This window comes from Pedobacter gandavensis (assembly GCF_014172405.1).
Lineage (GTDB): Bacteria > Bacteroidota > Bacteroidia > Sphingobacteriales > Sphingobacteriaceae > Pedobacter > Pedobacter gandavensis.
The window spans coordinates 1-57,066 of sequence record NZ_WNXC01000012.1; the positions used below are offsets into that span (position 1 = coordinate 1).

General features: G+C 39.1%; 58 protein-coding genes, 1 tRNA gene and 1 pseudogene (1 of these 60 only partly in view). 31 read left to right on the plus strand and 29 right to left on the minus strand.

The annotated features are described in order from the left end of the window. Positions 1 to 157 precede the first annotated feature (157 nt). Positions 158 to 610 (plus strand): annotated as a pseudogene (locus tag GM920_RS23785) (ISL3 family transposase). A 139-nt stretch (positions 611 to 749) separates the two neighbouring features. Here GM920_RS23785 and GM920_RS23145 read toward each other — a convergent pair. Next, positions 750 to 823: transfer RNA gene (locus GM920_RS23145), tRNA-Asn, on the minus strand. 320 nt (positions 824 to 1,143) lie between these two features. On the opposite strand from GM920_RS23145, the gene GM920_RS23150 reads away from it, so the two are divergent. Beyond that, positions 1,144 to 1,554 (plus strand): BrxA/BrxB family bacilliredoxin, encoded by a 411-nt coding sequence (locus tag GM920_RS23150; RefSeq protein WP_182961778.1) that lies wholly within the window; start codon positions 1,144 to 1,146, stop codon positions 1,552 to 1,554. A gap of 131 nt (positions 1,555 to 1,685) precedes the next feature. Here GM920_RS23150 and cdaA read toward each other — a convergent pair whose 3' ends face one another. After that, the gene (cdaA, locus tag GM920_RS23155; RefSeq protein WP_182961780.1) at positions 1,686 to 2,477 is read right to left on the minus strand and encodes a diadenylate cyclase CdaA; all 792 of its coding nucleotides are present in this window, start codon (positions 2,475 to 2,477) and stop codon (positions 1,686 to 1,688) included. A 44-nt stretch (positions 2,478 to 2,521) separates the two neighbouring features. Next, positions 2,522 to 3,379 (minus strand): dihydropteroate synthase, encoded by an 858-nt coding sequence (folP, locus tag GM920_RS23160; protein WP_182961782.1) that lies wholly within the window; start codon positions 3,377 to 3,379, stop codon positions 2,522 to 2,524. 56 nt (positions 3,380 to 3,435) lie between these two features. On the opposite strand from folP, the gene GM920_RS23165 reads away from it, so the two are divergent. The 4 genes from GM920_RS23165 to GM920_RS23180 are packed head-to-tail and all read left to right on the plus strand — an operon-like array spanning position 3,436 to position 6,700. Continuing rightward, positions 3,436 to 3,978: a DUF1599 domain-containing protein gene (locus tag GM920_RS23165; RefSeq protein ID WP_182961784.1), complete on the plus strand. Its 543-nt coding sequence runs from the start codon at positions 3,436 to 3,438 to the stop codon at positions 3,976 to 3,978. Beyond that, entirely contained in the window at positions 3,978 to 5,129 is a 1,152-nt protein-coding gene (locus GM920_RS23170; RefSeq protein ID WP_182961786.1) for a BT_3928 family protein, read from the plus strand. Before GM920_RS23165 ends, GM920_RS23170 begins: the two co-directional genes overlap by 1 nt. Before the next feature lie 3 nt (positions 5,130 to 5,132). Continuing rightward, the gene (locus GM920_RS23175; RefSeq protein ID WP_182961788.1) at positions 5,133 to 6,191 is read left to right on the plus strand and encodes an ABC transporter permease; all 1,059 of its coding nucleotides are present in this window, start codon (positions 5,133 to 5,135) and stop codon (positions 6,189 to 6,191) included. 2 nt (positions 6,192 to 6,193) lie between these two features. Next, complete coding sequence (locus GM920_RS23180) at positions 6,194 to 6,700, plus strand: shikimate kinase (protein ID WP_182961790.1); 507 nt, start codon at positions 6,194 to 6,196, stop codon at positions 6,698 to 6,700. Here the strand turns inward: GM920_RS23180 and GM920_RS23185 are convergent. Continuing rightward, a complete protein-coding gene (locus tag GM920_RS23185) occupies positions 6,697 to 7,095 on the minus strand; it encodes an acyl-CoA thioesterase (RefSeq protein ID WP_182961791.1) in 399 nt (132 codons plus the stop codon). The two genes, GM920_RS23180 and GM920_RS23185, sit on opposite strands and share 4 nt — an antisense overlap. Before the next feature lie 66 nt (positions 7,096 to 7,161). Next, complete coding sequence (locus tag GM920_RS23190; RefSeq protein WP_182961793.1) at positions 7,162 to 7,617, minus strand: DoxX family protein; 456 nt, start codon at positions 7,615 to 7,617, stop codon at positions 7,162 to 7,164. An 814-nt stretch (positions 7,618 to 8,431) separates the two neighbouring features. On the opposite strand from GM920_RS23190, the gene GM920_RS23195 reads away from it, so the two are divergent. After that, positions 8,432 to 9,091 carry a TetR/AcrR family transcriptional regulator gene (locus tag GM920_RS23195; protein ID WP_182961794.1) on the plus strand — a complete coding sequence of 220 codons (660 nt, stop codon included), beginning with the start codon at positions 8,432 to 8,434 and terminating at the stop codon, positions 9,089 to 9,091. Here the strand turns inward: GM920_RS23195 and GM920_RS23200 are convergent. The 14 genes from GM920_RS23200 to GM920_RS23265 form a co-directional block, all read right to left on the minus strand. After that, positions 9,084 to 9,884 (minus strand): tRNA pseudouridine synthase A, encoded by an 801-nt coding sequence (locus GM920_RS23200; protein WP_182961795.1) that lies wholly within the window; start codon positions 9,882 to 9,884, stop codon positions 9,084 to 9,086. The two genes, GM920_RS23195 and GM920_RS23200, sit on opposite strands and share 8 nt — an antisense overlap. Before the next feature lie 4 nt (positions 9,885 to 9,888). Continuing rightward, positions 9,889 to 11,847: a beta-N-acetylhexosaminidase gene (locus tag GM920_RS23205; protein ID WP_182961796.1), complete on the minus strand. Its 1,959-nt coding sequence runs from the start codon at positions 11,845 to 11,847 to the stop codon at positions 9,889 to 9,891. Positions 11,848 to 11,923: 76 nt separating this feature from the next. Next, positions 11,924 to 13,339 (minus strand): D-alanyl-D-alanine carboxypeptidase/D-alanyl-D-alanine endopeptidase, encoded by a 1,416-nt coding sequence (gene dacB / locus GM920_RS23210; protein ID WP_182961797.1) that lies wholly within the window; start codon positions 13,337 to 13,339, stop codon positions 11,924 to 11,926. Between the two features lie 101 nt (positions 13,340 to 13,440). Next, complete coding sequence (locus GM920_RS23215) at positions 13,441 to 14,433, minus strand: aspartate-semialdehyde dehydrogenase (protein ID WP_182961799.1); 993 nt, start codon at positions 14,431 to 14,433, stop codon at positions 13,441 to 13,443. A gap of 283 nt (positions 14,434 to 14,716) precedes the next feature. Continuing rightward, positions 14,717 to 15,589 carry a sugar phosphate isomerase/epimerase family protein gene (locus tag GM920_RS23220; protein WP_182961800.1) on the minus strand — a complete coding sequence of 291 codons (873 nt, stop codon included), beginning with the start codon at positions 15,587 to 15,589 and terminating at the stop codon, positions 14,717 to 14,719. 10 nt (positions 15,590 to 15,599) lie between these two features. Next, the gene (locus GM920_RS23225; protein ID WP_182961801.1) at positions 15,600 to 16,481 is read right to left on the minus strand and encodes a hydroxypyruvate isomerase family protein; all 882 of its coding nucleotides are present in this window, start codon (positions 16,479 to 16,481) and stop codon (positions 15,600 to 15,602) included. After that, entirely contained in the window at positions 16,481 to 17,719 is a 1,239-nt protein-coding gene (locus GM920_RS23230; protein WP_182961802.1) for a nucleoside permease, read from the minus strand. The genes GM920_RS23225 and GM920_RS23230 overlap by 1 nt, the downstream gene beginning before the upstream one ends. A 40-nt stretch (positions 17,720 to 17,759) precedes the next feature. Further along, complete coding sequence (locus GM920_RS23235) at positions 17,760 to 18,452, minus strand: 3-keto-disaccharide hydrolase (RefSeq protein ID WP_182961804.1); 693 nt, start codon at positions 18,450 to 18,452, stop codon at positions 17,760 to 17,762. 35 nt (positions 18,453 to 18,487) lie between these two features. After that, positions 18,488 to 19,933, minus strand: coding sequence for a Gfo/Idh/MocA family protein (locus GM920_RS23240; RefSeq protein ID WP_182961806.1), 1,446 nt, complete (start codon positions 19,931 to 19,933; stop codon positions 18,488 to 18,490). Between the two features lie 27 nt (positions 19,934 to 19,960). Next, positions 19,961 to 20,347 (minus strand): c-type cytochrome, encoded by a 387-nt coding sequence (locus GM920_RS23245; RefSeq protein ID WP_182961807.1) that lies wholly within the window; start codon positions 20,345 to 20,347, stop codon positions 19,961 to 19,963. 100 nt (positions 20,348 to 20,447) lie between these two features. Beyond that, a complete protein-coding gene (locus GM920_RS23250; RefSeq protein ID WP_182961808.1) occupies positions 20,448 to 21,500 on the minus strand; it encodes a sugar phosphate isomerase/epimerase family protein in 1,053 nt (350 codons plus the stop codon). Positions 21,501 to 21,505: 5 nt separating this feature from the next. Further along, positions 21,506 to 22,666, minus strand: coding sequence for a Gfo/Idh/MocA family protein (locus GM920_RS23255; protein WP_182961810.1), 1,161 nt, complete (start codon positions 22,664 to 22,666; stop codon positions 21,506 to 21,508). Positions 22,667 to 22,767: 101 nt separating this feature from the next. After that, positions 22,768 to 24,471, minus strand: coding sequence for a GMC oxidoreductase (locus GM920_RS23260; RefSeq protein WP_182961811.1), 1,704 nt, complete (start codon positions 24,469 to 24,471; stop codon positions 22,768 to 22,770). A 19-nt stretch (positions 24,472 to 24,490) separates the two neighbouring features. Continuing rightward, on the minus strand, positions 24,491 to 25,150 hold the full coding sequence (locus GM920_RS23265; protein WP_182961812.1) for a gluconate 2-dehydrogenase subunit 3 family protein: 660 nt from the start codon (positions 25,148 to 25,150) through the stop codon (positions 24,491 to 24,493). A gap of 405 nt (positions 25,151 to 25,555) precedes the next feature. Here GM920_RS23265 and GM920_RS23270 point away from each other — a divergent pair, with 405 nt between their 5' ends. Next, positions 25,556 to 26,506, plus strand: coding sequence for an NAD-dependent epimerase/dehydratase family protein (locus tag GM920_RS23270; protein ID WP_182961813.1), 951 nt, complete (start codon positions 25,556 to 25,558; stop codon positions 26,504 to 26,506). 28 nt (positions 26,507 to 26,534) lie between these two features. Beyond that, complete coding sequence (locus tag GM920_RS23275; protein WP_182961814.1) at positions 26,535 to 27,260, plus strand: YebC/PmpR family DNA-binding transcriptional regulator; 726 nt, start codon at positions 26,535 to 26,537, stop codon at positions 27,258 to 27,260. A 6-nt stretch (positions 27,261 to 27,266) separates the two neighbouring features. Here GM920_RS23275 and GM920_RS23280 read toward each other — a convergent pair whose 3' ends face one another. The 4 genes from GM920_RS23280 to GM920_RS23295 form a co-directional block, all read right to left on the minus strand. Beyond that, positions 27,267 to 28,058, minus strand: coding sequence for a carboxylesterase family protein (locus tag GM920_RS23280; RefSeq protein ID WP_182961815.1), 792 nt, complete (start codon positions 28,056 to 28,058; stop codon positions 27,267 to 27,269). A gap of 106 nt (positions 28,059 to 28,164) precedes the next feature. Next, positions 28,165 to 28,884: a GDSL-type esterase/lipase family protein gene (locus tag GM920_RS23285; protein ID WP_235964624.1), complete on the minus strand. Its 720-nt coding sequence runs from the start codon at positions 28,882 to 28,884 to the stop codon at positions 28,165 to 28,167. Between the two features lie 40 nt (positions 28,885 to 28,924). Further along, positions 28,925 to 29,863 carry an oxygen-dependent tRNA uridine(34) hydroxylase TrhO gene (gene trhO / locus GM920_RS23290; protein WP_182961816.1) on the minus strand — a complete coding sequence of 313 codons (939 nt, stop codon included), beginning with the start codon at positions 29,861 to 29,863 and terminating at the stop codon, positions 28,925 to 28,927. A gap of 74 nt (positions 29,864 to 29,937) precedes the next feature. Beyond that, complete coding sequence (locus GM920_RS23295; protein WP_182961817.1) at positions 29,938 to 30,723, minus strand: SDR family oxidoreductase; 786 nt, start codon at positions 30,721 to 30,723, stop codon at positions 29,938 to 29,940. Positions 30,724 to 30,870: 147 nt separating this feature from the next. Between GM920_RS23295 and GM920_RS23300 the strand changes: the two genes are divergently transcribed. Next, complete coding sequence (locus GM920_RS23300) at positions 30,871 to 32,067, plus strand: C1 family peptidase (protein WP_182961818.1); 1,197 nt, start codon at positions 30,871 to 30,873, stop codon at positions 32,065 to 32,067. 129 nt (positions 32,068 to 32,196) lie between these two features. Next, positions 32,197 to 33,177: a 2-hydroxyacid dehydrogenase gene (locus GM920_RS23305; protein ID WP_182961819.1), complete on the plus strand. Its 981-nt coding sequence runs from the start codon at positions 32,197 to 32,199 to the stop codon at positions 33,175 to 33,177. A gap of 2 nt (positions 33,178 to 33,179) precedes the next feature. Here GM920_RS23305 and GM920_RS23310 read toward each other — a convergent pair whose 3' ends face one another. Beyond that, positions 33,180 to 33,866, minus strand: coding sequence for a helix-turn-helix transcriptional regulator (locus GM920_RS23310; protein WP_182961820.1), 687 nt, complete (start codon positions 33,864 to 33,866; stop codon positions 33,180 to 33,182). A gap of 123 nt (positions 33,867 to 33,989) precedes the next feature. Here GM920_RS23310 and GM920_RS23315 point away from each other — a divergent pair, with 123 nt between their 5' ends. Further along, on the plus strand, positions 33,990 to 34,727 hold the full coding sequence (locus tag GM920_RS23315) for a hypothetical protein (protein ID WP_182961821.1): 738 nt from the start codon (positions 33,990 to 33,992) through the stop codon (positions 34,725 to 34,727). A 46-nt stretch (positions 34,728 to 34,773) separates the two neighbouring features. Here the strand turns inward: GM920_RS23315 and GM920_RS23320 are convergent, their stop codons facing one another. After that, entirely contained in the window at positions 34,774 to 37,224 is a 2,451-nt protein-coding gene (locus tag GM920_RS23320) for a DUF5686 and carboxypeptidase regulatory-like domain-containing protein (protein ID WP_182961822.1), read from the minus strand. A gap of 141 nt (positions 37,225 to 37,365) precedes the next feature. On the opposite strand from GM920_RS23320, the gene kbl reads away from it, so the two are divergent. From kbl to GM920_RS23355, 7 genes are all read left to right on the plus strand, one after another. Continuing rightward, on the plus strand, positions 37,366 to 38,553 hold the full coding sequence (gene kbl, locus GM920_RS23325) for a glycine C-acetyltransferase (RefSeq protein WP_182961823.1): 1,188 nt from the start codon (positions 37,366 to 37,368) through the stop codon (positions 38,551 to 38,553). Positions 38,554 to 38,657: 104 nt separating this feature from the next. After that, positions 38,658 to 39,695 (plus strand): phenylalanine--tRNA ligase subunit alpha, encoded by a 1,038-nt coding sequence (pheS, locus tag GM920_RS23330; protein ID WP_182961824.1) that lies wholly within the window; start codon positions 38,658 to 38,660, stop codon positions 39,693 to 39,695. A 6-nt stretch (positions 39,696 to 39,701) separates the two neighbouring features. Further along, entirely contained in the window at positions 39,702 to 40,115 is a 414-nt protein-coding gene (locus GM920_RS23335) for a Rieske (2Fe-2S) protein (protein ID WP_182961825.1), read from the plus strand. Beyond that, complete coding sequence (locus GM920_RS23340) at positions 40,115 to 40,690, plus strand: TetR/AcrR family transcriptional regulator (protein WP_062546894.1); 576 nt, start codon at positions 40,115 to 40,117, stop codon at positions 40,688 to 40,690. Before GM920_RS23335 ends, GM920_RS23340 begins: the two co-directional genes overlap by 1 nt. 394 nt (positions 40,691 to 41,084) lie before the next feature. After that, positions 41,085 to 41,195, plus strand: a complete 111-nt coding sequence (locus GM920_RS23345; RefSeq protein WP_182961826.1) for a phenylalanyl-tRNA synthetase subunit alpha — start codon at positions 41,085 to 41,087, stop codon at positions 41,193 to 41,195. 176 nt (positions 41,196 to 41,371) lie between these two features. Then, positions 41,372 to 42,874, plus strand: a complete 1,503-nt coding sequence (gene rlmD / locus GM920_RS23350; protein ID WP_182961827.1) for a 23S rRNA (uracil(1939)-C(5))-methyltransferase RlmD — start codon at positions 41,372 to 41,374, stop codon at positions 42,872 to 42,874. A 7-nt stretch (positions 42,875 to 42,881) separates the two neighbouring features. Beyond that, complete coding sequence (locus tag GM920_RS23355; protein WP_182961828.1) at positions 42,882 to 43,283, plus strand: hypothetical protein; 402 nt, start codon at positions 42,882 to 42,884, stop codon at positions 43,281 to 43,283. A 66-nt stretch (positions 43,284 to 43,349) separates the two neighbouring features. On the opposite strand, the gene GM920_RS23360 is transcribed toward GM920_RS23355, so the two are convergent. Then, positions 43,350 to 44,066 carry a head GIN domain-containing protein gene (locus tag GM920_RS23360; RefSeq protein ID WP_182961829.1) on the minus strand — a complete coding sequence of 239 codons (717 nt, stop codon included), beginning with the start codon at positions 44,064 to 44,066 and terminating at the stop codon, positions 43,350 to 43,352. 136 nt (positions 44,067 to 44,202) lie between these two features. Here GM920_RS23360 and GM920_RS23365 point away from each other — a divergent pair, with 136 nt between their 5' ends. The 5 genes from GM920_RS23365 to hemH all read left to right on the plus strand — a co-directional run bounded on the left by GM920_RS23365 (position 44,203) and on the right by hemH (position 48,363). Next, positions 44,203 to 44,712, plus strand: coding sequence for a phosphoribosyltransferase family protein (locus GM920_RS23365; protein WP_182961830.1), 510 nt, complete (start codon positions 44,203 to 44,205; stop codon positions 44,710 to 44,712). Positions 44,713 to 44,749: 37 nt separating this feature from the next. Beyond that, positions 44,750 to 45,373: a 1-acyl-sn-glycerol-3-phosphate acyltransferase gene (locus GM920_RS23370; protein ID WP_182961831.1), complete on the plus strand. Its 624-nt coding sequence runs from the start codon at positions 44,750 to 44,752 to the stop codon at positions 45,371 to 45,373. Continuing rightward, positions 45,370 to 46,329, plus strand: coding sequence for a hypothetical protein (locus tag GM920_RS23375; RefSeq protein WP_182961832.1), 960 nt, complete (start codon positions 45,370 to 45,372; stop codon positions 46,327 to 46,329). The genes GM920_RS23370 and GM920_RS23375 overlap by 4 nt, the downstream gene beginning before the upstream one ends. 80 nt (positions 46,330 to 46,409) lie before the next feature. Then, on the plus strand, positions 46,410 to 47,258 hold the full coding sequence (locus GM920_RS23380; protein WP_182961833.1) for a 4-hydroxy-3-methylbut-2-enyl diphosphate reductase: 849 nt from the start codon (positions 46,410 to 46,412) through the stop codon (positions 47,256 to 47,258). Positions 47,259 to 47,349: 91 nt separating this feature from the next. Beyond that, positions 47,350 to 48,363 carry a ferrochelatase gene (gene hemH / locus GM920_RS23385; protein WP_182961834.1) on the plus strand — a complete coding sequence of 338 codons (1,014 nt, stop codon included), beginning with the start codon at positions 47,350 to 47,352 and terminating at the stop codon, positions 48,361 to 48,363. Here hemH and GM920_RS23390 read toward each other — a convergent pair. Further along, on the minus strand, positions 48,360 to 49,577 hold the full coding sequence (locus GM920_RS23390; RefSeq protein WP_182961835.1) for a 3-deoxy-D-manno-octulosonic acid transferase: 1,218 nt from the start codon (positions 49,575 to 49,577) through the stop codon (positions 48,360 to 48,362). The genes hemH and GM920_RS23390 overlap by 4 nt on opposite strands. Positions 49,578 to 49,640: 63 nt before the next feature. Between GM920_RS23390 and GM920_RS23395 the strand changes: the two genes are divergently transcribed. Genes GM920_RS23395 through rfbB form a run of 5 tightly spaced genes read left to right on the plus strand, consistent with a single transcriptional unit; the run spans position 49,641 to position 54,631 of the window. After that, positions 49,641 to 50,951 (plus strand): UDP-glucose dehydrogenase family protein, encoded by a 1,311-nt coding sequence (locus GM920_RS23395; protein ID WP_182961836.1) that lies wholly within the window; start codon positions 49,641 to 49,643, stop codon positions 50,949 to 50,951. Beyond that, on the plus strand, positions 50,951 to 51,940 hold the full coding sequence (locus GM920_RS23400; protein WP_182961837.1) for a UDP-glucuronic acid decarboxylase family protein: 990 nt from the start codon (positions 50,951 to 50,953) through the stop codon (positions 51,938 to 51,940). Before GM920_RS23395 ends, GM920_RS23400 begins: the two co-directional genes overlap by 1 nt. 9 nt (positions 51,941 to 51,949) lie before the next feature. Further along, positions 51,950 to 52,972, plus strand: coding sequence for a UDP-glucose 4-epimerase GalE (gene galE, locus GM920_RS23405; protein WP_182961838.1), 1,023 nt, complete (start codon positions 51,950 to 51,952; stop codon positions 52,970 to 52,972). After that, the gene (locus GM920_RS23410; RefSeq protein ID WP_182961839.1) at positions 52,973 to 53,539 is read left to right on the plus strand and encodes a hypothetical protein; all 567 of its coding nucleotides are present in this window, start codon (positions 52,973 to 52,975) and stop codon (positions 53,537 to 53,539) included. Positions 53,540 to 53,575: 36 nt separating this feature from the next. Then, positions 53,576 to 54,631, plus strand: a complete 1,056-nt coding sequence (rfbB, locus tag GM920_RS23415) for a dTDP-glucose 4,6-dehydratase (protein WP_182961840.1) — start codon at positions 53,576 to 53,578, stop codon at positions 54,629 to 54,631. Positions 54,632 to 54,702: 71 nt separating this feature from the next. Here rfbB and GM920_RS23420 read toward each other — a convergent pair whose 3' ends face one another. Together GM920_RS23420 and GM920_RS23425 are read right to left on the minus strand one after the other, a co-directional pair. Next, the gene (locus GM920_RS23420) at positions 54,703 to 55,935 is read right to left on the minus strand and encodes an ABC transporter permease (RefSeq protein ID WP_182961841.1); all 1,233 of its coding nucleotides are present in this window, start codon (positions 55,933 to 55,935) and stop codon (positions 54,703 to 54,705) included. 115 nt (positions 55,936 to 56,050) lie between these two features. Then, positions 56,051 to 56,404, minus strand: coding sequence for a HesB/IscA family protein (locus GM920_RS23425; RefSeq protein ID WP_073237714.1), 354 nt, complete (start codon positions 56,402 to 56,404; stop codon positions 56,051 to 56,053). 88 nt (positions 56,405 to 56,492) lie between these two features. Between GM920_RS23425 and GM920_RS23430 the strand changes: the two genes are divergently transcribed. Beyond that, the gene (locus GM920_RS23430; protein ID WP_182961842.1) at positions 56,493 to 57,020 is read left to right on the plus strand and encodes a DUF7935 family protein; all 528 of its coding nucleotides are present in this window, start codon (positions 56,493 to 56,495) and stop codon (positions 57,018 to 57,020) included. Positions 57,021 to 57,023: 3 nt separating this feature from the next. Further along, a protein-coding gene (locus GM920_RS23435) for an acyl-CoA mutase large subunit family protein (RefSeq protein WP_182961843.1) crosses the window boundary here: on the plus strand, positions 57,024 to 57,066 show its beginning. Its footprint extends 1,505 nt past the window's final position; 43 of the gene's 1,548 nt are visible here — the first part of the coding sequence; the start codon lies at positions 57,024 to 57,026; the stop codon falls past the right edge of the window.

Consider the following 57,066-nt stretch of genomic DNA (forward strand, 5'->3'; position numbering starts at 1 on the left):
ATAAAATCTGGCAGAAATAATTTCAGTAATGATGCAGTACTTGATGGCATAAATATTAAACTGGATAAAAATACAAAGCTATATTTTTATCACCTCCTCCACAAGTTTTGGGATTGATCCAAATGAAGCCATTAAACTAGCAAAGAAAAACAAAACCATCTTCCGTGGGGAGGTGCTTTGCAATGGAGATACACTTAAACAATTGCTGGCCAGAAGTAGATATTTACTGTTCAAACACCACAATAAATGGACCCAGGCTCAGAAGAACCGGGCGGAACTGCTCTTTGAGCGGTATCCAGAGTTAAACAAGGCATATAAATTATCCCTAAGACTAGGCGAAATCTTTAAAGTATGTAAAAGTAAGGAACAGGCATTTAAACGGCTGGCATTATGGTATAATGATGTAGAAGATTCCGCAATAGAAACATTCAGAACTGTCCCCAGACCTATACAGGTACATTAATTATCTATTCTAAACTTCTTCACTAACAGATCTACAAATGCATCTGCGGAATCATTCAATGCAAAGGTGAAAGCATTCAGGGCAACTTCCAGGGGAGTTAGGGATGTTAAATTTTTCCTATTCAGGCTATCTAAAATCTATGCTTAAATCTCATTCCCCCAAGAATTCCGCTTGATCCTAGAAAAATGGTTTGGATTTATGGAAATTTCCTGTTTTGAAATAAAAAATCCCGTTTCTTTGTGAGAAACGGGATTTTTTTGGTAATCTACCGACTTGTAGATTTGTGCTCCCGAGACTGGGCTCGAACCAGTGACCCTCTGATTAACAGTCAGATGCTCTAACCAGCTGAGCTACTCGGGAATCCTTCGATTCAGAGATTATTAGTGTTTTTGAAAACTTAAATAATTCCCTTTTTTTCGGTGTGCAATATTAGGAGTTTTTCCCCACTTATAAAAGGAGTAAGGCGATTTTTTTTTAGATTTTAAATTAAGGCCCTAATTTAGTGTGAATTAAAATTCAATTTTTTTTTTAGAAAACGAACGAAAAGAGGCTGAACGCCATTAAATGGATAAAATCAAAGTAATTTAAAGGTAAAATCAAGGACAGTTCCATGGTATTTCTTTGATGCTAATGCCTGTTGCTGTACATTTGTATCGATTAACGAATTAAAGATAGAAAATATGTATCCTGAATATTTAGTAGAACCAATGCGTGCAGAACTTACTAAAGTAGGTTTCGAAGAGATGAAAACTGCAGCTGATGTAGACAGTGCCATCACCGCTGAGGGTACTGTGTTTGTAGTAGTAAACTCTGTTTGTGGTTGTGCAGCAGCAAATGCTCGTCCAGCAGCAAGATTAGCAGCAGCAAATGAGAAACACCCTGATAAATTGATTACCGTATTTGCAGGTATGGAAAAAGAAGCAGTAGATAGAGCTAGAGGTTATATGATGCCTTTCCCTCCATCTTCTCCATCAATGGCTTTATTCAAAGATGGTAAACTGGTTCACATGATTGAACGTCACCAAATCGAAGGCAGACCAGCACAAATGATCGCTGACAGTCTAATTGGTGCTTTTGAACAATACTGCTAATCGCAACAAAAAAGAGCGATAAAAATATAATAAAACAAGGGCTGGTTTGATGAAAACCAGCCCTTGTTTTATTACATAATATTTAATCCTCATTTCCCGAAAGTTATTTTCCGCCGCTAGGGGGAATTGATTTAAAAATCCTTATTCAGTAATTTTTCCAGCTCTCCGAAAGAGACATTCATTCTTACCCTTCCTTGTTTCGCATAGGCGATTTCGCCGGTTTCTTCAGAAATGATGACTGCTACGGCATCCGTGGTTTCTGAAACACCAATCCCAGCTCTATGGCGTAATCCAAATTGTGGAGGCAGTTTATCATTATCAGTGAGTGGTAAAATACAACTGGCACTTTTGATCTTATTTTCTGCAATGACCACTGCACCATCGTGTAGTGGACTATATTTTTGAAAGATACTTTCCAATAATCTTTTTGATATTCTAGAATCAATCACCTCACAGCTATTGGCGAAAAGCTGGTCGTCATAGAACTTGACAAATACAATTAAAGCACCTGTTCTTGATTTTTTCATGCTTTTACAAGCATCAATGATTGGTTTTATGCGGACCAAATTGTCCCTTTCAATGTTTTTGCTGCCGAAAAGATAACCCCACCATGCTTTGTTCTGCTGAAGAAAGGTGTTTTTCCCAATCAAAAGGAGGAAACGCCGGATTTCTGGCTGAAAGATTACAATCAAGGCGATGATTCCTACACTCATAAACTTATTGATGATGGTAGAGAGTAACCTCATGTTGAGCTGTTCTACTGCAAACCAGATGATCAGAATGATCAACATTCCCAGCAGTAAATTGACTGCCAGTGTGTTTTTAATCAGGTTGTAAATATAGTAGATGAGCAGTGCAACAAATATTATGTCCACCACATCTGTTAATGATACTCTTAGAAAATCGAAGTCAAATCCTTTCATTATGCCCAAGTTAGGTATTTTTTGATATTTATGTGAGCTGCATTCTAATGCGTTCTGGTTTTCTCTACCAAGGCAATGCATTCTGCTGCAGCTTTCACATCATGGACTCTAAGGATTCCTGCACCCTTCATCAAAGCAATGGTATTCAGTATGGTGGTTCCGTTTAAGGCATGTTGGGGATCATTCCCTAAAAAGTTATAGATCATCGATTTTCGTGAGAAGCCAACTAATAATGGCAATTCAAAAATATCAAGATCTTCTAGCTGGTTGAGCAATTGGTAATTTTCATCAGTTGTCTTTGCAAAACCAAAGCCTGGATCAAGGATAATATCTTTTAGCCCTAATTTCCTTAGTGTAGCTATTTTTTCAGAGAAGTAATCAATCAGGTTTAGAGCGATATTCGAATAGCCAGTTTGCTGCTGCATATTCTGTGGCGTACCCCGCATGTGCATTAGAATATATGGAACCTGTAAATCTGCTGCCGTTTGGAACATCTCTTCGTCTAATTCTCCTCCGGAAATGTCGTTGATCAGGTGTGCTCCGGCACCAATACTTTCCCTGGCTACTTTCGCCCGGAAAGTGTCTATGGAAAGCCAGGCTTCAGGGAATTTTTTACTAATGATTTCTACCATGGGCACCATCCGACTCAATTCTTCCTCAGTGCTTACTTCCGCAGCACCAGGGCGTGAAGAATAAGCACCAATATCTATGAACTTAGCGCCCTCATTTAGAAATGTTTCCGTTCGCCTCAACGCGTCATCAACATTGTCAACTCTGCTGTTGTTATAAAATGAATCCGGAGTGAGATTGAGGATTACCATCACTGTCGGCTTGCTGATATCTACAAGCCTGCCTTGCAGGTTTAGTGTGGTTTTTGGGTTTAAAAATGTATCTTTAGCCATCGTAGAAAGCAAAAATACGGTATTTAAATAGCTTTAAACTAAATATTTTAATTGTTTTGGCAACAAACACATCTCAAGAATTCGACTCAGTAATTGCGGTTTGTAAATCGCTTTTTATAAAGAAAACAAAGGACTATGGGACGGCATGGCGCATACTAAGGCCATCTTCTATTACCGATCAGATTTTCATTAAGGCACAACGTATCCGTACGCTGGAGGAAAAAAAGGTCTCCATGGTAGATGAAGGAATTATTCCCGAATATATCGGTATCATTAATTATTGTGTGATGGGGATGCTACAGCTGGAATTTGCTGATGGTGATTCCTACGATCTACCACTGGAACAAGTGGAACGGCTTTATGATGAAAAGGTAAAGCTCACCAAAGAATTGATGTTCGCAAAAAATCATGATTATGGGGAGGCCTGGAGAGATTTACGCATCAGCTCCTTAACCGACCTGATCCTGATGAAAATTTTAAGAGTAAAGCAGATTGAAGACAATGCTGGTCAAACATTGGCCTCGGAAGGGGTGGATGCCAACTACCAGGATATGCTCAATTATTCTGTTTTTGCATTGATAAAACTAGGACTGAAATAATGAAGAAAATTGCCTTAAATTTTGCCAGAATATTTGTTGGAGTCCTATTTATATTCTCTGGACTAATTAAAGCGAATGACCCGTTGGGCTTCGGTTATAAGTTGCAGGAATATTTTGAAGTTTTTCACCTGCCTTTTTTAAGTGGTATCGCTACTGGAATTGCCATTTTACTATGTGTGATGGAAATCGTACTGGGGGCATTGCTACTTTTTGGCTTTTGGGCTAAAAGGGTGACTTCTGGCCTATTGGCAGTCATTATTTTCTTTACCTTCCTAACTTTTGTATCGGCATTTTTCAAAGTAGTGACTTCTTGTGGTTGTTTTGGAGATGCAATTCCTTTAACACCGTGGCAGTCTTTCTCCAAAGATTTACTACTTCTGATATTAATCGTTTATCTTTTCATCAATAGGAATTTAATTCAGCCAATCACCACTAACCGTAGCTGGCAAAGTGCCTCGCTGGCTATTGTGCTTTGTGCTTCGCTGATGTTCAGCCAATATACCTACAGCAGACTGCCAATCTTAGATTTCCTGCCTTATAAAGTAGGTGCGAATATTCCAGCACTTATGGCTACGCCTCCGGGAGCTGAACCTGATGAATTCTTAATCATGTACAATCTGAGCAATAAGAAAACAAAAGAGAAAAAGGTGATGAGTGATAAAGATTACCTGAAAACGGAAATCTGGAAAGATGAAAATTGGGAGATCGTTGGAACTCCTGAAAAGAAATTGATCAAAAAAGGTTACGAACCAAAGATCAAAGATTTGTTAATCAGCGACGCTTCTGGTACAGATTACACAAAAGAACTGATAGAAAACCCTTATTATAACTTGATTTATGTGGCTTACAACCTAAAAGATACCGATGAAGAGGGGATGGCCAGGTTGAATGCGTTGGCACTGAATGCCGCAGAACAATTTAACATCAGAACGGTACTGCTAACTTCTAATTCTGCACAGGATGCCCAAGTTTTTAGTAAAAAAATGAAACTGTTTACGGAAGTTTTTTATGCGGATGCAGTTCCTTTAAAAAGTATGGTGAGAGCTAATCCCGGGGTATTATTACTTAAAAATGGAGTCATTATCGACAAATGGCATTACAATGCGGTACCTTCATTTGAGGTGCTTTCCGAAAAATATTTCAGTAAATAAGCGATGCTTTCCTACGCCCTCAAGAAGTTTTTATATGGACTGGCGGTTATGCTGGGCGTGTTGATCGTGGTGTTTTTACTGTTTAATGTGTTGCCAGGTGATCCAGCAAGAATGACAATGGGGCAGCGGTCCGATGTACAGTCACTGGAAGCCGTACGCAAAGAATTTGGTCTGGATAAGTCCAGGCCAGTTCAATTTTTTCTATACCTGAATGACCTTTCTCCCCTAAGTATCCATACCAATACTGCCGAAAATAAAGCAAAGTATCATGATGTGAAATTACTGGCTCTTGGAAAGGAGGTGGTCGTTTTAAAATGGCCTTACCTTCGCAGATCCTATCAAACAAAGAGAGAGGTGACCAGTATCTTAAGAGAAACCGTTCCCAATACTTTTGTATTGGCGCTGTCAGCCATGGTTTTCGCTACCGTTATAGGTGTTTTTCTAGGTGTGGTTTCTGCTGTAAACAAAGATACCTGGATCGATAAAGCAGCAAATTCATTTGCCATACTGGGGATTTCTGCGCCTTCTTTTTTTGCAGGAATCATCATTGCCTGGTTGTTCGGTTTCGTATGGAGCGACTATACGGGTTTAAATATGTCGGGGAGCTTGTATAGCTATGATCCCTTCAAGGGAGAGATTATGACCTTGAAAAATCTTTGGTTGCCAATGATTACCCTGGGATTAAGGCCGCTCGCGATTATTGTACAGCTAACCCGGAGCGCAATGTTGGATGTTTTGGCCCAGGACTACATCAGGACTGCCAAAGCGAAAGGATTAAGTAGAAATGCGATCATTTACAAACACGCGCTTAAAAACGCTTTAAATCCAGTCATCACTGCAATCTCCGGTTGGTTTGCAGGCTTATTGGCTGGTTCTTTTTTTGTAGAATATATCTTTGGATACAATGGATTGGGGAAGGCTACCGTTAGCGCATTGGAAATGTCAGATTTTCCGGTTGTAATGGGCTCAATTCTTTTTATTGCCTTTATATTTGTGTTGATCAATATTCTGGTAGACTTATTATACGCCGTTATTGACCCTAGAATTAAACTTGCTGAGTAAAAATGAAAATATTTCTGATTGGATTTATGGGCTGTGGTAAAAGTACGTTGGGTAGAAAACTGGCGACTAAATTGGGGTATGATTTTATTGACCTGGATCACCAGATTGAAATGCTTGCCGGAATGCCTATAGGTGAATTTTTCGCTGCTAAGGGAGAGCCTGCCTTCAGGGTATTTGAAAGTAAAACGTTAAAAGAGTTCAATTACCCAGATAATTGTGTGGTAGCTACAGGTGGGGGAGCTCCCTGTTATTTTGACAACATGCAGTGGATCAATGAAAATGGACTTTCTGTATATATCGAAATGCCTCCCACTGCACTTGCGAAACGTCTGGAAGGCGGTAAGGATAAGCGTCCCTTGTTAAAAGATATGAACGAAGATGAGCTGATCGCGTTCATTGCTGCTAAACTGGAAGAACGTAATCCTTTCTATCAACAAGCCAATCAGATTGTTAATGGCATCAGCCTGACGCCTGATGCCCTAAGAGTATTGGTTCTATCTGACGTTTAAAGGTCTTCTTTCTCAAATTGTTCTTCAATGTATTTAATATGGGTTTTTCCATGTGGTGCCGGATTTCCATCTTCGTCCACATTTACAAATACCATTTTATCGATGGTCAGGATACTTTTTCTGGTGATCTTATTACGCACTTCACAGCGCATCGTTAAAGAGGTATGCCCAAAGTCGGTGGCGGTAATGCCCATCTCTATTATGTCGCCCTGTTTAGCCGAACTGACAAAATTGATTTCCGAAATGTATTTTGTAACGACTCTCGGATTACCCAATTGTACAATCGCATAGATCGCTGCCTCTTCATCGATCCAACGGAGCAAGCTCCCGCCAAACAAAGTCCCATTGGGATTTAGGTCTTCTGGTTTTACCCATTTTCTAGTGTGAAAATTCATAAGCCTTATTTTGTTCAAAACTAATCATTTAAGCATCATGAATCTCAGATTTAATCCAGTAGAATTTTAGTCTAAACTCCGATGCTTTTTCTTCATTTGATAGTCTACGGAGAATGGGCCTGAACCAATTACCCAGAATAAGATCAACAACATCAAGACAATGATGGAAAGCCATAATTCTGAATTTAGAAAAGAGAATCCCCGGGATAAATTCACGAAAAATACCGCACCCAACAGAATTGGAATCTGAATGACTACTGCAAACCTGGTCAACAGGCCAAGTACGATAAATAAGCCCCCTACCAGATGAGCAAATCCAACAATATGTACCAGCAAACTCGCCATCATCCCCGAAAAACTATACACATTGTTTTGTAAGAGTAGATCTTGTAAGGATGCCGTATTGCCCACAATGGCAATGCCCTTGCCAAATATCAACACACCTAACATAATGCGTACTGCATCCAGCCATTTGGCATGATGCAGGTCTCCCCAGTGTTCAATCTTTTGAATAACAGTCATGATATACCTCCTTGTTTTTAAAAATTGCTAATTGAAGTTAAGGAAAATAAACTAGATTACCAAGGGAGATTCTGTGGTAATTTACTGTTTTTCAGTGCTTTATTTGTATTCCTGATTTGAGTATCCAATAGCTAAAAATCAAAGGAGACTAAATGTGCTAAAATCTTTTTTTTGCACTAATTCTGTTTTTTTATTGCCTTATTTTTTGATAAAATATTGAATTTCATTGTTTTATAAGTTTTAAAATAATTTTCCATGTCACCACTTCGACAGGTTTTGTAGTTTATATTTGCCATGTATGAATTAAAATATAATCCCCTATTATCTTGAGATTCTAATACATTAATCAACGTTCTCAAATTTTTGTTGATTTGCCGTTTTGCAATTTGTGCGTTAATACAAAACGGGTTATTAGAACGCATATTAATAACATTCAATATGTCCCCCCTATATTGAATTATCCCTCTTCATGGCATTCGGTAGGAATGCCATGAAGTTATTTTTTAACTCTTTTTCAATTTCTATCTATTTATGATCTCTTTATAACAATTAAAATATAAATATACCTGAATGAAAATCAGTCGTTTGATGCTTCAAAGCTTGTTTTTGTATAATTTTACTTGTTACTTTAACTAAATAAATAATTTATTATTATTATTTTTCCAGTGAATTCAATGTGATTTTAAATATAATTCCTTTTTATTGCATGGTTTTTGTAATTGTGTTTAATGTTTATTTATTGTATTAAAATATTATTCTATACCATACGTTTTAGCTATTTTCCATTTGTCCTTTACAAGAATTCCCCATTGATATGGTAAAAAAAGAACCTACAGAAGCAATTAAAAGCCGTTTATTGACGGAACGTAAGCTGATTGATGCCGTTGGTGCGATCATTAAGGCCAAAGGTTACCGCGCATTGGGCGTTAATGAAATCGCCAGAGAGGCTAAAGTTACGAAGAAGTTGATCTACAGGTATTTTGAAAATGTAGACCGTCTGATTGAAACCTATGTGATTGAAAAAGATTATTGGTTATCCTATAAGAAAAACATCTCCAATGACATTGAAGGGATCAATAAAAAGAGCGCCTTAGTAGATACGATATCCTCACTTCTTGAAAAACAGTTTGAGTATTTTTGGAATGAAGAAGAGATGCAAAAAATCATATTATGGGAGATTTCTGAAAGAACTGTTTTACTAGATAGCATGTGCAAAGTAAGGGCAGAGCAGGGGGATATATTATTGGAGATGTCAGATCCTTATTTCAAAAATTCTCCGGTAAGTTTAAGAGGGGTCTCCGCCCTGTTGGTTTCTGGAATTTATTATATGGTGCTCCATGCCAAGAAGAATGACAGTACCATCTGTGGATTGGATATCAATTCGGCAGAAGGAAGAGCTGAAGTGCAAAAATCTATCCGCCACATTGTAGAATGGGCATTCCAGGCAGGTAAAGCTAAAAACAAAATTATTTAAAAGACTCAAACTGCGGTTGTAGAATTGCTGAAAAGGTAGTTCTTGGCGGCAGGTTCAAGTAAGGATAAGTCACCTTAGATAAATATAACCCTTGCGGATGTGCAGGGGTAATGAGTCGAGGTGTTTCTTTATTGATCAAATAATGCTCAAATTCATCTAAACTCAATTCCCCTTTTCCGATTTTTAGTAACTGGCCCATAATGATCCGGATCATTTTGCCGAGAAAGCGATTAGAAGAGATTTGAAAACGTAAACGATCTCCACTGCTATCTACGGTTAGTCCAGCCGACATTACATTACAGATCGTATGCTCATACTTGTCCGGACTGGTACAAAAACCTCGGTAGTCTTTGTAGAGCGGTAGTAATGCTGCGGCCTTTTTCATTTGATCAAATTGTAAATCCTCTAACAAATAAAAAGCACTAAGTCCATTTAAGAAAGGACTTTTGTACGTATGGATAAAATAATCATAGCTACGTTGGACAGCATCAAAACGTGCATGCGGTAAACCTTCCATAGGAATGATGTCAAAAACAGCAATGCTGGCCGGTAATAGTTTGTTTAGCCTAAACATCAAATCAAAATCCCAAGGCTGCTCAATGTCCATGTGAAAAAAGAATTGACTGGCATGAACGTGGGCATCTGTACGCCCGCAGCCATTGATAAAAACCGGTGTCTTTAGAATTTTCGTTAGTGCATTTTCTAAAACGCCCTGAACGTTCATGACTCCGGGTTGCTTTTGCCAGCCATTAAAATGAAGGCCATGGTAGCCTATATGTACGAAATACCTCAATGTCTTATCTTCTTGCTCTCTTGTTTAACTCTTCTATTGGCATGTTCATCATTCTTCCAATCGGCTGTTTACCTCTATAGGTAATCACTCTTAACATGGTTGCGTCTTTTGGTGGCGTTAATTTTTCCGTATACTTCGGATAAAAACGGTCCGGAAAAGAATTGTCAAAACTGTAATAAATATCCAATCCGGTTATTTCTGTACTTAATTCAATAATCAGCTGTTTATCGGCAGACCTGCTCACTTTAAAGATCGGATCATAAACACTAGGTGCGTATTTAGTTTCCGCAATATCCAACCGTTGAAAATGATGCTCTACTCTTCCAAAAAAGTTTTCCCAGTTTTTCTTTTCTTTAGGCGACCAAACGGATTCAGCAATGGCCATTCCCCTCGGCCAGGTCATATATTCTGCCTGACGAATATTGGTAACTTGCTCTGTCCATAGGTTAGCCTGTCCACCTTTAATATATTTTGGATCTACGCCAGCAGGGATTGGATCAAATTCGTAAGCTTTACTTAAACGAAGGGAAGCATATACTCTCGGTTCTGTAATCTGATCAGCCTGCATATAATCCAGGTAGGCATAGGTAGTCGGGCTCATTACTACTTCATGTTTTTTAAGGGCGGCATCGGTTCCGTATTTCATCCCTCTCCAGCTCATCACTGCTGCGCTTGGAGGTAAATCACCATCCATGATCTCATCCCAGCCCATGAATTTTTTACCTTTAGATTCAACAATTTCCTGTACACGTTTCTCAAAATAGCCTTGTACCTGGTGCATGTTTTTTAATCCTTCTTTTTGCATCAGTGCTTTAATTGCATCGCTTTTCTGCCAGAAATTAAATGGCGCCTCATCTCCACCCATGTGAATGTATTCGAATGGGAAAAGTGCAGCAACTTGTGTGATTACCGTATCTAAAAAGCTGTATACTTTTTCATTTGCCGGACAAAGGGTATTGTCAACCAATGCAGTTGGTGGCGCTCCTCTGGACCAGTCCATGATTTTTTCGCCGGAGCGAACACGGTAGTTCTCTGCGCCTGGGGTACATGAAAGCTCCGGATAGGAAGCAATAGCAGCTAAACTATGTCCTGGGACATCAATCTCTGGCATGATGTTCACAAATCGATCCTGTGCATATTGAATCAATTCTTTTAAATCTTCTTGAGTATAAAAACCGCCATAAGTACGGGGTTCATCCGCTGTAGGTGGTGTGAAATTTCCAAATTCTCCGGTTTTCTTTACACTCCATGCACCAACTGAAGTTAGTTTAGGATAGCCCTTGATTTCTATTCTCCAACCTTCATCATCGGTGAGGTGTAAATGAAGCAGATTGTATTTGTAGCGAACCATCGCATTGATATATTGCTTAACCTCCTCTTTTGTGAAGAAATGACGCGCAACATCCAGCATTAACCCTCTCCAGCCTACACGCGGATAATCAATGATTTCTACGCTTGGAGCTGACCAGCGGATATGCTCCACCAGTTCTTTACTTTCTATTTCTTTAGGGAATAGCTGTACCAAACTTTGTGCGCCATAATATAGCCCGGCGGGTTTGTTGGCCCTAATCAGAATTTGATTAGGTTTCACAGTCAATTGATAACCTTCAGCTCCTAAAATTGGATTGTGTTTGTCGTTTAAAATTAGCCTGATTTGAGCATGATCCCCAATATGTCCGCTTACTATAGATACATAATTTCCGGTAGGAATTGATAACCGTTCCTGTAAAAAGCTGGTCACCTGTTTCATTTCCACATTTGCCGGCGACTGGATCGTTACGTTTTTGGGTAAAATGAAATGCCCATCCTGTTTGATCACAGAAACGGGTTCCGGAATGATGGCAATTTCGGTCGGAAGTGGGGCGGATGGTAACAACTCAACAGCATTTGTACTGAAAGGTGCCTGGCTAAAACCAGCAGCGCTGATCAGACTGCAAAATGCAAACAGGAATAATCTTTTCATAGCAGAGGGTAGGCGTATTTTTTGTTTAAAAACTGTCGCAATTTATCAATAAAATGGCAGATAATCGGGAGTCATACTACTTTAAAGCATCGAGTACCTTGAATAGCTTTTTACTAATACCCGTTCCTGAGTAGTTATTGATATTGATGACAATAACATATTTGTTTCCCGATTTATCGGTATGATAGCCGGCATAGGCTGAAACATCGGCAATGCTTCCACTTTTTAGTTTCATACCATTGTTATCTGGAAGTGATTTGTAAAAGTCCGGAAACCAGGATTCTTTTTGCGATTGAAATAGTATTTCAGCCATCGCCATTGGCGTAACTCTGATCGCTGGTGATAACCCACTGCCATCGGTAATGTTCAAAGAATGTCTATCTATTCCTTTTTCCGCCCAGAAATTGATTTCTGTTTGTGAGCCGTTCAGCGTAGTAGGTAACTTTCCTGATTTCCATGCCAAAGTTTTTAACAAGTGCTCTCCGTATAAATTCACACTTTTTTTATTGAACCAATAGACGATTTCTGATAAAGTAGGGGAGTTAATCGTAATCAGTTTCTGCTGAATGGTAGGTACTGACTGCTGATCTACCGCTAGCAATCTGGCGGTAGTAGGGGAAAGTTGTGTCGCAATGCCGATACGGCTTAGCGTGTCCTGTAAACGGTAAGCTGCATCAAAGGCAGGATTTGGGACCGCTGTTGAAACACCTGGCTTGGAAATCCCTAGCGCCCAGGTTCCACGAAGGTAGGCAATGCTGGCATCAGGAGGGAGGTAAGAATACGCATGATCCCCACTGCCTTCTGGTCCGGCGATCAACTCATTCATGATTTTAAGATAAGGCATTTCCGGAACCACTTTTAGAATGGATACCGATTTATCTGCGTTGTTGTTAGCTTTTAGATGAATGTCAAATTGGTTCTCGCGCCAGCTGAGTGCCGAAGGACCGGCGCCATAATAGTTTCCTATATCCTGCCAGATCCAACCATCAGGCGTACTTTGAGTACCCCAAATACTGTCGTCTCCGATAATTTTACCTTCAATTTTTTTAATGCCTGCGCGCTGAATAGCAGTTACCCATTGTTGCAGGATGTAGTTTTCTTTGGTGCTTTCGTAGCGCCAAGAGCCTAATGTCGGATCTCCGCCACCCACGATAATCAGGTCGCCTTGTAAAGTGCCATCCGGACTAATTTTACCACTATAAGCAAGCGTGGTCTGGTATTGAAAATCTTTGCCCAACATATGGAATGCTGTTGCGGAAGTAATGGTCTTTAACGTAGAAGCTGTAGCCAGCCCGACCTCTTCATTTTTACCCAGCAATAGTTTTCCGGTGTTCGCATCTAATACGCAAAGACCAATGATTGCATGTTTTGCCTGGCTATCGTCTTTTAGTACCTGATACGCTTGTTCCAGTTTTTCTACCGGACTTTGTGCATTTGCAAATTGTTGTAAAAGGATCAGGGATAACAGTGCAGTTTTTCTGACAATATTCATGGAAAGAGAATTAAAAGACTAAATAGCCATTAACGAAAAATTGAGGTACAGATTGCCTTTTAAAGCGCTCCATACCTCAATCATTTTTTATAGAAGGAGAATTAAACCAGGTCTTTACTTACCAGGTATTCTGCAATCTGAACAGCATTGGTTGCTGCACCTTTACGAAGGTTATCTGCAACGATCCAAAGGTTTACTGAATTCGGCATAGATTCATCACGTCTGATTCTTCCAACAAATACCTCATCTCTCTCATGAGCATCTTTAGGCATTGGATATTTCAGGTTGGCAATGTCATCAACTACAACGATTCCTGGAGTATTGGCTAATAATTCTCTTAGTTCAATGACATCAAAGTCGTTTTCAAACTCGATGTTTACTGACTCCGAGTGTCCACCCATCACCGGAATACGAACAGTAGTCGCTGTTAAACGGATACTATCGTCACTCATGATTTTACGAGTTTCATTGATCATTTTCATTTCCTCTTTGGTGTATCCGTTTGCTTCGAAAACATCAATCTGAGGAATTACGTTTAAATCAATCGGGTAAGCATAAGCCATAGGGCCATCAGTAATACCTTTACGCTCATTCATCATTTGCTCTACTGCTTTTACACCAGTACCTGTTACCGACTGGTAAGTAGAAACAACAACACGTTTGATCTTATATTTATCATGTAATGGTTTTAAGGCCACTACCATTTGAATAGTTGAACAATTTGGATTTGCAATGATCTTATCATCAAGAGATAGTTCATGAGCATTCACTTCTGGTACCACTAACTTCTTTGTAGGGTCCATGCGCCATGCCGATGAATTGTCAATTACTGTGGTTCCTGCCTCAGCGAAACGTGGGGCATGTTCTAATGAGGTGCTACCACCCGCAGAGAATAAAGCAATATCAGGTCTCATTGAAATTGCAGTATCCATGTTTACAATAGCATACTTCTTACCCTTAAAAGTGATTTCTTTACCTACACTTTTTTCAGATGCAACCGGAATTAACTCGGTTAACGGGAAGTTACGCTCTTCTAACACTTTTAACATTACGGTACCTACCAGACCGGTGGCGCCTACAACTGCAATTTTCATTTTTTTAATTGGTTTTTTATAGTTCTTATTAATTTATAGTATTCAGTTTTTTGTAATAAGTTCTCTTTTTCATCGGCTTATTTCAGCCATATTTTTCAAATATGGTGAAATTTTTGTGCTTTTTGCTGCTAAAGTACTCAAAACTTGCATTTTAATGTGCTTCAAAGATCATTTGGGCTACTCTTGTCGTTGATCTTTAAAGTCTTCAGGTCAAAGATATCGGTCATAAAAAAAGGGAAGTAGTTTTGTAAACCACTTCCCTAGATATTTTAAGATCTTATTCTTAAACCAGTTCGCGACTTACGTAATCAAAGCTTTGCTTAATGCTGATAAACGGATCCTTGGAGAAGTTCTCCTGTTCCACAATAGCATACTTCAATCCTGCCTGCTTGGCATGTTTAAAGAATGATTTAAAGTCGATTGTACCTGTTCCTACCTCAGTATTGATGGTATGGTTAGCTTTATCCATATCCTTTACGTGCCACATTGGGAAACGTCCAGGGTATTTATTGAAGAATGCAATTGGATCATTACCTGATCTGACTACCCAATATAAGTCCATTTCAAACTTTACCAGGTTTTTATCAGTTTCAGCCAGCATCACCTCGTATCCGGTTTTGCCATCATATTTCTTGAATTCAAAATCATGGTTATGGTAGGCTAGTTTCAATCCTGATTTCTTACAGATTTCTGCTGCCTGATTTAGACGCTCAGAAACTTTTTTATAATCATCAAGGCTGGATCTTAAGCTTTCGCCCATCCAAGGAATTGTAAGAAATTCCATTTTTAGTCCGTTTGCGCCTTCGATAGCAATTTTCAGTTCATCTTGGTTTCCGTCTTTTAAGAAAGAATCCAAACCGAAGTGGCCACTTGGTGCTTTCAATCCATTGGCATCCAATAGACCTTTGAATGCTTTAGCATCCATACCAAAATAACCACCTTTAGCAGAGTATCCGTAAGTTTCTACTTCTTTATAGCCTGCTTTAGCTATTTTCTCAATGACACCTTTAGGGTCTTTACCGATCACTTCTCTCAAAGTATACAGTTGAAGTCCAACAGGTTTTACCTTAGCAAAGGCATGCGCAAATGAAGGAAACAACAGGGCTCCTGCTGCAGCCATCCCTGCGTTTTTTATAAATGTTCTTCTAGAGTTCATAACTTTTGGTTTATACGTCACAAATATTTACGGCGTCTCTCAGTGATTTAATTTTATCCTTATACTTAGGAATAAATTCCTGCGCAAGATAACCTTTAAATCCAGTTGCTAATATAGCTTTTATAATCGCTGGATAAAATAACTCCTGAGTATCGTCTATTTCATTTCTTCCGGGAACGCCGGCAGTGTGGTAATGAGAGATGTAAGGATGGTACTTTTTTATGTTACTGATTACATTACCTTCATCAATCTGCATATGATAAATATCATACAATAATTTGAAGTTTTCAGAGCCTAATCTTTTCGCCAATTCAGCACCCCATTTGGTGGTGTCGCATTGATAATCAGTATGGTCAACTTTGCTGTTTAACAATTCCATTACCAAAACCACATTGTGTTTTTCGGCAATTCCGATCACTTGTTTCAAGCCTGCTACACAATTGTTAAGACCAGTTTCATCATCTTTTCCACGGCGATTTCCGCTAAAACAGATCAATTGTTTATAACCTGCAGCAGCAACTTTAGGAATCATTTCCGTATAGTTTTTAATCAGCGTAGCATGAAATTTGGGATCATTCCAGCCATCAACAAGGTTGATTTCTGCACCATTACACATGGAAGAGTCCAAACCGTGCTTCTTTAAGGTAGGCCATCCTGCCGGACCAACAAGGTCTATCGCTTTAATTCCAATTTTTTTGGCTTCAACACATAGGGCATCTAATTCCATATCTCCGAAACACCAGGCGCAAACAGAATGGTTTACATTTCCTTTCAATGCGGTAGATTTATAAGGTTCCATAGCAAAACTTGGCAGTGCTGCCGAAACACCTAAAGCGGCGGTTCCGGCAACCATATTTTTTAAGGCAGTTCTCCTGCTTAGTTCCTCAGCCATTATGCATTTAATTGAACTTCCTCTTTTTTCTTGTCAGTAAAGAAAACAGTGAAGAGTAGGAAAACAACCAATGAAATTATGGAAGGAATGATCCAAACCATTTTCCAATCTACGGTACCATCAGCCAGTTTATAAGTATCGGTGATGTAACCTGCAACTTCAAAACCGATTAACATACCTACACCATAAGTTGCTAAAGTGATCAAGCCTTGTGCAGAACTTTTGTATTTATCACCAGCAATAGAGTTGGTATAAATTTGTCCGGATACAAAGAAGAAGTCATAACAAACGCCATGAAGGGCTATGCCGATGATCAACATAAAACCTAAATCACCTGCGTTTCCATAAGCGAAAAGCGCATAGCGTACAGCCCATGCTAACATACCAACCAAAATGGTTTTCTTAAAACCGAATTTGGTGAAGAATATTGGAAGTAAAAGCAGGAATAGTACTTCTGAAACTTGTCCAATTGTCATCTTTCCTGTTGGATCTTCCACGCCTACATTAGATAGGAAAGGGTGTGCATTCTGGTAATAGAAGGCAAGAGGGATACAAATTAGAATAGAGGAGACAAAGAAGATTGCGAAGTTTTTATCCTTTAATAATTTTAATGCATCTAATCCTAGGATTTCTGATACTTTAACTTTTTCGCCGGCCACAGCTTTCGGGGGAGTTTTTGGTAAGGCAAAACTAAACAGACCTAATACTACAGAGGCAATACCTGCCATCAGGAAAGTGTTTTTAAGCAGACCTTCTTTGGCACCTTCTGCAGAATCCCAGTGAAAATAAAAGCTGATCAATAAACCTGCTGCAATCCATCCGATCGTTCCAAATACCCTGATGGTAGAGAATTCTTTTTCAGGATCTTTCATTTGATTGAAGGAAACAGAGTTGACCAATGCCAGCGTAGGCATGAAGAGAATCATGTAAGCCAATACATAAGGATAGAATACACTGATGTCTGTTGCATTGTACATTTGATACATGAGTACAGCACCGATGAGGTGTAGCACGCCAAGAATTTTTTCTGCGTTAAAATATCGGTCGGCAATCAAACCAATAATGAAAGGAGCAATAATGGCTCCCCAGGATTGGGTGGAGAATACAGATGCCGACTGGCCACCTGTAGCACTGAGGTTGTTTCCCAGGAAGGTGCCCAGGGTTACAAACCATGCGCCCCAGATGAAAAACTCCAGGAACATCATGAATGATAGTTTGATGCGGTTGTTAAGGTTCATTGTTTATGTCTTGTTTAATATTTTGGTGTATTTTTTAGCATTAAAGCTCTTTAATCATGATGTTGCGGTACCATACTTCATCACCATGATCCTGTAAGGCAATTTTTCCAGTCTTGAATGTAGCGAAATCTGGCCATTTTGCAAACTTACTACCTGCAATTAATGCCTTGAATTGGTCGTCCCAAAGGGTAGTTTGTACTACTTTTACGCCATTTAATTTAAGCTCTAATTTGCCGTTTTTGCTGATGATCTCAGCAGTATTCCATTCTCCAACAGGTTTAACAGGTTCTGAGCTGCTTTTAATCAGGTCATAAAGATCTCCTGAACGGTGTTTGGTGATTTTTCCATCTGGATGGCCTTCGTTATCTAATACCTGCATTTCCAAACCTGTGCTGTAGGTCGCACCATATTTAGGCTTGTCTTCATGGACATAAAAGATAATCCCACTATTGGCTTTAGGAGCCACTTTCCAATCTACTTTCAGGTGGAAATTACCATATTCTTTATCGGTTACTAAATCGCCACCTCCGGTGTTTTTAGTGTTACAATGAAGGGCGCCATCTTCGACATCCCATTTTGCACCAGCGGTTTTCTGACCGTAAGTGTGCCATCCGGCAGTAGTTTTACCATCAAACAGTTTAGTAAATCCTTTACTGCTGGATTGCGCATTGCTATTGCCTGTTGCACCGAATACCGCAGTAAGCAGCATCGCTGAAAAAATATATGGTTTCATAGTTTTTCTTTTTAAGTTAAAAGCGGGATGGTTAATTACCATCCTTTACGGTAGTCACGTTTTACGAACTGGTTTACAGCATCAAAATTGGTTACTTTCATATTGGCATTGTCCCAAAGTAATTTGATGTCTCTTCCTGGGAAACTGGCTCTTCCTTTATCATTTTTCACTTGAACATCCGTTCCTCTGATGGCTAAGTTTGCCATCAATAAAGCTTCTGTTAGTGGTCCGGCAATCTCAAATGGAGAACTCAATTCTTTTTTGCCATATCCTGCGATACAACCTTCTACCCATTGTGCATAATGGCCATCAGCACCACCAGGAACTCGTGCAAATTTTGCAGGAACTTTGATGTCTTTATTTTTACTTAATGGTAATAAACGTGGATCAGCACTGTAAGTACTGGCCATCATTTTTCCTTTGGTACCGATAAATAAAGTACCATTTCCACCATCACCGAACACTTCGTTTGCTTCCAGTTCTTCTGGTCTTTCCGGCTGAATACCGCCGTCCATCCAGTGAACAGTTACATCACCTTTAGTTTTATTGGTTTTAGGGAATTTTAAAGTTACATGACTTGATGGAGGGCAACTGTCCGGGAAATAGCCACGTTTAAATTCATCCACATAAACTGAACCTACACTAGCTTGAACTTCAGTTGCATATTTCAGGTTTAACATGCTAAATGGAGCTTCTAACAGGTGACAGCCCATATCTCCTAATGCACCTGTTCCATAATCCCACCAACCTCTCCAGTTAAATGGAACCAGTTTGTTCACGTAATCCTTGTAAGGAGCAGTACCTAACCATAAGTCCCAATCCAGGTCTTTAGGCACTTCCGCTTTGTTCGCAGACCATGGAATACCTTGTGGCCAAACCGGTCGGTCTGTCCAGGCATAAACCGTGTGTACATCACCAATTAAACCTGCATCATACCATTCTTTCATTTGTCTAGGGCCATCATTTGAAGCACCCTGGTTTCCCATCTGGGTCACCACTTTGTATTTTTGCGCTGCTGCGGTTAACGCACGTGCTTCATGAATATCATGGGCCAAAGGCTTCTGCACATACACGTGTTTACCTAATTGCATGGCAGCTAAGGCAATAATCGCATGACTATGATCTGGGGTCGAAACCGAAACCGCATCGAAATTCTTGTGCTCTTTGTCGAACAATTCACGGAAATCCCTATAGTATTTTGCTTTTGGGAATGCCTTTACGCTGGCCGCAGCCCTTGAATCGTGGACATCACAAAGAAAGCCGATGTCAGCTTTTCCGCTTTTGTAGAAATTAGCAATATCTGATTGTCCTTTACCTCCTGCACCGACTCCGGCGATAATCAGGCGGTCACTTGGCGCTATAAATCCTGGTCCGCCTAAAACATGACGGGGAACAATCATAAATGCAGAAGCTGCAATTGCGGTGGTTTTAAGGAAACTCCGTCTTGACGAGGTTTCCTGGTTTTTGTTGGTTTCTTCCATGGTTTATATTTGGTTCTGTGGTTCAGGTTATTTTTTCAGGGATAGAATGTAACGTACCATTTCTTTGGCATCGTCTTGTGATAGGTTAGCATGAGGAGTCATTGGAACTTCACCCCAAACACCTTTACCACCTTCAATGATTTTTTTAGACAGTTGCTCAACTGTTGCATCATTAAGGGTGTATTTAGCCGCAATCTCTTCGTAAGTTGGGCCAATTACTTTCGTTACTTTATTGTGGCAACCAATACAGTCGGAAGTTGCAATTAACTTTTCTCCAGGATGTTTTTCAGTTGTTGCACTCGCTGCAGCTGTAGTTTCAGTGGTGGCGGTTGTGCTGGTAGAATTTGATTCTGGACTTCCGCATGAAGCTAAAGCCATAATAAAGCAGGCAAGGATAAATAGTGTATTTTTCATTAGATTATTGTTTTATGGCTGATAAAGCGATCATATTTTATTCGTTCAGCTTTTGGAAGGGCTAAACTGATGATGCTTTATCTTATTATTGTATTAATTATTATAGTCCTAAAATTTTATTGTTGAATTCGTCATTTCCACCCGAAGCGGCAAAATCGTCGAATGCTCTATCCGTTACCGGAATGATCAATTTGCTGATTAATTCTGCACCTTCTTTGGCACCAACCTGAGCATCTTTAATCACACATTCCCATTCCATTACTGCCCAGCCAGTGTAATCGTATTGTGCTAGCTTGCTGAAAATGGTTTTGAAATCTACCTGTCCATCACCTGGTGAACGGTATCTTCCAGCACGATTTGCCCAACTTTGGTAACCACCAAAAGTTCCTTGTTTTCCGGTTGGATTAAACTCTGAATCTTTTACATGGAAAGCCTTGATACGCTCATGGTAGAAATCGATGTATTGGATGTAATCCAGTTGCTGTAACACAAAATGCGATGGGTCATATAGCAGACAAGCACGAGGGTGATTGTTTACTTTTTCCAGGAACATCTCATAAGTGATGCCGTCAAAAAGATCTTCACCCGGGTGAATCTCATAACACACATCTACACCGCAGTTGTCGAATTCGTTTAATATAGGTGTCCATCTTTTAGCCAGTTCGGTAAAAGCGGCGTCTACCAATCCTTCCGGGCGTTGTGGCCATGGATGAAACATATGCCATAACAACGATCCACTAAACGTAGCATGCGCATTTAAGCCTAGATTTTGTGAGGCTTTCGCTGCATATTTCAATTGCTGAACAGCCCATTTGGTTCTTTCAGCAGGGTTGTTCTTATATTGATCGGGAGCAAAAGCATCAAAAGCAAGGTCGTAAGCTGGGTTTACAGCAACCAATTGCCCTTGCAGGTGTGTGGATAGTTCTGTAATTTCCAATCCGTAAGACGCTACTTTTCCTTTTAATTCATCCGCATAAGTTTTACTTTCTGCTGCTTTTTGTAAATCGATGAATCTTGGATCAAGTGTTGGCATTTGAATACCTTTAAATCCCAATCCCGCTGCCCATTCACAAATGGCATCCAATGAATTGAATGGAGCTTCATCACCGATAAACTGAGCCAGAAAAACTCCGGGGCCTTTAATTGTTGTCATGATGTTTATATTTTAAAATCAAACCACTTTTGATCAGATGCCGAAGAAGCGACTACATTATCAATAAATGCCATGCCTCTTACGCCGTCTTCTACTTTAGGGAAATCAAGCATTGCTGCGGTAGGTTCCTGACCTTGACTGATTGCACCAATGGTTAATACGAAGTTTCTGTAAATGTTAGCGAAAGCTTCCAGGTAGCCTTCTGGGTGACCACCAGGCACACGTGTATTGTGTTTCGCAGCATCTGAAAGGTACGCCTGTCCGGCGCGGTAGATTTGTGCGGGTTCATTCAGCCATTTTACGATTAAGGTATTTGGTTCCATCTGGTGCCATTCTAAGCCTCCTTTTTCACCATAAACTTTAATTTTCAAGGCGTTTTCTTCACCTGCTGCAATTTGAGATGCAATTAAAACACCATTGGCACCATTGTCGAATTTTAACAATACGTTTCCGTCATCGTCTAATCCACGGCCAGGTACTACGATATTTAAATCTGCACAAAGCTTACTGATCTTTAATCCGGAAATATATTCTGCCAATTGAGCGGCATGAGTTCCGATATCACCCATGCAACCACTTTTACCACTTTTGGTAGGGTCGGTACGCCATGCAGCGCCAGCATTGCCTTCACGTTCTGTTAAGGTGCTCAACCATCCCTGAGGATACTCGACCATTATTTTTCTAATGGCACCCAGTTTTCCCTCTTTTACCATTGCTTTGGCTTGTTTCACCATCGGGTAACCAGAATAAGTATGAGTCAGGCACAATACCAATCCTGTCTCTTTTACTTTTTCTTGCAATTGTTTGGCCTCCTCTAATGATAAGGTAATAGGTTTCTCAATGACAACATTAAAGCCATGGTCCAGAGCCATCATTGCTGGAGCAAAATGAGCAAAGTTAGGCGTCACAATGGTCACGAAATCCATACGTTTATCTGCAGGAAGCTGACTTTCTTTTTCAATCATTTCCTGATAATTCGCATAAATGCGGTCGTCATCAAGGAAAAGGTCCTTTCCCGACTGTCTACCAACTTCAGGGTTGACGCTTAAAGCGCCACAGCAAAATTCAACCTGACCATCTATGTTTGCCGCAATGCGGTGAACGGCTCCGATGAAGGCATCTTTGCCACCACCAATCATGCCCATTCTCATCTTTCTGTTGTTCATCAGAATATTTTGTTTTTTGTTGTTTTTAAAGTGTCTAAACCGACTTAGCAGTTTTAAATATAAAACCTGCATACCGGGTTTTACCAGTATGCAGGTTAATATTAAAGGTTACCGTTTTTAAGCTCCTTAACTGCAAAATCACATGCTCTTGCGGTCAGTGCCATATAGGTTAATGAAGGATTCTGACAAGCTGCAGAAGGCATACATGAACCATCAGTTACGAATACGTTTTTCACTTCGTGCATCTGATTCCATTTGTTCAACACAGACGTTTTTGGATCAAGTCCCATACGTGCAGTACCCATTTCATGGATAGCCATACCTGGAGTAGAACCATTGTCGTATGTTTTCACATCTTTTATACCAGCAGCTTCCAACATTTCAGCAGCATCGTTCATCATGTCTACGCGCATTTTCTGCTCGTTATCTTTGAATTCACAATCAATTGCCAAAACAGGTTGTCCCCATTTGTCTTTTTTATCTTTATCAATATAAACGCGGTTTTCATGGTAAGGAAGAGACTCTCCGAAACCACCTAAGCCCATATTCCATGAACCTGGAACCGTCATCTGGTCTTTAAACTCACCGCCAAATGCCATTTCAGCAACATCAGCATGCCAGTTTCCGCGACTTGCGCCACCCTGGTAACCGAAGCCCCTTACGTAATCGCGTTTGTCATTACCAATATTTCTATATCTAGGAATGTAAATTCCATTGGCTCTTCTGCCATAAGTGTATTTGTCGTCAAAACCTTCCGCTCTTCCAGATGCTCCGCAACGGAAATGGTGATCCATTAAGTTGTGTCCAAGCTCACCACTTGCATTACCTAATCCATTTGGATGTTCAGCTGAAGTAGAGTTTAACAATAAGAAGGTTGAACCTAACGTAGAACCGTTAACGAATACAATTTTTGCAAAGTATTCAATATGCTCATTCGTTTCAGAATCAATCACGACTACACCTTTCGCTTTTTGTGTTTCTTTATCATAGATGATGGTGTTCACCAATGAGTATGGACGAAGGGTTAAGTTGCCAGTCGCCACCGCAGCAGGTAAGGTAGAAGATTGTGTGCTGAAATAAGCGCCAAATGGACAACCTCTGCTACAAAGGTTACGGTATTGACATTTACCTCTTCCACCATGTTCTACTGTTAAGTTCGCAGTACGACCAATGGTTAAGATTCTGGATTTATTCCATTTACTTTCAATTCTTTTCTTTACATCTTTCTCCACCACGTTCATATCCATTGGAGGAAGGAACTGCCCATCTGGGAAGTGAGGATAGTTTTCTGCTTGTCCACTGATTCCTGCAAATTTCTCTACATAATCATACCAAGGAGAAATGTCTTTATATCTGATCGGCCAATCTACACCATGACCGTCTTTTGCATTGTCTTCAAAATTCAGGTCACTTAAACGGTAACTCTGACGACCCCACATTAGTGATTTTCCACCTACATGGAAACCACGGTACCAATCGAAACGTTTTACCTCTGTATATGGGCATTCCAGGTCATTCACCCAGAAGCTTTCATTAAATTCCTGATAAGGATAATCTCTTTTTTGTACCGGATGAGACTCTTTTTGTGCCTCTGTTAATCTGCCACGGTGCTCAAACTCCCATGGCTTTTTCATGGCCGTGGTATAGTCCTTGATGTGTTCAATGTTCCTGCCTCTTTCCAGTAACAGAACTTTTAAACCTTTCTCCGTTAATTCTTTTGCAGCCCAGCCGCCACTGATTCCTGATCCTACAACAATCGCATCATAAGTGTTTTGCGCTGTTGCTTTCGTATTTAAATTGCTCATTGTTTAATTTCTAAAAGGTTTATGACCAAACTTTTTGACCTGGCTTTAAAGGTACATCGCCGTCGTAACGACCTGGAATTTCTACGTAAGCCATGGCTTTTGTAGCTCCAATTTCGGAGGTAAAATAACCCAGTAAGGTTAAATCTCTGATGATCGCGAAGAATTGAGGCGTAGTTTTAGGCTTGTCCTTTGGCGTCATTGCGTTGCCTGGAGCTTCCTTTTCAGATTTTTTCTGAGTAATGTTTTCTTGTTGTTTTTCCAACGCCTCTTTTTCGGTTTTATTTGCTGCAATCGTAGCCTCTCTGACTTTACTTAAAAGTTCTTGGCGCTGTGGTACAGAAATCTCAAGGAATGATTTTTTGAAAGTGTCCTGAGACTGTTTTTCCAGATCTTCCAGACCTTTCACAAAGGCTGTTCGAGCATCTTCAGGGTAGCACTCTTTCACCATCATGGCGATGAATGGACCAACTCCAGCCGCTTTTGCTCCTGGCGTACTCGTGGTAGGGATAATGACATCAGCAACTTCCGTGATAACCTTTTCCTGATCGGCAGAAAATAAGTTCCCGGCTGCTTTTGTAGATGGTGAAGTACAACTATCTAAAAATACTCCAATAGTAGTTGCAGACAATGCGCCCCCCATTAAAAAGGCAACACTTTTCACTGCTTCTCTTCTGTTCATACTAGGCTGTTTAGGTGTTTTTATATGGTTAAAGTGTGTTTTGTTTTGTAATAATAAGCAAAAAATAATGGTTAGTGTGCGAAATACACAATAATTCTAATATATCATGTTTTTGTTACTTAATCAACTTTTTCCGCATTAGGCCTGGAAAATGTTGAAAAATAAAGGGCCATTTGATGGCGTTTTTCCCCTTTCATTGTATTCCTAAAACGTTATTCCAACAAAATTAGTCTGGGGTGTCATTTTTATGGAATGTCCAAGGATTTTCCCTGGTGTTTCAGTGCTTTTTTACCCATAAATGGCGATGAAAAACGAGCTTGAAAAATACAAAAACGTATAAATCATAAACATTTTATAGAGGTTTGTTTCGTTTTTTTAACTTTGTCAAAATCCATACAAAAATTCATGATTGAGAAAATATTAGTATTAGGTTCTAACGGTCAGATCGGCACTGAATTAGTAACCGCTTTACGTAAGACTTACGGTGAAAGTAATGTAGTCGCGTGTGACATCCGCAGACCTGATTATGACATCAAAAATTCAGGACCATTTGAGTTCGTAAACGTACTTGAGAAGGACATCCTGAACAACATATTCCAAAAATATAAACCTACTCAGGTTTACTTATTAGCCGCATTGTTATCTGCTACTGGCGAGCAAAATCCTAAATTAGCCTGGGATTTAAACATGAATGGCCTGTTGAATATTTTAGACCTTGCCCTTATTTACAAAACAGCTAAAGTTTATTGGCCAAGTTCTATTGCAGTATTTGGACCAAATTCTCCAAAAGATTTAACCCCACAGTACTGTGTTATGGATCCGAATACGGTTTATGGCATCAGCAAACTTGCAGGTGAACGTTGGTGTGAATATTACCATCAGAAATTTGGTTTAGATGTGCGCAGTATCCGTTACCCAGGATTGATCAGCTGGAAAGCTGCACCAGGGGGGGGTACTACAGATTATGCCATCCATATTTTCCATGATGCATTGACAAAAGGTAGCTACGCTTCTTTCTTAAACGCGGAAACAGAATTACCAATGATGTATATGGATGATGCCATTCGGGGAACAATCGAATTGATGGACGCCGAAGCAAGCAAAATTTCTATCCGTTCTAGTTACAATTTTGGTGGTGTAAGCTTCACACCAGAGGTATTAGCTACAGAAATCAGAAAACATATTCCAGATTTTAAATTAACTTACACCGAGAATGATCCACGTCAGGCAATTGCCAACAGCTGGCCACGTTCTATCGACGACAGCTTCGCTCAAAAAGATTGGGGATGGAAGCCGGAGTTTGATTTGTCAAAAATGACAACGGATATGTTAACGAACTTACAGAATAATCATTAATAAGGGAATCCCTTAAATAAAAGATACAATGGGAAGAGCATTTGAGTTCAGAAAAGAAAGGAAATTTAAACGTTGGGCCAAGATGGCTGTACAATTTACCAGGATAGGTAAAGAGATTGTAATGGCCGTTAAAGATAATGGCCCTTCGCCGGAGACGAACTCCCGTCTGCGTACTGCTATCCAGAATGCAAAGGCAGTAAATATGCCTAAACATACAGTGGAAGCAGCAATTAAAAGAGCATCCAACAAAGATGAGAATGGTTACGAAGAGTTTGTTTATGAAGGTTACGCACAACATGGTGTGGCCATCTTAATTGAAACTGCAACCGACAATACCAATAGAACGGTAGCTAACATTCGTAGTTATTTCAATAAAACTGGTGGTACCTTAGGTAAAACAGGTTCTTTGGACTTTATCTTTAGCCGTAAGTCGGTTTTTCGTTTCTTACCAGCTGATAAGGATCTTGAAGAATTGGAGTTTGAATTGATTGATGCAGGTCTGGAAGAATTGTATCTGGAAGCTGATGAAGAAGGAAATGAAGTAGCAGTAGTGCAAACTGCTTTCGAAGATTTCGGTAAAATGCAAAAAGCCCTTGAAGATATTGGTGTAGAAATGAAGAGTGCAAAATTAGAGCGCATCTCCTTGTCTACGATTCCAGTAACGGAAGAGCAAGCTGCTGATGTATTCAAATTAATTGATAAACTGGAAGAGGACGATGATGTTCAAGCCGTTTATCACAATATGGCGGAATAAGGTTCGCTATCGTTTCTTTTGATTAGAAAATAACCATGGCAATAGATTGGGATCTGCAAATGCAGCGTCCCAACTGTTGTGATGGGCATCCGGATATAAAGTAAGCTTAGGATCTTTTCCCAGTACTTTAAGCTGATCCGAGATCATGGTAGAAAATACAACTGGAACTACCTCATCTTTCTCTCCATGAAAGATCCATAAGGGAACATTCTTATATTTTTGTACGTTGGCTACATTGTCGCCACCACAAATGGCAATCGCCGCTGCAAAAAGCCTAGGCTCGCGTCTTAACAATTCATAAGTACCCATGCCACCCATAGATAGACCGCCTACATAAACCTGATCATGATTCACATACGGCTTTTCTAAAAAGTCATCAATCATACCCAGTAAGGCTTTCATAGATTTTGTGGGCTTTCCTCTTTTTTGAAAATTCAACTTCCGGTTTCCTTGTGCATCCTGATCAAAAATAACGTTTGACCAAAAACTATCTTCTGTACATTGTGGGAAAACGATGATGGCCGGGAATTGTTTCCGGATCTCCGGTTTAAGGAACAGGTTTCCACCATGTGTCAATTGTTTTTCATTGTCATTGCCGCGTTCTCCACTACCGTGTAAGAAGAACAGGATCGGATATTTTTTTTCTGCACTGAAATTCTCTGGAAAGAGAATGCGGTAAGAAATACTATCCTTGCCCTTAATAAAGCTTCCTTTATCATACTTTTTGAAATCCTGCGCTTTTGAACTCAGGCTACAAACCAGGAGTAGGATGGAGAGGGTTGTTTTGATGCGGCTCATAATTCAAACTTAAACAATTTGACAATCATTTAAAAGTAAAGAAATTAGGAGGATCTACGTTTCTAAAATGCGGAACAATCAGATAATTCCAAACGTAATTACCTGATTATTTAATCAGGTAAGGGGTAATTGCTTTAATCCAGATGGCATAGCCCTCTGGTTTCATGTGTAACATGTCTTCCAGGAAAAGCTCCGGTCTAAGGGCTTTATGATGTAACATTTTGCGATTCACATCCACAAACTGAGTATTTGGATAGTGTTTTAAATAATCCTTAATGAGTTGATTGGTATGCGTATTAGTAGCCGAAAACTGAGTTCTCGATGGGCTGTTTTTTATGGATACATATAAAACGGGAACATTTGGGAATCTATTTCGGATATTGCTGAAAAATGCAGCAAAGCGACTTGTAGTTTCTAATGCACTCTTCCCATCCATGGCAATGTCATTCTCTCCGCTATAAATAACCACTTGTCGGGGTTGATAAGGAAATACCAAATCTGCAATGTAATAGTTTGCTTGTGCCAGAGTAGAACCACCAAATCCCCTGTTGATCGCCTGATAATCTTTGAATACCGTTTCCAGATCCTTCCACTTTTCAAATGAAGAACTCCCAATAAATAAGATCCCATTTTTTGCTGGCATCGCGAGACTATCCTGTTGCTTGAATTGCTGAATTTCTTTCCAGAAAGCCGGTTTTTGCTGTGCAGTAGCTAGGTTATAGCTGAGGCTCAGTAAGAAAAGTAAGCGGTAGAATAGCTTCATTTTAGTCGGTTGAAAATGGTGTAGACATACTTTACCTACCCGGGTTTCCGAAAGGTAAAGCATGAATTTTTATTTTAATGCGGGCGCGGAATGGCTGCCCTGATTATTTTGCGGAAACGTTTACCTGTTGTGGTACTTTTACATAATATCCGGTTCCGTCATATTGACGCTTCCGAGGATGAGTAGTACAAGCAACAGAACAGCAACCTTCCAATTCTTCTCCACAGGCATCACATTGTGTGATGTGCTCATTACACTCTGGATTTGCACAGTTGATCATTTTTGGAGTTACTATCCCACAAGAATAACAGGTAGAAACAATGCTTGGGTTTACAGAGTTGACATCCACAGCTATCCTGTTATCAAAAACATAACATTTACCGTCAAAATCTTCTCCACCCGCTTCTTTACCATATTTGATGATACCACCATGAAGCTGGTATACATCGTTAAAGCCATGATGCAAAAGAAGTGCAGATGCTTTTTCGCATTTGATACCACCTGTACAGTAGGTCAATACTTTTTTGTCTTTGTATTTAGCCAATTCATTGATTTGCTCCGGGAAATCCCTGAAGTTTTCAATGTCTAAGGTAATCGCATTTTTAAATCTGCCTAGGTTGTGCTCATAGTTAGAACGTACATCTAGAATGATCACATCTTCCTCCTTAATCATCTTCTGAAATTCTACAGGCTCCAGGTGTTTACCTGTGCGTGTATTTGGATTGATGATGTTTGGATCTTTTAATCCAGAATGCACAATCTCGTCTTTATAACGACAGTGCATTTTGATGAAAGAAGGCTCATCCACTTCGTCAATCTTAAATTCTGTTTTGGCAAAACGTTCATCGGCGTGAATGGCGGCCATGTAAGCTTCAACATCAGCTTTGACTCCCGAAATGGTGCCGTTCAGACCTTCATCAGCCACGATAATACGGCCTACAAGGTTTAAAGATTTACAAAAAGTAAGGTGAGTGGCAGCAAATTGTTCTGCATTTGCTATTGGACTATAGCAATAATAAAGTATGGTCTGGAATTTTTTCATATCATCATTGATACTGTTGCATACAGCGTTTAATGTGGGGCAAAGTTAAGAAAGAAAAATGAGATTGGAAAAAGCTAAATCGCAGGGGTCCTGCCTCCATCTACTCTGATGCTGGTTCCAGTAACATACGAGGCTGCAGGAGAAGCAAGGAAAGCAACCACATTGGCGATTTCTTCGGCCTGTCCAAATCGAGCCATCGGAATACTCGAAATCATATTCTTTTTTATCGTTGCAACGTCTGTCTTTTGGCTTTCTGCGGTGCTTTCGATTAAACTCCCCAATCTGGCGGTATCCGTTAATCCAGGCAGAATATTGTTAACCGTGATTTGGTAGATGCCTACTTCATTAGATAAGGTTTTTGCCCAGGAAGCGACTGCCGCCCGAATGGTATTGGAAACACCAAGATTTGGTAATGGGGTTTTAACTGAGGTGGAAATGATGTTGATAATCCTGCCATAACCTAATTTTTTCATTCCCGGAAGCACTGCGGTAGCCAGGAGGTGATTTCCAATGAGGTGTTGTTGAAATGCCGATTCAAAATCCTCAGAATTCGCTTTTGTGATCGGACCTGCTTTTGGTCCGCCAGTATTGTTAATCAGAATAGCAACCGGGTGTTCAGTGGTAATTTTATGTATGGCATCAGACAATTGTTGCTTTATAGAGAAATCAGCAACAACATAACTGTGCTCCTGACTTTCGTCTTGTGCCAATTCCTTCATTGCCGCTTGGAGGCCATCTTCATTTCTAGCCATTAAGATGCAATGGGCACCCAAGCCAGCTAAGACTTTTGCTGTAGCCAATCCAATACCCTGGGTACTGCCACAAATTAATGCGTGTTTTCCTTTTAATGAAATGTCCATGTGATGTTTTATTTTAAACTTATCGAAAAATTATGAGGTAACAATGTTTTTATGCTGTTGTTGGGTTATTGGAATATTGTTAAGTTTGCCAGCGTCATTATAAATCAGCGGATGATTTGTGAGGCGGATTAAATTTAAACACAAAAAATGACCAAAATTTCTATGAAACCAGTGCTATTGGCTGCAGGCCTTTTATTTAGCACAGGTGGTGTATTTGCTCAGGATAACCTGGTAAATGCCTTAAGCAACAATCACAGTACAGACAGTAAAAATAGCTTCACCTTTACTCCGGTAATCAATGCAGAAGCAACTTCTGTAAAGAACCAACAGTCTTCAGGAACTTGCTGGAGCTATAGTACCAATTCATTCTTAGAATCAGAAATGATTCGCGCAGGTAAAAAACCAGTAGATCTTGCTGATATCTTTACTGCCCGTAATGCTTATATCGAAAAAGGAATCAACTATGTGCGTATGCATGGTGCGCTAACATTAGGTGATGGTGGTGCTTGTCATGATGTAATCAATATGTTTGCTTTATATGGCGCATTACCACAGTCAGTTTATGATGGAAGAAACTACGGTACTTCAACAAATAAATCTGATGATATGAACAAGTTGACCAAAACGATTCTTGACAATGCAGTAAATGCACCAGCAGGAAAGTTTGATGCTTCTTGGAAAAGTAAATATATCGCTACTATTGACTCGTGCCTAGGAGCGGTTCCTGAAAAATTCACTTTTGAAGGAAAAGAATATACCCCTAAAACTTTCGCTAAAGAAGTAGTAGGAATTAATCCAGCTGATTATGTAGAACTATCTTCTTTCACTTCAGCTCCTTACTATTCTAAAGCGGTATTGATGGTTCCTGACAACTGGTCTTACGATCAGGTTTACAATGTTCAAATGGACGACATCACTAAGGTGATCGACAATGCATTGAAAAAAGGATATACTGTTGCCTGGGCTACAGACGTAAGTGAAAAAGGTTTTAGCTGGAAAAATGGTGTTGCCTTTGTTCCAGAAAAAGATTTCGAAAATATGTCTAAAGAAGAACGTACTACGATGTTCAATGGTCCAAAACCAGAAAAAGAAATTACTGTAGAAATGCGTCAGGAAGCGTTTGATACTTACAAAACTACTGATGACCACGGTATGCAGATTACTGGTATCGCCAAAGACCAAAACGGAAAAGAATATTACATTGTGAAAAACTCTTGGGGTCCTAGCAATGACTATAAAGGTTACCTATACGTAACGAAGAACTTTGTGAAATTCAAAACCACAGCTTTCTTGTTGAATAAAAAAGGTCTTCCTTCAGATATTCGTAAGAAACTTAGTCTTTAATTCTTTAAAGATAAAGGAGAAAGGCGGTTCAAATTATTGGACCGCCTTTTTTATTGCTGAAACATTTGGTTTTTATTTCCAGAACATTTCAAAGGAAATGGTTGTTGATTTTGTATAATAAGGTAATTTATGAAGGTATTTATAACGAGAGTAATTCCAGAAGAAGGTAGAAAACTATTAGAGGAAGCAGGGATTGAAATACAGGAGTGGAAGGAGAAAAGGGCATTGACGCAGGAAGAGCTGATTGCAAACTGCTTGGAAAGTGATGCCTTATTAAGCGTCGGTACCAGATTGGATGCTGATTTTCTTCAAGCTTGTAGCCATTTAAAAGTGATAGCCTTGCATTCTGTGGGATTTGATCATGTGGATGTAGATACCGCAACTTCCTTAAATATTCCTATCGGAAATACCCCCGGTGTTTTAAGTGCGGCCACGGCAGATACTGCCTTCTTATTGATGCTCGCTACTTCCAGAAAGGCATTTTACCTGCATAAAAGCATAGAAAAAGGACAATGGGGATTTTTTGATCCTACTGCTAACCTAGGTGTAGAGCTCAGAGGAAAGACGCTAGGTGTTTTTGGATTGGGGAAAATAGGGCTGGAAATGGCCAGATGTTGTAAAGCAGCATTCGGTATGAAAATAATCTACCACAATAGAACCAGGAATGAAGCTGCAGAGCAAGCGTTAAACGCCAAATGGCTGTCTTTTGAGGAATTGCTGCAACAGAGTGATGTGCTGACTGTACACACTGCACTAACTCCTGAAACTGAAGGAAAATTTGATTGGGCCGCATTTAACCTGATGAAGCCCAGCGCGATTTTTATTAATACGGCTAGAGGTGCCATTCATCAAGAAGAAGATTTGCTAAAGGCCCTGCTAGCAGGGAAGATCTGGGGCGCAGGATTGGATGTAACCAACCCTGAACCTATGAGACCAGACCATCCTTTGTTACAGATGCCCAATGTATCCGTACTTCCTCATATTGGATCAGCCACTCAGGAAACCCGTGCTGCCATGTCAGTCCTTGCCGCCAAAAATGTGATTGCAGGTCTTAAAGGAGCTGAGATTCCATTTCTAGTGAACCCAGAAGTATATACCACGAAGTCCTGATGCTATAAATGATTTCTGGTTACCTTACCCTTGACCAGAAATATTCGCTTGATCGCTTTCCGCTCCAACACCGTATCTCCAATGTAATCCGGGTTTAAGGATCGCAATAGAATTCGTTCGGGATCCTGGTGTTCAAAAAGTAACTTTACCGTAGTAATGTTGTTGGAAATCTCATCTGTAATCACCAGGTAGGCTTCTCCCCATTGGATGATTTCTCTGTTTTTAATCTCTTTTACGATAATGATCTCCCCATTCGTAAATTTAGGATACATGCTATCTCCATACACTGGCAGGTAGGCATCGCAATCATTAAAAGGACGATAATTGACATAATATTCTGGTGGTTCCTGAAATACATTTAATTCGCCTACCGTAATTTCAGTAAGGTTTACATTGAAATAAGGTACGCCTTCTTCCAGTTGTGGCAAATGTTCATCAGGATCTGAGGATCTGGTAAACATTTCTCCCATACCAGTATTCAAGTACCTTGGGTTAATTTTGTGATAATCAATGATGTCTTTCGACAACCTTTTTCCAATATTTCTTCTTCCACTCTCTATGGAAGAACAGTTACCAATGTGTTTGGTAATCGGAAGGTAGAACTGTAATAAGGTCATTTGTTTCGCTAAACGTATTTCCCTGAGCCTGGCGCCGGTTTGGTCGCTCTCTAAATAAATGTTTTTCCTCATAGCTTTAATTTTTATGCAAATCAGTTTATCTTTTGATTAATTATACGTAAGATTGTATTAATTATTTAGCTAATATAATATTTTAAAGTTCATCAGTTGCACTATTAATTAATAAAATTTATTATGAGAAGAAGATACAGTACGAATGATACGCCTGGTTTGAGGTATTTAGAAGATGAAGAGTTAGAGAATCCGCTATTGGTTGTAGAAGAATTCTTTGATGCCATTGATCTTGAACTCTTCAGGCAGGAGCTCCGATTATTTTTTGCCCTGGCTTTTAATAATCTGGCCTATAAAAATGGTAAAATGTACGAGCCTTCCAGACAGGCAAGTGTCCATCAACGATTAACCAGGTTTTTGGAAATGGCCTGGTTGGTTCTCAAAAATGAGCGGATTGACCTGCAAATAAAGCAAGATGACCCGCTCTTTCAAACTAATGGAATGTGGCGTAGGGGAGGTTTTATTGAAGTCGATAAAAGAATGAAAGACGATAAGATGAAGTATTGTCGGGTATTGGCTGATGAGGAGGTCAATAATGTCAGAATGGTATTTGAGCGGCTGTTTGAATACCAATCCTTAAGCGCATGGCAGGATGAACTGGATATGGTATTGTTTTACAGTCTCTGTGACATTCCAATGGCCGATGAATGTGAAAATGGCCACAACTCATTTCCTATGCATGAGCATTTGGAAAAATTACTGGAATGTATTCATGTGGTTCATGAGCTCCGGGTAAAAGGAGATGAAGGCTGGAAAGTGCTACCTGTAGATGTAACTTTTCAGAATAAAGATTATCAGTTTTTTCCGCCAGGATTGATTATGAGTATTTTTCGCCAACAGGAACTAATCCCCGTTTTATGATTAAGCCTCCCTACACTAAACAAAATTTAGCATAGGGAGGCTTGTTTTAAAATCCGTAGGAGAGTCTGAATCCATGATTAACTCGTTTATTACCATCGTAGGCAAAACCATAAGCGGCTCTGAAGATCAGGCGCTGTAATCCAAAGTAGAATTCCGTGTAGTTTCTTTTTAAAGGCTGACTTAGGTAGCTCACTCCAACCAGTTCTTCCAGTTTTAACTTACGAAGTATAGGTATTTTGCTGCTGAATCTTCCAGAGAAGTTATGCTCAAAATGAGCTTCAAAGTATTCACGATCAGTGCTGAATAGGTAGAAATCAAGGAAAAGAAATTTCCTCATTTCAGGTACACTAAATAAAGAATTGTTACCACTGAAATGCTTAAATTCCGGATAATATAGCTGATTGTTATTCAAGAATTTACCAGCCCCGATTACTACAGAAGAATAGCCCCATAAGCCGGAGCTTATTCTGTTCTGATAAATTTCAGCAGAGATCAGATCGTAATCAACGTCACTACTCATTATCCCTTTGATGCCTTTTTTATAGGATAAGCTTATGCTTGGGTATTTCGACTGCAGGTAGATCTTTCGATCTGGCATCGTCATGTAGTTTTGCCCGAAGGTATATTTTAAGGAAGCCTCTGCACTGAAAGATTCATAAGTAGGGAATAATGGCGTTTCCACTTCAGGCGTAAATGGATTATTCGAAGTAAAGGCCTCTTCAGGTACATCCCTGATTCTAAAATGAGTAGTGTTTACCAAATTATAGTTTCGACTGTAATGCAGTTTTAAGCTTCCCATTAAGCCATTGGCTAATTCTCTGTTCGTCCCGATATTTACAAATTCTTTCTTATAAAATTTAGAGTAATTGGTTTCAAATAGAAGGGAGTTAATAGAGTTCCCTAACAGACTCATTGAACCAAGGTTGTTCAGATCGAAAATGCCAGAGCCAGCACTCGCTGTAATGCTAGCGCGTTTAACCGCATCATAATAATACGTTCCGCTAATGGATGCCGTCAGTTCTTTGTTAGATAAACCATAGCGTATTTCTGGCCTGATCTGGTAGAATTCACCATATTCCATCTGTTTGGTATAGGTGATGCCATAGCGCATACCGAAGCCTTCTACGGTGTTGTAAAACAATGCAGGTAAGATCGGATCAAATCTTAAGCTTTTCTTATCATAGCGATTGTTCAGGCTGTAGCCACCAATCAATAGTTTAAACGGGCCCAGTTTATTGTTTTCTCTTTCTACAGAATCCAGGTAATGTTTGGATGTTTTTAAGGCTGCAATGCTATCTTTTCGGATGTAATCCCGACTTTCCTCCGGGGTAAGCGGGATCGGTCTGCTGTTTAACCAAAATAGAGAATCTTTCTTATTCACAGCTTTTGTGACCTTTAAAATTTCCCCGTTAAAATAGTTCTTCGGGAATTTAGGCTGAATGTTATAATTACTGTAAACACCCACATAATAACCTTCGAACTTAAAGCCGAGTACATTTCCTTTAAACTGGAAATTGATGTTGGAAGGCATATAAGTCTTTTCAACCTTTAGAAATTGCTGAGAGATTTGTAGGGTATCCAGTAAATTGATGCCTGAGCCCTTGGTGAGGTATACATTCGCATTCACCAGATGGTAACTGTCGTCTATGATGTAGATAATCCCATTGAAAACCGGATCATGCCCCCTTTTAGGAATAACTTCAATCTTATTCACGGTTTTCCCGTTTTCAGTAACCATTCCCAGGAGTTTATACTTATAAAAAGACAAAGCATTATCGGCAATAGGAGACACAAAACCACGTGCACTAAGTGTGTTTTCTAGCAAAATGTTCTGGTAGAAGTTGATGATCAGATCCGATGCTTTATTGAAACTGAACGCGTTATTTCTACCGGCAACTTTGGAAGAAATCATTTCTTCGTGGACTTTATCAGGCAGTTCAAATGAAAATAGTGAAGTTGACTCAGATAAGTAAAGGATACCTTTTCTATTTGTATCCAGATTTAGTGTTTTCTGAATGTCTCTTCCAAAGAATTTTTTAGGCGCACCAACGAGTTTTTGAACGCCCTTAATATAAACATCTGCCGTATAAGCCGGTACTTCAGTCAGGTGTTGTTTTCTTCGTTTGATAGCCTGACGAATGATTTCGTAGGCTGGGTCTTCTGCATTCCCATCAATAGTTACGCCTGATAAGGTAAATGATTCTGGCGTTAACACGACATTTTCAATGTTTTCTTCTGCGATGGTGATGTTTTTTTCAACAGCCTTAAAACCGATCGCTTTGTAAATAATGACAAAAGTACCCTTGTTTAAGGCAAGCGCGTAAATACCATCCACATTTGCTGAAGTGCCTTTTGTGGTATTTTTTACATAAACAGAAGCAAAAGGAACGGCATCTCCATTTGTATCTTTAATATTTCCTTTCAATTTAAATTCCTGAGCAAATAATGCGCTAGTTGCGACAAGTATCAGTAAAAGCGTGAGTTGGATTCTCTTCATAGATGGATTAAAGCCTAAATATCGGGTATGTATTCTTAGTTAACAGCAAATTTTTGTTAAAGTTTGTTAATGGGTATTGAACAAGGTTGTTTGGGTAAGACGATATTTTCATAACTTTGGTTGCAACAAGCAAATAATAGTATGTATAAAACATTACAACCTGTTCTTCAACAAGAATTGGAGCAAATAGAAAAAGACGGTTTATTTAAACGTGAACGTGTGATCGTTACCCCACAGGGTGCGGATATCAAAATTAGTACTGGACAGGAAGTGATCAACTTCTGTGCAAACAACTATTTAGGTTTATCTTCTGATCCACGTGTAACTGAAGCGGCTAAACAAGCAATTGATAAATATGGTTATGGAATGTCATCAGTTCGTTTTATCTGTGGCACTCAAGATGTACATAAAGAGTTAGAAGAGAAAATATCTAAATTCTTAGGTACTGAAGATACTATTTTATACGCTGCGGCTTTTGATGCAAATGGTGGTGTTTTCGAACCGCTTTTAAATGATCAGGATGCAATCATTTCTGATGAATTGAATCACGCTTCCATCATTGATGGTGTACGTTTGTGTAAAGCAAAACGTTTCAGGTATAAAAATGCTGATATGGCTGATTTGGAGCAACAATTAATCGCTGCCAAAGATGCTAGACACCGTATTATTGTGACTGATGGTGCTTTTTCTATGGATGGTGTAATCGCTCCATTGGATAAAATCTGTGATTTGGCAGATAAATATGAAGCATTAGTGATGATTGATGAGTCACACTGTACAGGTTTCATTGGTAAAACAGGTCGTGGAACACACGAGCATTTTAACGTAATGGACAGAGTAGACATCATCACGGGTACTTTAGGTAAAGCATTAGGTGGTGCATCTGGAGGTTTTACTGCTGGTAAAAAAGAAATTATTGACATGCTACGTCAGCGTTCACGTCCATATTTATTCTCTAACACTTTGGCTCCAGCTATTGCAGGTGCTTCGGTTGCAGTATTAGATATGTTAAGCGAGACTACTGACTTAAGAGATAAATTAGAAAGCAACACGGTTTATTTCCGCAAGAAAATGACCGAAGCTGGTTTCGACATCAAAGAGGGTGTTCATCCGATTGTTCCGGTGATGCTTTATGATGCTAAATTAGCACAGGAATTTGCTGCTAAGATGCTGGAAGAAGGTATTTATGTGGTTGGTTTCTACTATCCTGTAGTTGGACAAGGGAAAGCAAGAATCCGCGTACAGCTTTCTGCAGCTCATGAGCAACACCATTTAGATAAAGCCATTGCTGCATTTACCAAAGTAGGTAAAGCACTTGGTGTGATCTAAAATATTCTCGCTGAGTCCAATTTCTACTCGGACATCCTATTCAAGTTGATTTTTGGACTCAGCGATTATAAAAATATTATATAAATAGCTGTATATTTGGCCTCATGTTACAAGAGAAGATAACACAATATACTGCTGAAATAAATGCGTTTTCTACGGATAGCGCTGATGAATTAGAACAATTCCGCATCAGATTCCTTGGTACCAAAGGAATTATCAAAGATATTTTTGATGAGTTTAAGGCTGTTTCACCTGAGGAAAAAAGAGTCCTGGGTAAAGTTTTAAACGAGTTTAAGCAATTAGCAGAAGCTAAATATCAAACGCTTAAAGATCAAACTGAAGTCACTGAAACCAAAAAGGATTTAGGCTTAGACTTGACCTTACCTGGGGAAGGATTTGAAATCGGTGCCCGTCATCCACTGGCATTGGTAAGAAGAGAGATCGTCGAAATTTTCAATAAACTAGGTTTTATTGTTGCTGAAGGTCCCGAGATTGAGGACGATTGGCATAACTTCTCTGCTTTAAACTTTCCTGAAGAGCATCCAGCGCGTGATATGCAGGATACTTTCTTTATTAAGAAAGGTGGAGAAAAAGGAGATATCGCTTTGCGTACCCATACCTCTTCTGTTCAGGTGAGAATGATGGAAGAAGGAAAACCTCCTTTCAGAGCCATCATGCCAGGTCGTGTGTATCGTAACGAAGCAATCTCAGCAAGAGCACATTGTTTCTTCCATCAGGTAGAAGGTTTGTATGTAGATGAGAACGTGTCTTTCGCAGATTTAAAGCAAACGCTGTTTTACTTTGTGCAGGAACTGTATGGTGAAGGAACAAAAGTTCGTTTCCGTCCTTCTTATTTCCCTTTTACTGAGCCTTCGGCTGAGATGGACATTTCTTGTACCATTTGTAAAGGTGCTGGTTGTCAGTTGTGTAAGCAAAGTGGTTGGGTGGAGATTCTGGGCTGCGGTATGGTTGATCCGAATGTATTGGAAAATTGTGGTATCGACTCGAAGAAATATAGCGGTTTCGCATTCGGAATGGGAATCGAGCGCGTCGCTAATTTAAAATTCGAAATCAAAGACCTGAGGTTATTTTCAGAGAATGATGCTCGCTTCTTAAAACAATATAAAACATCATTGATATAAGCCTGAATGATCAAAAGGATAACCGGTACATTAGTAATCTTCCTGCTTTTGGTGGGTTGTGGTAAGGATGAAGGAAGGTATATTCCCAATGTACTTGTCAATTACCGAATATCTGAAGCTGAGTTTAATATAAGGGCAAAGGATCGTATACTAGTGGTTCCCAATATCGGGGTAGCTGGCTTGATGATTGTTAAGATTACGCCTGGTAATTATATTACTTTTGATCAATGCAGTTCCGTTAATCCTGATCAACGTTGTAAGGTTACGCCGGATGATAATTTGATTACGGCTACTGATCCTTGCAGTGGGGCTAAGTTTTTACTGCTCGACGGCAGTCCGCAGAAAGCGCCGGCTGTACGTTATTTAAAGGTATATCGCACCTCTGTTGGAAGCGATGGGATGATAAATGTATCTAATTGATGGAACCAGAGAAAATTAAAGAAAGCATAATCAGGGCTGCAAAGGAGTTGTTCAGGAAATATGGTTATCACAAAACAAGTGTAAACGAAATTGCAAAGAAAGCCAGAATAGCTAAAGCGACCATTTATAAGTATTTTGAGAGCAAGGAACAGGTTTTGGATGCCATTTTAATGGATTATCTGGACTTAAACCTCCATGAAATTCTAAAGAATAAAGCGCAATTTTCTAATGAGGAAGAACACCTGACTGCATTGGTCATGAAAACCTGCAGGCTTACTTATACTGTTTGTAATGAATTTATAGGTTGGGATTTTGTTAGAGAGAATGCCAACTCACAGGAATTCTTAAAACACTTGTCTGACCAGTTGGAATCCCTATTGCTTTCTGCTTACCTGGAACTAGACCATTTCAAAAATAACCCTTCGCGCAAAGAAGGTCTTGCTTTCTTACTGAAAGCAAGTAAAAGTATCGTGTTCTCATTTGCTTTTACTTCGGTAAGTGATTCCGATGTAAGAAAGAACTTTGTGAGTTTCCAAAAAGAATTATTGCCTTTTCTAGTGAAAGCAGCATTGTAAAGATTCATCATTCCCGCTTTGGGAATTGTAAAATTATATTAGAAAGCCCTTCTGAATGGAAGGGCTTTCTTTTTTACTCATTTTTGTTGCTCTTGGAAAGCAATCAGACACTAATGCTGTTATGTGCTCCTTTATTGCGGATCTACTTCGGGATTGAGCCGGGTTTTAAAGGCCTTCTGGCCCTACACTAGCCCTATCAAAGCCCTAGAAGAGCCCTCGTATTGGCTATCCGAAAATAATAACTATCAGGAATCGATCCTGTGCCCTTTAAATTGACTATCAATGGCTGTTATAGTGGTTATTTTAACATAAATTTATTAAAATGACAACTTATACCGTTTTGGTATTTGGTATGAAAATTGCTATTTTGGTCTTGTTATCAACGTAAAAGACAATGAGTAAAGAAGTTTTAGAGATTTCTGTTTTAGTTGATGAGAAGTTTGATATGAGCTTTAACCTGGTTGAAGGCGTTTTTGGTTTTATCCTGCGTGTTTTTGATAAGTAAAAGATAACATTTAGATTTCTTATTGGATAGGCTGTAAAAGCCTCATGTAAATCCCTATGTCTTAAAATTCCATTTTCCTTCCTCATGCTGTCCTAAAATTAGTTTTTACTAATCCTCCTGGCTACCATTGAAAAACATTTACAACGCAATGAAAAAAAACTTAAATTTGCGGCATAATGAGTAGAAATAGAAAATCCGGAACGGTAACCATTATCCCCAATTTAAGTATTATTGATATTGCCGAAGAAGGCAAGGGAGTAGGTAAAGCAGATGAATTGGTGGTATTTGTGGATAAAGCTGTACCCGGCGATGTCGTTGATGTTCGTGTCGTAAAAAAGAAAAAGAATTTCGCTGAGGCTGTAATTGAAACTTTACATGAGAAGTCTGTGTTAAGAACAGACCCTTTCTGTCAACATTTTGGTACTTGTGGCGGTTGTAAATGGCAGCACATGAGCTATGATGCCCAGTTGACATTTAAACATAAAAATGTTGAGGCTGCATTGCAAAGGTTGGCTAAAATTGATACCTCATCAATGGAGCCTATTTTAGGTTCGGCAGAGAATAAATACTATAGAAATAAATTAGAATATACGTTTTCTAATAAACGCTGGTTAAACAAGGCAGATATGCCTGTTGCTGATGCAGAAACTGCAGCTGAAACTGATGTGGTGGAAAATGTAGCATCTCCTGAAAAGGCAGAAATGGAAATGAATGCCTTAGGTTTTCACGTTCCTTTGCGTTTTGATAAAATATTAGACATTGAACACTGTTATTTACAGGCAGAGCCATCTAATACTTTGAGAAATAAAGTGAGAAGTTACGCTTTGGAAAATGGACTTAGCTTCTATGACCTGCGTAACCATGAAGGTAGCTTGAGAAACCTGATCATTCGTACTTCTTCTACAGGAGAAGTTATGGTAGTTGTGGTTTTTGCCTACGTAGAACAAACGGAGGTAGATGGTATGATGGAATACCTGAAAGTTAACTTCCCTGAAGTGACCTCTCTTTTATACATCATCAACCAAAAGAAAAATGATACTATTTTCGATCAGGAAGTGATTACTTACGCAGGTAGAGATCATATTTTTGAAGAAATGAATGGCTTGAAATTCAAAATCGGTGCGAAGTCATTCTACCAAACGAATTCTATGCAGGCGCTGGAATTGTACAAAATCACCAAAGAGTTTGCTGGTTTCAGCGGAGATGAATTGGTTTATGATTTATACACTGGAGCTGGTACAATTGCCAACTTTGTGGCAGGTAGCGTAAAACAAGTGATCGGTGTAGAATATGTGCCCACTGCGATTGAGGATGCTAAATTCAATTCAGAATTAAACGGAATCAACAATACTACATTTTATGCCGGTGATATGAAAGATATTCTAACCACCGATTTTATTGCAGCGCATGGTAAACCTGATGTGGTAATCACAGATCCACCAAGAGCAGGAATGCATGCAGATGTAGTGGCAAGATTGTTAGAAATGGAAGCCGAAAAAATCGTGTATGTGAGCTGTAATGCAGCTACACAGGCCAGAGACTTGGCGCTGTTAAAAGAGAAATATGAAGTAGTGCGGATTAAACCTGTTGATATGTTCCCACATACGCAACATGTTGAAAATGTAGTGCTGTTAAAATTTACTGGTCTGACTACTGAAGAAGTAGTGGAAGCAAATTAGAAATAAAATGGATATTGAAGAGTTATTGCCTCAAGACCCCGAGGGCAAAAAAGAGGAGCCAAAGAAACAAAGTCCATTGGTGAGTTTAGAAAAAGACTTGGAATTGTATTCAGATTCGATTAAGGAGGTTTCAATTGCCATCCTAAATGAAGGGATTTCAACACACCCGATCTTTGTAGCGCACCAACATACGGTGACGATAGGGGAGATGATTCTGGATAGAACGGAGTTAAATACAGACTGGACGATTCAGGCTTCTACACTTGATGAGTTTGTGCAAAAAGGGATTATAAATCCTGAAAAGAAAGCGCTATTCTTGAAAAGCTATAAAAAACCACAGGAATTTATGTGTGTATTTGTGATTGTTCCAGAAGGGGCTAATTTCATTTACTACCCATATAAAAAATAAAAGATCATAAAAAATCCCTACCAGGAAATTTCCTGTGTAGGGATAACTAAAAACTAATGATCTAAATTATTTGATATGAGTGACATCTCCACTTTTCGAAGATGATGTTTTATTCAAGGCTGCATTCCCTTTGTAGTTGATATCACTACCACCACTTGCACTTGCTTCCAATCCTTTGCTTACATATACATTCGCATCGGAACCACCGCTGGCAGTTACTTTTGCATAGTCGCTGATCAAATCATAAGCGTCAACATCACTGCCGCCACTGGTTTGTACAATCATATTTTTTACTTTTCCTTTAAGTTTGGCATCTGATCCACCACTCACAGTAACTTCCAGGTCATCGGCAAGGATGTCTAAAGATAAGTCAGAACCTCCGGAAGCTCGCAGTCCTAATTTTGGTGTTTTGATGGTGTTTTGTCCGAAAACATCACTACCACCGCTGGCAGTAATGGCCGCTAGCGTTTTATAGTTGATGTAAACTTTAATGCTTTCTCCCTTGAACATTCTTCCCCAACCCTGATTGTTCTTGTATTTGATATTTATCGCAGAGCCATTCTTCTCCACAACCACATTTTCTAAAAGATCTTTATGGGCACTAACTTTAATGTTTTCAGAATTGCTCTGTGTCAGGTATAGGTCTATTCCACTCGCAACCGATACCTCATTGAAGTTCGTTAACGAAATGTTTTTACTCTGCTGCGCTTTTGCAGGAATCGTATTTAAGGAAAATGCTAGTAGTACAGGTAAGGCAGTCTTATATAGAAAGGTACTTTTCATGGTGTTTTTTGTTTAAGGTTATACAGATTAGACGCCATACCTACCTAAACGTTGCACGATTTCGATTTTATTTTTTAAATATTTGAATATGCCCCTTAAAATCGTTCTTTTTGTAGTATAAAATAGGAAATAACAAATGGCAGAATCTCAATTGCTTATTCTTGATAAGAAACAGATACAACAAAAGATTAATAGGATTGCTTACCAGATTTTGGAAGATAACCTGAATGAAAAGGAAATTGTATTGGCTGGGATATGGGACCGTGGCTATAAAGTTGCCCTGCGACTAAAGAAGGTATTGGCTAAAATATCAGATCTTAAAATCACCATGTTGAAGATTGAGCTAGATCGCTTAAATAGTAAGTTGGTTGCCAATACAGACCTGGATGAAAGTCATTGGAAGAATAAAGTGATCATTTTGGTAGATGATGTATTGAATAGCGGAAAAACACTGGCTTATGGATTAGGCGTTTTTCTAAATACCCCTCACAAAAAGATCCGAACCGTAGTTTTGGTAGATAGAAGTCATAAAATATTCCCAATTGCAACGGATTTCGTTGGCTTACAAATGGCTACCGTTTTAAAGGAACATGTAGATGTAGTGATTGATGTAGAAGGAGAAGAGGATCGGGTTTATTTAAGTTAGTCTTGGATATCAGGCTTATTTTTCTCATTTTAGAGAGATGTACCCGTCCCGAAAAAGCAAGTTAATCTTTCAATTCTTTTCCTGGTATATCGCCTATATCCTAAAGAAGGACTTTTCAGGTTACACTTACGATCGGCTTCAGAATAAAGAGGATGAAGCAATCTTACTCCTTGCCAATCATTTTAGTTGGTGGGATGGCTTCTTAATGTTTCAATTGAATAAGGTTATTTTTAAGAAGGAATTTCATGTGCTGGTAACAGAAGCCGATTATCAGCGTCAATGGTATTTAAAATATTTGGGTGCTTTTGCCTCGAAACCTAAGGGTAAAGATGTGGTAGAAACCTTGGCTTACGCTGGACAGCTATTAGATGATCCTAAGAATTTAGTGCTTTTATTTCCTCAAGGCAGACTGTACACCAGTTATGTCAATAATATTTCTTTTGAGAAAGGCGTGATGCAATTGATCAATGCCTCGAAGAAAAAGTTTCAAATTGTATTTTCCGCGACGCTTACTGACTATTTTGACAATAGAAAACCAATGGCCAAAAGTTACCTCTGCACTTGGGAAGCGGAAGAGTATATCAGTTTACAATTACTGAAAAGAGCGTATAACAAACATTATGAAGAGGCTGTTCATAAACAAAGCAAAAAATCTGCATGATTTTTTTCCTATATATAGTACTTGTCTTTTTAGTCCTGCGTTTTTCAGTTACGTTATTCAATTTCGTTTCCAATCCTAAATTGGGCAATACCGGCCGGTCTTTTACGGATAAGGTGGTCATCATCATAAAAGTGAAAAAGTCTGAAAAGGAGGCAGAGAGATTGGTTGCCAGTATTTCCTTGCAGGATTATCAAAATTACGAGATACTGATTCAATCATTTGATGGCCCTGATGTAGCAACGACCGCCAATGGTGATTATTTCCTATTCCTTGAAGCGAATACCTTAATTGAAAAGGGTTTCATAAATAGCCTGGTTTATCGGACAGCCGTTTTTAAATTGGCACTGTTAAGTGTTATTCCTACACCAAATATCACTGGTTTTATAGCCAATTGTTTTTATCCCCTGAATGATTTTATATTACTAAATCTATTCCCTTTAAGGTTGGTCAGGCTGATCAATCATCCGGCTTTCGCAATGGCTAATGGGGCATGCTTATTCTTCAATGCGGGGATTTATCGTCAGTACGACTGGAATCAAACCTTTAAAGACACCAACCTGACTGCTTTAGAAATGGTGAGAAGTGTAAAACAAGAACAATTAAAAGCCGATTTCTTACTCGGGAACAGACTGATTTACCAAGAGGAGCGGGAGCTTGATGCTGCGGTTTTCTCTAAACGTTTGATGTTGAATTTTAGTAATCAGCCAATCGTCGCATTGGGGTATTTGGTATTAGTGATTGCCGGGCCAATAGCAATGGCCTTAACTTTAGCACCAGTATTTTTGCTGCTGCCTTGCGGCCTGATCTTTTTGTCAAGAATGATGATCGCTTATCTGACTGCCCAAAAACCTATTCCTTCCATCTTGTACCATCCATTACAAATGATCAGCCTAACCTGGCAGGTGATTCATCAATGTTGGAAAAGCTTTCTTTCTGTATTTAAGTCTAAGAATTAGCATATCAGACGCGAGAAATAGCATATCAAACTCTTTTTATGTAATTTTGTAACTGTATGTGGTTACTTATTAAATAATTTATGGGATACGATTTAGCCGTCACAATAGATAAAGCATCAGGATTTTGTTTCGGAGTAGTATATGCAATCGACATGGCTGAAGATATTTTGGACCATGAAGATTATTTATATTGCCTTGGTGACATTGTACACAATGATGAGGAAGTGAAGCGATTAACGGCTAAAGGACTTCGTATCATCGATCATGAGCAGCTGCAGACCTTGAAAAATGAAAAGGTTTTGATCAGAGCACATGGGGAGGCACCTTCGACTTATCAGCTGGCGATGGAAAATAATCTGATTCTCATTGATGCTTCTTGTCCGGTAGTATTAAAACTGCAGAACAGGATTAAAAATTCACATGACGACGATGAGCAGATTCTGATTTTTGGAAAACATGGTCATGCGGAAGTGATCGGTTTACAAGGACAAACAGATGGGAAAGCCATCGTATTCCAGGATCTTGCAGAATTAGATCATGTAGACTTACCTTCAAAATTCACGTTGTATAGTCAGACGACCAAAAGCACAGATAAATTCTACCATATCAAAGATCAGCTGCTGAGCAGAGGATATGAAGTGAAAGCAAATGATACGATTTGTCGCCAGGTTTCCAACCGCTATGGTGATTTGGAGAAGTTTGTCGTTGATTTTGATAAGATCATTTTTGTATCAGGTAAGAAATCTTCCAATGGAAAGGTTTTATACGATGTGTGCAAAAAATACAATCCCAATGCCTATTTTATTTCAAATGTAGAAGAAATTGACCAGAGTTGGTTTACTCCGAATGATAAGGTTGGGATCTGTGGTGCTACCTCTACACCAATGTGGCTAATGGAACAGGTAAAATCAACTTTAGAATCTTATTAAATACATTATAACATCATAAAAAAGTAATTATTGGTTTTCCCTTTGGAGATACAGGGTTATAATCAATTGATTAATTATTTTTGCTAAAATTATGGGAAAAAAGGGCATACTGTTAGTGAATTTAGGAACTCCGGATAGTCCGGAAGTAAGTGATGTACGAAGATATCTTGATGAATTTTTGATGGATGAGCGTGTGATTGATATCAACGCTTTTCAGAGAACTTTATTGGTAAAAGGGATTATCGTTCCTTTTCGTAGTCCTAAGACGTCTAAGCTATATAAAGAAATCTGGGACGAAAACGGATCACCACTATTATATTTTAGCAAAATTCAAGCAGCGATGGTTCAGGAGAAACTTGGTGATGAATACCAGGTTGAATTAGCCATGCGCTATCAGAATCCTTCTATAGCTTCGGGTCTTGACAGATTAAAAGCAGGACTGGTGGAAAGCATTCAAGTGATTCCTTTATTCCCGCAATACGCCTCTGCAAGTACGGGTTCTGTGATTCAAAAAGTAATGGAGCTGGTCGGTAAATGGCAAACAGTTCCGCCAATTAGTTTCATTAACTCTTTCCATGATAATGAACTGATGATTGATACTTTCGCTGAAAATGCACAAAAGTATCAGCCGGAAAGTTATGATCAGATTTTGTTTAGTTTTCATGGCTTGCCAGAAAGACAATTAAAGAAATGTGACCATACCGGGCAACATTGTCTAAAGAAAGATGATTGCTGTAGCACTTTAACAGATGTAAACAAATTTTGCTATTCTGCACAATGCCATGATACAGCAAGATTGATCGCGAAAAAATTAAATATTCCTGCTGAAAAATACTCAGTATGCTTTCAATCAAGATTGGGTAAAGAACCTTGGGTACAACCTTATACCAGCGATGTTTTAAAAGCGCTGGCGGAAAAAGGTAAAAAGAGGCTGTTGGTGTTCTGTCCTGCTTTTGTGGCAGATTGTCTGGAAACACTTTATGAAGTAAGTGTAGAATACCATGAGGAATTCAGAGCCCTTGGTGGCGAAGAAGTTCAATTGGTAGCTAGCCTAAATGACGACCCTAAATTTATCGACGCATTAGTAGCAATGGTGAAAAACTAAAAATTATTAGCTATATATTTCAGGATTTGACGGGTAGAACCTGTTTTATCCTGAACATATTTCTGAGCGATCTTTCCTGCAGCTGCATTCTTTTGGAATTGTAGAAAAGCGGTAGAAAGATCGTTTTCTGTTTCAATACTTATAGCAGCCCCAATTTTAATCAGGTCTTTTGCTTCCTGGAATTTATCATATTTAGGTCCAAAAATAACAGGTAGTCCAAATGCTGCGGCTTCCAGTGTGTTATGAATGCCAACTCCAAATCCGCCACCAATGTAAGCGATGGTGCCATATTGGTAAAGCGAAGAAAGCATACCAATATTGTCTATAATTAAGGTTTGAGCAGTTTTATCAGCCCCTTTTAATAATGCGGAATGAGTAATTGCTGCGGGAATGAGTTTTTTAATTTCATCGATATGGGCAGCGTCGGTTTCATGTGGAGCAATGATAAATTTCCAATCGGGATGCTGAAGGATGAGTTCAGCGATCAGGCGCTCATCGGCCGGCCAGGAACTCCCGGCAATAAATACAGGATTTGGTCCGCAGAAATCCGCAACTTCTTTAATGTTTTTCAGGGATTGTGCATTTTCTGCAACACGGTCAAAACGAGTATCTCCACTAAGACTTACATTTTCCAGTTGAATGCTTTTTAATAAGTCCACACTCTCTCGGTTTTGTACGAAGAAATGGGTTACAAAACTCAAAATTTTTCTGTGAAAAGAACCGTACCACTTGAAAAATGGCTGATCCGCTCGGAAAATCCCAGAGATGATATACAATGGGATTTTTTGCTGATTGAGAACGTTGAAATAATGATACCAGAATTCGTACTTAGTGAAGATCGCGATTTCAGGCTTGATTGCTGCAATAAATTTTTTGGCATTCGCTGCAGTATCTAAGGGTAGGTAAAAGACGCCTGCGGCCAATGAATAGTTTTTCCTAATCTCATATCCGGAAGGAGAGAAAAAAGTGACCACTATGTTTTTATTGGGATGGAGTTCTTTAATCTTTTCTAAAACAGGTCTTCCCTGTTCAAATTCACCTAGAGAGGCAAAATGAAACCATATGTTTGTTGTCGAAGGATCTAGGGTTTTTTCTATCTGGTTAAAAAGAGTCGATCTCCCCTTGATAAACAGTCTTGCCTTTACATTAAATAAGGAAAATACGCCCACCACTATTCCATAAAAAGAGATTCCTATATTATAAAGCCAAAGCATTTTGTGTGTTTATTTATTATCTTAGCCGAAGATACTTCATTAAAATTAAAACGTAATTAATATATGAAAATAGCTGTTATTGGAACAGGATATGTGGGTTTAGTTACTGGTACCTGCCTTGCAGAGACAGGGAACAAAGTGATCTGTGTGGATATAGATGCTGCTAAGGTTAAAAAGATGCAGGATGGTCAGGTACCAATCTATGAGCCAGGACTTGATGTATTATTTCATAGAAACATCGCCCAGGGTAGGCTAACTTTTACAACCGATCTGGCACATGGTATTCAAGATGCACAAATTATATTTATGGCTTTACCGACTCCTCCGGGGGGTGATGGAGCTGCTGATCTTTCTTATATCCTTGGTGCAGCAAAAGATATTTCTAAATTGGTTACGGAATATAAAGTGATCGTCAACAAATCTACAGTACCAGTTGGGACTGCAGATAAAGTTCGTGCAGTGTTTGAGGCAAATACAAACGTAGAAATTGATGTGGTTTCTAATCCTGAATTTCTTCGCGAAGGAGTGGCTGTAGAAGATTTCATGAAACCTGATCGCGTAGTGATCGGTACAAGAAGTGAAAAAGCACAAAAATTAATGGCAGAATTATACGGTCCTTATGTTAGACAAGGTAATCCAATTCTGTTCATGGACGAGCGTTCATCTGAGTTGACAAAATATGCAGCAAACTCTTTCCTTGCTACAAAAATCACATTCATGAACGAGATCGCAAATCTTTGTGAGATTGTAAACGCGGATGTAGACGCTGTACGTAAAGGAATTGGTTCAGATGCAAGAATTGGTAAGCGCTTCCTTTTCCCTGGAATCGGTTATGGCGGTAGTTGCTTCCCTAAAGACGTTCAGGCTTTGGCTAAATCTGCTGATGAACATCAATATGATTTCCAGATCCTGAAAGCGGTAATGGATGTGAATGAAAAACAAAAGACAGTTTTAGTGGATAAACTGCTTAAATATTACAAAGGTAACCTGAAAGGCAAGCATTTTGCTTTATGGGGCTTGGCCTTTAAACCAGAAACTGACGATATTCGTGAGGCACCAGCTTTATATATTATTGATGAGTTGCTGAAACATGGCGCAACAGTTGCTGCCTTTGATCCGGAAGGAATGGGGAACGTAAAGCGTCTTTTAGGTGATAAAATTAAATTTGTTGCGGATCAGTATGAGGCTTTGCAAAATGCAGATGCACTATTGATCGCTACGGAATGGTCTGTTTTTAGAAATCCTGACTTTGAAAGAATGGAAGAAAGCCTGAGTAATAAGGTGATTTTTGATGGACGTAATTTATATGATCTGGAAAAAATGATCGATTTGGGTTATTATTATAATAGTATTGGTCGTAAATTAATAGGGTAATGGGACGTAAAAGAGTATTAATTACCGGAGCAGCAGGCTTCCTGGGTTCACATTTATGTGATCGTTTTATCAAAGAAGATTATCATGTAATTGCAATGGATAACCTGATTACTGGAGATCTGGAGAATATTGCACATTTATTCAAGTTGGAAAACTTTGAGTTTGCGCACCATGACGTATCGAAATTCGTTTATGTCTCGGGAGATTTAGATTATATCTTACACTTTGCTTCACCGGCAAGTCCGATCGACTATTTGAAAATACCGATTCAAACATTAAAAGTAGGTTCCTTAGGAACACATAATTTACTAGGTCTGGCGAAGAGTAAAAATGCGAGAATGCTGATCGCTTCCACTTCGGAAGTGTATGGTGATCCAAATGTAAATCCTCAGCCAGAAGAATATTGGGGAAATGTAAACCCTGTAGGCCCGAGAGGAGTCTATGATGAGGCGAAACGTTTTCAGGAAGCAATGACCATGGCCTACCATACTTTCCATGGTTTAGAAACCAGAATCGTAAGGATTTTTAATACTTATGGTCCAAGAATGCGCCTGAATGATGGTCGTGTTTTACCGGCTTTCATCGGACAAGCTTTGCGTGGTGAAGACCTTACTGTATTTGGTGATGGTTCTCAAACGCGTTCGTTTTGTTATGTGGACGATTTAGTAGAAGGTATTTACAGGTTATTGCTGAGCGATTATGCCATGCCAGTGAATATTGGTAATCCTGATGAGATCACGATCAAGCAATTTGGTGAGGAAATCATCAAATTGACAGGTACCACTCAAAAATTAGTATTGCGTGATTTACCTGTGGATGATCCTAAACAAAGACGTCCGGATATTACTAAAGCCCGTGAGATTTTAGGTTGGGAGCCTAAAGTGAGCAGGGCAGAAGGTTTGAAAATTACTTATGAGTATTTCAAGTCCCTGCCGGCAGAAGCACTGGTGAATAATGAGCACAAAGATTTTACAACTTATAACCGTTAATATATAATAATGTCGAAAATACTAGTAACCGGTGGTACCGGTTTTATTGGATCACATACCGTGGTAGAGCTATACAATGCAGGGTATGATGTCGTGATCGTTGATGATTTTTCTAACTCAAATCCTAAAATCCTTAAACAGATTGAAGCAATTACTGGAAGAGTACCTGAGTTTGTTGAGCTGGATTTATGTGATGAATTAAAAGTTAAAGCATTTGTTGACGCAAATACTGACATCTCAGGGGTAATTCATTTTGCGGCTTTTAAAGCAGTAGGAGAGTCTGTTCAACAGCCACTGAAATATTATAGAAACAATTTTTATTCTTTGATTAATGTCATCAATGGCTTTAATAGTAAAGTGAATCTTGTATTTTCTTCTTCTTGTACTGTTTATGGTCAGCCAGATGTGTTGCCAGTAACTGAAGCAGCTCCAGTTAAAAAAGCAGAATCACCTTATGGTAATACAAAGCAGATCGCAGAAGAGATTCTGCAGGAAAGTTGTGCGGTGACTCCTGAAATGAATGTGATTGCCTTGCGTTATTTTAATCCTGTAGGTGCTCATGATTCTGCATTAATTGGTGAATTGCCAATCGGTGTTCCACAAAATCTGATTCCATTTATTACACAATCAGCTATTGGAAAACGTGGTCCGATCACAGTTTATGGAAATGATTATGACACCCCAGATGGTAGCGCAATCAGAGATTATATCCACGTAGTAGACTTAGCTAAAGCACATGTTGCAGCGATTCAACGTTTGGAAAGCAAAAAAGCGGAATCTAATTATGAAGTTTTCAATTTAGGAACAGGTACAGGTACAACGGTATTACAAGTAATTGAAGCTTTTGAAAAAGCAACAGGCGAAAAGTTAAGTTATACCATTGGTGCAAGAAGAGAAGGTGATATTGAGAAGGTTTGGGGTGATGTGACTAAATCAGCAAATGATTTAGGATGGAAAGCTGAACGTGATATCAATGTAATGATGTCTTCTGCATGGAATTGGGAAAAATATTTAAAAGATAACCCATTCTAGATGTTATTAAGCGAACATAAAGACCTCAAGCTGGAAATTAAATCCCTTCCTGAAAAGGAAAAGGATAAGCTGTTGCTCCGGTTGATCGCGAAAGATAAAATCTTGACAGAACACTTGCATTTTTTATTGATGGAAGGGGAGCAAGATTTGGTGGACAGACAAGAGCAGCTTAGTGCCCGAATTGATGAAGAGATTGAAGAGCTGATGTCCAATAGAAGAAGGAATGCTAAAGAGGCTTTGCTGAAAATGAGAAAGTTAAATGGTAGTATTACCCACCATTTTAAGGTGACTAAAGATTTGAACAGCGAAATGGAACTGCGAATTCATCTTTTCAAAGGTATTCCCATTGATTTCAATGAAGGTGTATTTTCTACTTTGCATAAGTTCAATGAAAAGTTAATGATCTATTTTGCCAAATCTGTGTTTTCTGTGTATAACAAATACCTGAAAATGCATGAGGAGACTCAGTTTGACCTTAAAGAGGGATTTAATGAAGTGCTGACTAAAATTTATCAATATAAAACAGCTCCTGTTGCTGAAGAATTGGGTTTGCCTAAAGAAATTTAAGGTGAGGCCTGCTATTAAAAATTGAAATCTATCGAAATGAAAAAGAAAATATTGATCACGGGTGGAGCTGGCTTCATTGGTTCACATGTGGTACGCCGTTTTGTGAGCAATTATCCTGATTATGAAATCCTGAATCTTGACGTGTTAACGTATGCAGGAAATCTGGCAAACTTAACTGATGTGGAAGATTTGCCGAATTATCGTTTTGTGAAGGCTGATATTACTGATGCCCTTGCGATGAACGATTTGTTTGAGCAAGAGAATTTTGATGCGGTCATCCATTTGGCTGCAGAATCTCACGTGGATAGATCTATTGCTGATCCAACTGCATTTGTGATGACCAATGTGATTGGTACCGTAAACCTTTTGAACGCAGCTAGAGCACATTGGAAAGGTGATTATGATAAAAAACGTTTCTATCACGTGTCTACTGATGAAGTGTATGGCGCTTTAGGAGAAACAGGAATGTTTACCGAAACTACAGCGTATGATCCGCACAGTCCTTACTCTGCGTCAAAAGCATCTTCTGATCATTTCGTTCGGGCTTACCATGATACTTATGGTCTTGATGTCGTAATTTCTAACTGCTCAAATAACTATGGTTCTCACCATTTTCCTGAAAAATTGATCCCATTAGCGATTAATAACATCAAGAATAATTTGCCTGTTCCTGTTTATGGAAAAGGTGAAAACGTGAGAGACTGGCTTTGGGTAGAAGATCATGCACGTGCAATTGATGTGATCTTTCATGAGGCAGCAACTGGCGAAACGTATAATATTGGTGGCCATAACGAATGGAAGAACATTGATCTTATTCATTTGCTTTGTGATATTATGGATCGTAAACTGAACAGAACACCTGGTGATTCTGCAAAATTGATTTCCTTTGTAACAGATAGAGCTGGACATGACTTACGTTATGCGATCGATTCTAGTAAATTGCAAAATAAATTAAATTGGGTACCTAGTCTTCAATTTGAAGAAGGGCTGGAAAAAACAGTTGAGTGGTATCTTGAAAATGAAGAATGGCTTTCAAATGTGACTTCTGGAAACTATAAAGCATATTATGAAACACAATATCAGGGCAGATAAGACCTGATCATTATAAACAAGAAAGGCCATCTTTTTAAAGATGGCCTTTCTTGTTTATAATCTTGCTCTAATTATTCATATCTCAATGCTTCTACTGGATCTAACTTAGATGCTTTTTTAGCAGGATAGTATCCTGACATAATGCCCACAAGTACACAAAGTACGAATCCTCCAAAGATCCACAGCCATGGAATGATAAAGGAACCACCCATCGCCAAAGAGATCACATTCCCTATCGCTATTCCGAGGAAAATTCCAAAAGCACCTCCCATCAGGCAAATGATGACCGCTTCAATTAAAAACTGTTTGCGAATTACAGCAGGGTTGGCGCCGATCGCTTTCCTGATCCCGATTTCCCTTGTTCGTTCCGTAACAGAGACCAACATGATATTCATTAAGCCAATAGAAGCACCAATTAAGGTGATCGCCCCAATAGCAATCCCACCCCATACCACATACTTTAAATTCTCAAATAAGGTTTGTGCAATGGCATCGCTTTTAATTATTTCGAAGTTATTGGGTTCAGCAACTTTAACTTTTCTAATGTTTCTAAACTCAGCGGTAGCTTCTCCAATGATGTCTTCTTGCATTTCGTTGGTTGGAACCATAACTACAATGTTGTAAGAAGGATTCCCATTCGAGTTGATTTTTTTAGCTTTTAATAATGGAACGTATACGGCTCGGTCTCCACTGAATCCCATACTGGAGCCTTTTGATGCCAATAGACCGATAACTTTTAGTCGGTTACCGCCAACATTAATGACTTTATCTATCGGAGACTCTTTCTTGAATAGTTTTTCGCTAACCTCGCTTCCGATGATACAAACATTGTTTCCATTTTCGACTTCCGTTTTACTGAAATTCCTTCCAGAAGTCAGCTGAAGGCCCATAGAATTTAATCCATTCTCATCAATTCCCTGAATGTTAATATTTGGATTTGTTTTCTCCGTCCCATATTTTATAGTTGCACCATAAGTGACCATTACATTGATGGCAACTGTTGCGGGTGTATTTAGTTGATTCTTAAAGGTTATAGCATCCTCGTAGCGGATGCTCTTGAACGGCTTAGGTCTTTTACCTCCTCCTCCAATTCGAATTCCTACACCACGATTCCGAATGGTAAATGAGTTGGCGCCCATACTAGAAAACGCTTCCGTCATGCTGGTTTTTACTGCATCTAACGTGGTTAGAATTCCTACTAAAGCAGATAAACCTATCGCAATGATCAATGCAGTTAGCATGGTGCGTAACCGATTACTTTTTATAGATTGTAGGGCAATTCTTACGTTTTCTGTATAGGTCATTCTTTAGAAATAAGATTCTTAAAGGGATAAAAATAAAAAGTCCCGTTGTTAAGACAACGAGACCTGTTATAATGTTACAATGGAAACCTAAATAATTCCCTGAATAAAAATCTATTTATGCTGAAAAGCTGGTACCACAACCACATGTACTGGCTGCATTTGGATTGTTGAAGGTAAAGCCTCTTGAATTTAGCCCATCTTGCCAATCTACTTGCATTCCCATTAAATACATCTGGTGTGCTTTGTGCATGAAAACCTTAATGCCATCAATGATAAACTCTTGATCTCCTTCTTTCTTTTGATCAAAACCTAAAACATAACTCATTCCTGAGCAACCACCACCCTCTACTCCTACACGTAAGCCGAAGTCTTCAGCGATTTCTTGTTGGTCTTTTAGTTTAAAAAGCTCTTTTACAGCAGTTTCTGTAAAAGTAACTGGTGCAAATGCGGTATCAACTGTGTTACTCATGTTATTTAAAATTAGGAAGAACAAATATAAATAAAATGTACATTTTTGTCGGGTTAATCGCTAATTATTACGGTATTTAAACAAAGGAATGAGCATAGAGTCTTTATTAATAGAAGTAGTCCCCATAACAGTTGCCGGTGTAGTGACGATTTCGGTAGGTTATTACCTGATAAAAAATGATATTGATAAATATTTTAGATTGAGGTTTGCTGCTAAAAAAGAGGAGCAATCACCGATTTTTTCCTTACGTCTTCAGGCTCACGAGCGCCTGATTGTCTTTGTAGAAAGAATTAATCCGGCAAATTTGTTTCTGAGATTGTATACGCCTGGTATTTCAGTTAAAGAATTACAGATATTGGTATCCAATGAAATCAGAGCAGAGTATCAACATAACGTAACGCAACAACTGTACGTGTCCGAAAGAGTATGGAATGTGATCCGTAAGCTTAAAGATGATACTTTGGCAATGGTAAATCATGCGGTTCAGGGATTGCCTGAGCAGGCAACAGGGATGGATTTAAGTAAAAAAGTACTGCAACATATGACGGAAATTGCTGATAATCCTTATGATTTGACGCTGGATCTGATTAAAAAGGATATTCATCAATTGTTTTAAATTATGGAAGAGAAGAAGATTACGACGAGTTCAGGTATAGAAATCA

Bases quoted from the DNA above. Each gene is read 5' to 3' on its own strand.
- GM920_RS23300 (WP_182961818.1), top strand. From the start codon at position 30,871: ATGACCAAAATTTCTATGAAACCAGTGCTATTGGCTGCAGGCCTTTTA.
- GM920_RS23370 (WP_182961831.1), top strand. From the start codon at position 44,750: ATGTACCCGTCCCGAAAAAGCAAGTTAATCTTTCAATTCTTTTCCTGG.
- folP (WP_182961782.1), bottom strand. From the start codon at position 3,379: ATGGCTAAAGATACATTTTTAAACCCAAAAACCACACTAAACCTGCAA.
- GM920_RS23230 (WP_182961802.1), bottom strand. From the start codon at position 17,719: ATGAACCTTAACAACCGCATCAAACTATCATTCATGATGTTCCTGGAG.
- GM920_RS23190 (WP_182961793.1), bottom strand. From the start codon at position 7,617: ATGACTGTTATTCAAAAGATTGAACACTGGGGAGACCTGCATCATGCC.
- GM920_RS23215 (WP_182961799.1), bottom strand. From the start codon at position 14,433: ATGAAAATTGCAGTTGTAGGCGCCACCGGTCTGGTAGGTACCGTAATG.
- GM920_RS23175 (WP_182961788.1), top strand. From the start codon at position 5,133: ATGCTTTCCTACGCCCTCAAGAAGTTTTTATATGGACTGGCGGTTATG.
- GM920_RS23250 (WP_182961808.1), bottom strand. From the start codon at position 21,500: ATGACAACAATTAAAGGCCCCGGAGTTTTTCTGGCTCAGTTTATCGGT.
- GM920_RS23195 (WP_182961794.1), top strand. From the start codon at position 8,432: ATGGTAAAAAAAGAACCTACAGAAGCAATTAAAAGCCGTTTATTGACG.
- GM920_RS23315 (WP_182961821.1), top strand. From the start codon at position 33,990: ATGAGAAGAAGATACAGTACGAATGATACGCCTGGTTTGAGGTATTTA.
- GM920_RS23150 (WP_182961778.1), top strand. From the start codon at position 1,144: ATGTATCCTGAATATTTAGTAGAACCAATGCGTGCAGAACTTACTAAA.
- GM920_RS23275 (WP_182961814.1), top strand. From the start codon at position 26,535: ATGGGAAGAGCATTTGAGTTCAGAAAAGAAAGGAAATTTAAACGTTGG.
- GM920_RS23365 (WP_182961830.1), top strand. From the start codon at position 44,203: ATGGCAGAATCTCAATTGCTTATTCTTGATAAGAAACAGATACAACAA.
- GM920_RS23295 (WP_182961817.1), bottom strand. From the start codon at position 30,723: ATGGACATTTCATTAAAAGGAAAACACGCATTAATTTGTGGCAGTACC.
- GM920_RS23360 (WP_182961829.1), bottom strand. From the start codon at position 44,066: ATGAAAAGTACCTTTCTATATAAGACTGCCTTACCTGTACTACTAGCA.
- GM920_RS23305 (WP_182961819.1), top strand. From the start codon at position 32,197: ATGAAGGTATTTATAACGAGAGTAATTCCAGAAGAAGGTAGAAAACTA.
- pheS (WP_182961824.1), top strand. From the start codon at position 38,658: ATGTTACAAGAGAAGATAACACAATATACTGCTGAAATAAATGCGTTT.
- GM920_RS23375 (WP_182961832.1), top strand. From the start codon at position 45,370: ATGATTTTTTTCCTATATATAGTACTTGTCTTTTTAGTCCTGCGTTTT.
- GM920_RS23425 (WP_073237714.1), bottom strand. From the start codon at position 56,404: ATGAGTAACACAGTTGATACCGCATTTGCACCAGTTACTTTTACAGAA.
- GM920_RS23280 (WP_182961815.1), bottom strand. From the start codon at position 28,058: ATGAGCCGCATCAAAACAACCCTCTCCATCCTACTCCTGGTTTGTAGC.
- GM920_RS23270 (WP_182961813.1), top strand. From the start codon at position 25,556: ATGATTGAGAAAATATTAGTATTAGGTTCTAACGGTCAGATCGGCACT.
- hemH (WP_182961834.1), top strand. From the start codon at position 47,350: ATGGGAAAAAAGGGCATACTGTTAGTGAATTTAGGAACTCCGGATAGT.
- GM920_RS23380 (WP_182961833.1), top strand. From the start codon at position 46,410: ATGGGATACGATTTAGCCGTCACAATAGATAAAGCATCAGGATTTTGT.
- GM920_RS23400 (WP_182961837.1), top strand. From the start codon at position 50,951: ATGGGACGTAAAAGAGTATTAATTACCGGAGCAGCAGGCTTCCTGGGT.
- GM920_RS23335 (WP_182961825.1), top strand. From the start codon at position 39,702: ATGATCAAAAGGATAACCGGTACATTAGTAATCTTCCTGCTTTTGGTG.
- cdaA (WP_182961780.1), bottom strand. From the start codon at position 2,477: ATGAAAGGATTTGACTTCGATTTTCTAAGAGTATCATTAACAGATGTG.
- GM920_RS23255 (WP_182961810.1), bottom strand. From the start codon at position 22,666: ATGAACAACAGAAAGATGAGAATGGGCATGATTGGTGGTGGCAAAGAT.
- GM920_RS23265 (WP_182961812.1), bottom strand. From the start codon at position 25,150: ATGAACAGAAGAGAAGCAGTGAAAAGTGTTGCCTTTTTAATGGGGGGC.
- GM920_RS23240 (WP_182961806.1), bottom strand. From the start codon at position 19,933: ATGGAAGAAACCAACAAAAACCAGGAAACCTCGTCAAGACGGAGTTTC.
- galE (WP_182961838.1), top strand. From the start codon at position 51,950: ATGTCGAAAATACTAGTAACCGGTGGTACCGGTTTTATTGGATCACAT.
- GM920_RS23310 (WP_182961820.1), bottom strand. From the start codon at position 33,866: ATGAGGAAAAACATTTATTTAGAGAGCGACCAAACCGGCGCCAGGCTC.
- rlmD (WP_182961827.1), top strand. From the start codon at position 41,372: ATGAGTAGAAATAGAAAATCCGGAACGGTAACCATTATCCCCAATTTA.
- GM920_RS23355 (WP_182961828.1), top strand. From the start codon at position 42,882: ATGGATATTGAAGAGTTATTGCCTCAAGACCCCGAGGGCAAAAAAGAG.
- GM920_RS23170 (WP_182961786.1), top strand. From the start codon at position 3,978: ATGAAGAAAATTGCCTTAAATTTTGCCAGAATATTTGTTGGAGTCCTA.
- GM920_RS23345 (WP_182961826.1), top strand. From the start codon at position 41,085: ATGAGTAAAGAAGTTTTAGAGATTTCTGTTTTAGTTGATGAGAAGTTT.
- GM920_RS23205 (WP_182961796.1), bottom strand. From the start codon at position 11,847: ATGAAAAGATTATTCCTGTTTGCATTTTGCAGTCTGATCAGCGCTGCT.
- GM920_RS23390 (WP_182961835.1), bottom strand. From the start codon at position 49,577: ATGCTTTGGCTTTATAATATAGGAATCTCTTTTTATGGAATAGTGGTG.
- GM920_RS23235 (WP_182961804.1), bottom strand. From the start codon at position 18,452: ATGAAACCATATATTTTTTCAGCGATGCTGCTTACTGCGGTATTCGGT.
- GM920_RS23245 (WP_182961807.1), bottom strand. From the start codon at position 20,347: ATGAAAAATACACTATTTATCCTTGCCTGCTTTATTATGGCTTTAGCT.
- GM920_RS23420 (WP_182961841.1), bottom strand. From the start codon at position 55,935: ATGACCTATACAGAAAACGTAAGAATTGCCCTACAATCTATAAAAAGT.
- GM920_RS23180 (WP_182961790.1), top strand. From the start codon at position 6,194: ATGAAAATATTTCTGATTGGATTTATGGGCTGTGGTAAAAGTACGTTG.
- kbl (WP_182961823.1), top strand. From the start codon at position 37,366: ATGTATAAAACATTACAACCTGTTCTTCAACAAGAATTGGAGCAAATA.
- GM920_RS23220 (WP_182961800.1), bottom strand. From the start codon at position 15,589: ATGAACTCTAGAAGAACATTTATAAAAAACGCAGGGATGGCTGCAGCA.
- trhO (WP_182961816.1), bottom strand. From the start codon at position 29,863: ATGAAAAAATTCCAGACCATACTTTATTATTGCTATAGTCCAATAGCA.
- GM920_RS23285 (WP_235964624.1), bottom strand. From the start codon at position 28,884: ATGCTTTACCTTTCGGAAACCCGGGTAGGTAAAGTATGTCTACACCAT.
- GM920_RS23185 (WP_182961791.1), bottom strand. From the start codon at position 7,095: ATGAATTTTCACACTAGAAAATGGGTAAAACCAGAAGACCTAAATCCC.
- GM920_RS23395 (WP_182961836.1), top strand. From the start codon at position 49,641: ATGAAAATAGCTGTTATTGGAACAGGATATGTGGGTTTAGTTACTGGT.
- GM920_RS23340 (WP_062546894.1), top strand. From the start codon at position 40,115: ATGGAACCAGAGAAAATTAAAGAAAGCATAATCAGGGCTGCAAAGGAG.
- GM920_RS23225 (WP_182961801.1), bottom strand. From the start codon at position 16,481: ATGGCTGAGGAACTAAGCAGGAGAACTGCCTTAAAAAATATGGTTGCC.
- rfbB (WP_182961840.1), top strand. From the start codon at position 53,576: ATGAAAAAGAAAATATTGATCACGGGTGGAGCTGGCTTCATTGGTTCA.
- GM920_RS23430 (WP_182961842.1), top strand. From the start codon at position 56,493: ATGAGCATAGAGTCTTTATTAATAGAAGTAGTCCCCATAACAGTTGCC.
- GM920_RS23320 (WP_182961822.1), bottom strand. From the start codon at position 37,224: ATGAAGAGAATCCAACTCACGCTTTTACTGATACTTGTCGCAACTAGC.
- GM920_RS23410 (WP_182961839.1), top strand. From the start codon at position 52,973: ATGTTATTAAGCGAACATAAAGACCTCAAGCTGGAAATTAAATCCCTT.
- dacB (WP_182961797.1), bottom strand. From the start codon at position 13,339: ATGAATATTGTCAGAAAAACTGCACTGTTATCCCTGATCCTTTTACAA.
- GM920_RS23260 (WP_182961811.1), bottom strand. From the start codon at position 24,471: ATGAGCAATTTAAATACGAAAGCAACAGCGCAAAACACTTATGATGCG.